The following is a 57,671-nucleotide window of genomic DNA, read 5'->3' on the forward strand; positions in this document are numbered from 1 at the left end:
GAGTGTAGGAACTTACTTAAACCGTTTTGTCCTTCGCTATACAAACAAAACCTTAGGCAGTGATGATTTTGAAAATGCTAAAGATGGAGTTTTAGTTGCTGTAAAATCAAAAGTAGTAAATATAAGTAGCGGAGCTGAAAACATTCAAGAAGTACAGATTTATAATATCGGAGGTCAAATGCTTTATAATAAAACTAAAGTTGACACAAAAGAATTAGAGATTAAAAACTTATATTCTGGCAATCAAGTTTTATTAGTAAAAGTGATTCTAGAAAATAACAGTGTAGTCACAAAGAAAATCATATATAACTAAAAACAAGAAACCCATCTTTACGATGGGTTTCTTGTTTTATTCTATTTAAACGAACTTAAATCCTTACACTCAATCAAAAAACAAAATCTCTAACCAATTCCAAAACTTGGTTAATTTCTTCTTGCGAATTATAACTGTGAATACAAAAACGAAGACGTTCTTGTCCTTCTGGAACAATCGGAGAAAGAATAGAATGAACATCAAATCCTCTATCCTGAAGTTGCTGTGATAACTCGTTCACATTATTATTTCTTGGAATAATAGCAGAATGTATTGAAGATTTACTGTGAACAAACATTGGCTTTAGTCCTAACAAATTTTTCTGCTGATTGAAAAATATAATATTCTGACGAAGCTTTTCAATAGCAGCTTTTTCTATTTCCAATTGCTGGTATGCAGTAAAAATTGTCGCAACAGTATGAGGAGACAAAGCAGTTGAATATATAAAACTTCGAGCAAAATTGACCAGATAATCTCTTAGCTCTATACTTCCTAAAATTGCCGCACCTTGACATCCCAAAGCTTTTCCAAAAGTTACAATTCTAGCAAAAATTTTATGATGCAACTTTAGATACTGACTTAAACCTTCTCCTTTTTCTCCAAAAACTCCCAAAGCATGAGCTTCATCAACAACCAAATAACAATTGTGTTTTTGAGCAAGCAGTACCAAATCTTCTAAATTTGGGCTATCACCATCCATAGAAAAGACCGTTTCAGTTACAATGTAAATTATTCTATCTGGAAGTTTAAGAATATACTTTTCCAAATCTTCAAAATCATTGTGAACAAAGGAATATGATTTTGCTTTAGACATTGCAATTCCATCTTTTATAGAAACATGACACAATTCATCATACAAAACAACATCGTTTTCTTGCGGTACAGCGCTAAAAAATCCCAAATTGGCATCATAACCCGAATTGAAAATTAAAGCTGATTCTACCTCATGAAATTGCGCCATAAAACTCTCTGCAATTTGATATAACGAATGGTTTCCTGTGGTCAATCTTGAGCCTGTAGCTCCGTTTTGAAAAATCTCATTTTCTAATAAATAAGCATGAGTATGCTTGTAAATAGTTTCTGATTTAGAAAATCCTATATAATCATTAGAAGAGAAATCAATCAGATTATTAAATACAGGCAATTTTCTAAACAGATTTTCTTGTTTACATCTTTCTATTTTACGTTTAAGATTTTCATGCAATTCCATAAAAACAAAGTTAGGCAATTCCTATTAGAATAAAATAAACGGCAGATTATAAGGAATCCGCCGTTTTTCTAAATTTAAATAGCACTAATAAAAGGGGATTGTCTAATGTAATTTGACTCGACCATTTCTTTTACCAAAAACTTCGAAATGTCCAACGCTGTAATTTTATCTCCCAAACAATCTTCGAGATTTACAGAGATTTCATTACTCTCATCAGAAAAAACAATTAGCGGAACACGAACTTGTGTCCAATCAATCTTACTGGTGCTTAAAAGATCATAAGTGAATTGTCGGTCTTTCTGGATTTCAGGAAAATTAGTTTTCATCCAGTCCGTCGCCATAATTGTTTTGAGGCTCTTTTTATCAAATGGGGTATCGATATTTAGTCCTGCTAAAAGCAAATATCTTTGAATTCCATATGCATCCATAGCATTCAAAACATTTTTTGTCGCCCGACTTGCCACCATCGGTTCTCCCATTCTCTGACCGATAGTATTTATTACAGCTTGACAATCTCCGAGTAATAAACTTACAGATTCCTCACTAAGAGCATCTCCCTTAATGATTTCTATTTTTGAATTTTGAATAGTAAAATTGTCCGGATTTCTTAATAGAAGTTTTACACTAAATCCGTTTTTCAATAACTGTTTTACAAGGTATTTTCCTGTTCTTCCACCGCCGCCAAGAACAGCAACTTTTGATATATTTTTCATATATATTCTTTATAAAATTTGACATAAAAAGTTATGTTTCATCATTCATGATGAAACAAAGTGCAAAAGCTTACTGAGCTTTTACAATTGATCAAATATTTTATAAAGAGATTTTGATACTTCAAAAGTAATAAAATAAAAAAAGCCAGACAATACTGTCTGGCTTTTCAGCTTATTTTGAAATTGTATTAATCAACTAATACAATTATCTTATTGTTTTTCATTTCGATTGTTCCTGACTTAATTCCTAAAGTATAAGTTTGGTCATTGACTCTCGTAAACTTATCAGCAGCCTCTTTAGAAAAACTGAAACTTGGTGCTGCAATTTTAATTGTTCCCTCTTCTAAGATTGAAACAATTGGGGCGTGATGATTTAAAATCTGAAAGCTTCCATTAACTCCCGGTAAGCTAACTGATGTTACCTCTCCTGAAAATAATTTCGCTTCTGGTGATACTATTTCTAAAATCATGTCTTTTTTTAGTTAATAGTTGATGGTTGATGGTTGATGGTTGCTTTCTAACAACTTACAACTCACAACTGACAACCAAATTATTATGCTTCAGCTAACATTTTCTCTCCAGCTTCGATTGCGTCTTGAATAGAACCTTTCAAGTTGAAAGCTGCTTCTGGAAGGTGATCTAACTCACCGTCGATGATCATGTTAAATCCTTTGATAGTATCTTTAATATCAACCAATACACCTGGGATACCTGTAAATTGCTCTGCTACGTGGAATGGCTGAGACAAGAAACGTTGTACACGACGTGCTCTTGCTACTGCAAGTTTATCTTCTTCAGATAACTCTTCCATACCAAGGATCGCGATGATATCTTGCAATTGTTTGTATTTTTGAAGAATTTCTTTTACTCTTTGTGCGCAGTTGTAGTGCTCATCTCCTAAGATATGTGGAGTTAAAATTCTTGAAGTAGAATCTAACGGGTCAACCGCAGGATAGATACCTAACTCAGCAATTTTACGAGACAATACAGTTGTTGCATCTAAGTGCGCGAAAGTTGTAGCTGGCGCAGGGTCAGTTAAGTCATCCGCAGGAACGTAAACCGCTTGTACAGATGTAATAGATCCTTTGTTTGTAGATGTAATACGTTCTTGCATTGCACCCATCTCAGTTGCTAATGTTGGTTGGTAACCTACCGCAGATGGCATACGTCCTAAAAGTGCTGATACCTCAGAACCTGCTTGTGTAAAACGGAAGATATTATCAACGAAGAATAATACATCTTTTCCTTGGTCTGATCCAGCTCCATCACGGAAATACTCAGCGATAGATAATCCTGAAAGTGCCACACGTGCACGAGCTCCAGGTGGCTCATTCATTTGTCCGAAAACGAAAGTAGCTTTAGACTCTCTCATTCCTGGCATATCTACTTTAGATAAATCCCATCCTCCATTTTCCATCGAATGCATGAAATCTTCACCGTATTTAATAATTCCTGACTCTAACATCTCACGAAGCAAGTCATTTCCTTCACGTGTTCTTTCACCTACTCCAGCGAATACCGAAAGTCCACCGTGACCTTTTGCGATATTGTTGATCAACTCCTGAATCAATACTGTTTTACCTACTCCAGCACCACCGAACAATCCAATTTTACCTCCTTTTGCGTAAGGCTCGATCAAATCGATTACTTTGATACCTGTAAATAAAACTTCAGATGAAGTTGATAAATCTTCAAATTTTGGTGCTGGTCTGTGGATTGGCAAACCATTCTCTCCAGATTTTGGCAAATCACCTAAACCGTCAATTGCATCTCCAACAACATTAAATAATCTTCCATATACGTCTGGACCGATTGGCATTTGGATTGGACTTCCTGTTCCAACTACCTCATATCCTCTAGACAAACCGTCTGTAGAGTCCATAGAGATTGTACGAACAGTGTTTTCTCCAATGTGAGATTGTACTTCTAGAACTAAGATAGTTCCATCTTTTTTAGTGACTTCTAGTGAATCATAAATTTTTGGAAGTTCAACATCTTTACCGTTGAAAACTACGTCAACTACTGGTCCAATGATTTGAGCAACTTTTCCTATTACTTTTGACATTACTTATGTATTTATTAAATAGCTATTTAGGTTTATCGAAAATACCTCTTTTTTCAGAGCGCAAAGATAATTTTTTAAAATATAAAATCAATTTTTTTTTCATAAAAAATAGCATGATTTTGTTTGATTCATAAAACTTGCTTAAAAAATAACTAAAACGGCATTTTTTTAATAAAAGAAAAAACCGCTGCATTCTTAAAAATGAGCGGTTTTTTAAAACTAAAAAATGTTTTTTTTATGGAAGCGTTGCTGGATATTGAATTGGGTATTGCGCCAAATCAACATGACGAAGCGTTGAACCATACTTTTCATTTATTGCATCAATAAAGATATTTGCAATTAACCCATAACCTCTTGCGCTTGGATGAACACCATCTAGAGAAAAAGCTCCACCAGTTGCAAAAGAAGAACTCATTGTGAAATTTCCAAATCTAATTCCTCCATTAGCCAATTGTGACATAGTTGCTCTTGTATCTACAAATGCAAGACCTTTTTCTTTCGCAACAGTTTCAATTGTCACATTATATGCATCTGTCGCTTTTTTAATCTCTGCAATTTCCGTTGAAATTAACACATGCTTATCCTGCAAAGGATAAGATATTCCAAATGCATTTAACGGAGCTGGAGGTGCAATACCAATTCCAGAATTGGCGGCTGTCGGCGCAGTACCAATATCTGCTCTTGTAGTCAACACCACCAAATCAGTTGCTTTAGCTTGTCTAGCTTGCCCAAAAACAGCTCCATAAAAAGCTGCATTCTGTGCCCCTAGTGTCGGAGTAAATGCTGCAGTTAATTGCGCAGACAAATTTGTCAGGGTTTCATCTTTTATCAATAAAGGGCTTGCGCCAGTTTCAGAAAGCAAATTAATTCTGTCTCCAGCATTAAAAGCCGTCAACGCTTGTTTTAATGGGCCATACAATTGTGCATTAAGAGCTTTTATTGTAGCCACACCCACAGCTTCATTATTTTTTCCTATTACTTTGGCTGTAAGCGGATTGTAAGGAACTGTCGTAAAGTGAGGCAAAGTAGTAATATATGGCAGATTTGCAACAACACCTTTTGCTCCTTTTGCTGTTAAAGCAGTTGCCAAATTAGTATATACATTAGCAAAAACTGCTGGATCTGTAATATCACTTGCCCCATAAGTGGCAGGATTCGGATTTCCTGTCTGATCTTTTCCAGTTCCACCAGACGTTGCATATCCCAAAACATCATTACCACCAATAAATAAAGAAAAGAAAGTTGGATCTTGTGCGACAGCATCACCTAAAACTGTAGCAGTACCTGTACTCGAAAACCTTGCATAATATGGATTTGCCAAACCTGCTGCTACACCAGCAACGTTACCGTAGCCTGCCGCTAACAAATGATAACTTTTGGCACCAGGAACACCTAAATTATTAAATGCTCCTGTAAGATGAGCCGTAACTTCTGTAGTTGGCTTTCCTACTACATTTACAGGAGTTTGGGTTGGCCCATCAAAGTACAAACGAGTTCCCGCTATTACATTTCCCCCCAAAAGTAAGCCTCCAATATTATCATTCATTAGCGGCTGCGTAAAAGCTCCGCCGCCTGCAGCTACAAATTGCTGCGCCAAAATATTCGGATATGAATTCTCCTGCCCTTTCTTAAACAAAGCATTATCGCTATAACCTGCCGCAAAAGAATCTCCAAGCGCCACATACTTTGTAAAAACCGCAGATCCAGGAGTTACAGGAACTTCTTCTGGAGCATTATTATCGTCATTGTTACAAGCTGCCATAAAGGTTAATGAAACCAGCAACAGCATTTTTATATTTTTTTTCATGTTAGTACTTTTTAAATTATTACCTCTTCATTTTTCAAATAGTTCCAAAGAAGAAACTATTCCAAATTCACATAAATAATTACTATTACGGATTAATTGTCCATGAAGCAAACCACATTTGACCAATCATACCTGCTCCAATAACCTGAAGATAATCTGACCCGAAAAGATTTGTTGCTCCAACCTTAATAACTGATTTCCATTTTGGAATAGCATAATTCACTTGAGCATCCAAAACTGTATTTTCAGGAATCATACCATCTCCAAAAGAAGACTCCCATAAGTACTCAGAATTCCATCTCACATTAACATTGAAACCTAAATTTTTAATCACTTTTGCATTTCCTAAAGAAGCTTTGATTCTATGTTTTGGAGTATTGAACCCAGCAACGAAATCCGGATCATCTGCCTGATTGAAGTCAAACTGAGCATAATTATAATTCACACCTACTTCAAAATCTTTATACACTTTTTTAGACAATCCAGCACCAAAACCAAAAGAAGAAATTCGAGCAGTTGTATTGGTATAAACCTGATACACTCTTCTATCGCCAAAAGCAAGTGCTTGATAAGTTTGCTGTACAGCAGGATTTGCTGGATCTGTCCCTACGGTTCCATAATAAGGAGAAATAACTCTAGCCGTATTCATGAAATCATTATAAATATTATAGTAAGCATTCAAATCTACAGACAAGTCATTCTGAACCACTGTACGATATCCAGCTTCAAAAGCTTGAACTTGTTCTGGCTTTACCAAACCAATATCTGCTACTTGAAGATCTCCAGGATTAGCAGATGCTGCAAAAGCTTGAACAGAAGCTACTGTATAAGCATTATGATAAGCATTTTGCCCTGACATTCCAATCGTTGCTGGTTGCCCTGCCGCTTGTCCTGCCGCACTTACATTTACTGTTTCCTGAAAACGGTCTAAGTTCTCTGGAGCCGAACCAATTAACGCAAATGGCCCTAAATCTAAACCAATATATTGGTCTTGTGTAGTTGGGTTACGGAAACCTGTTTGATAAGACAATCTGAAGTTATGATTTTTTGATGCTCCAGCAGAATACACAAATGAAATTCTTGGCGAAATATTTCCATCAAAATTCTGACTCTTATCATAACGTAAAGATCCTGTAAACTTCAATCTGTCGTCTAAGAATTTTTTCTGCAATTGAGCATAAGCTCCATATTCTTTATATTCGATCGGACCATCATAATCTGTAAAAATAGTCCCTTCAGAATCCATTACATATTTTCTCCACGAACCTCCTACTTGAACTTCGGCCCATTTAATAATATCTCTAAAATTATAGTTCACATCTGAGTGATATAATTTTGAATGATCAATAAATTTAGCTCCCTGTGTTAAATCTGGATTTTGTATTACAGTTGACAAAGCACTATTAAACTGCGCACTGCCTGGCTCGAATCTTGGAGAACCTGTTGGCTTTGGAATAAATGATATTTGCGCAGGCAAAACATTATAATCAGCAAAGTTTCTTGCAATCTGAGCAGACTCGTTTGCATTGGTTCCCATAACTGCACCTGCATACTGATACGCTGTAGCATAATTTGTAAACCATTCTTGATCTGATTTTGCTGCACGGTTAACATTCCAAGCCGCAAATCTCATATCATAAGAATTTCCAGCATCTTCGCTTGTAAAATATATTCTACCAAAAAAGTTTTTTCCTTTTACTTCAAACTTTCCTTGCTGCATTAAGAAATCTTTCAAAGCATATCTATTTGCTCCTTGATAAATTGTACTTCCAGTACCAATTTTATATTGAAGTATAAATTCTGTATCATCTGCCCAAGGCTTAATATGAGCACTAAAATCAGCTTTCATACTTTGAACCTTATTATCGGTTAAGTCTTGCTCACGATATCCTGTTCTACTAACCTGGCCTACATTTGGAATAAAAGTAGTCACCTCGTCACCATAAATATTCAAACCGTCATAATTCTGATTCATTGCATGCCCAACAGATCCTCCTGTCATACTTCTAGGATCATTTGCAATCCACTCAGAAGCTTCCATGTAAGTGAAATTGGCTTTCATTGCAAAATGTTTCGTAAAAGCTTTTGCCGCTCTAATTCCAAAATCATTATAATCATTTGTTCCTGCAGCATCTTGGCTTGTTTGTCCATATTTGTAGTAAACACTTATTCCTTCATTTGTAAAAGGGCTTTTACTTGTCATAAACATGATTCCATTGAAAGCATTTGCACCATAAAGGGCTGAAGACGCACCAGGTAAAAGCTCCACACTAGCAACGTCAATATCTGACACTCCAATAAGATTTCCTAAAACGAAGTTCAATGCCGGAGACGAGTTATCCATTCCATCTACCAACTGCATGAAACGGGTATTGGCCACTGTAGCAAAACCACGAGTATTTATGGATTTAAAGGAAATACTACTTGTATTAAAGTTTACCTCTTTCAAATTCTCTAAACCATCATAAAAAGTTGGAGCTGTTGTATTTTTTATTTCCTGAAGTCCCATACGCTCAATTGTAACAGGAGATTCAATTACCCTTTCTGGCGTCCTTGAAGCAGAAACCACGATTTCATCCAATTTCGTTTCTTCATCTTTAAGCACCACAATCAATTTTTGATTTGCCGCTGTCACATTAATCGTTTTTGACTCAAACCCGATAGCTGAAACTTTAAGAGAAAAAGGGAGTTTGGTATTTGTTGTCAATTTAAATGTTCCGTCGAAATCAGTGGACGCGCCACTATTATCACCGACCACAACAACATTGGCACCAGGAATAGATTGCTTGTTACTGTCAGTAACCGAACCTGTGATTGTATTCTGCGCAAAAGATACTCCGCTGAATAACAACATAATTAGCAAATAGACTCTCATTAGGGTTAGTTTTATTGTTAGTATATATAGCCAAAATACATAAATATTTTAATATATATAAAAATATGTTAAATAAAATTGATATTTATCACACTTTTGCACAATATTTTAACTATTCACTAATTCATTTTATTAAAATAAAAACAAATAAAACCTACAGAAAAATCAGTTTACTATGCATACATATAATTTTTTATCAAAAAACTGAAAAATTCACAAAAATACATGTCTCCAAAAAAATTTTTGACAATAAAAAAAAGCGAGACTTAAATCTCGCTTTTTTAACATATTTAATATTTTAAAATAGAATCTATTCTACTGTAACCGACTTCGCTAAGTTACGAGGCTGGTCAACATTACAACCTCTCATAACAGCTATGTAATAAGAAAGTAGTTGCAACGGAATTGTTGTAACCAATGGCGATAATGCATCTGAAGTTTCTGGAATTTCAATTACATAATCTGCCAATTCGCGAACTTGAATATCTCCTTTTGTAACTACAGCAATAATTTTACCGCTTCTTGATTTGATCTCCTGAATATTACTTACAATTTTATCGTAATGCCCTTGCTTTGGAGCAATAACAATAACAGGCATAAACTCATCAATTAAAGCAATCGGACCGTGTTTCATTTCGGCAGCCGGATAACCTTCTGCATGAATATATGAAATCTCTTTTAATTTCAAGGCACCTTCTAAAGCTACAGGAAAATTATATCCCCTACCTAAATAAAGGCAGTTTGGCGAATCTTTAAAGGCAGCAGCAATTTCTTTCGCCTTATCATTTGTTTCTAGCGCTTCAGAAACTTTATCTGGAATGATTTCCAATTCTTGAAGATACGTATGGAAATCAGTATTTGACAACGTTCCTTTTGCTTTTCCTAAACGTAAAGCAATCATCGTTAGAACTGTAATCTGAGTAGTAAATGCTTTTGTAGAAGCCACTCCAATTTCTGGTCCTGCGTGTGTATAAGCACCAGCATGGCTTTCTCTAGAAATAGAAGAACCCACTACGTTGCAAACTCCAAACACAAAAGCTCTGTTTTCTTTAGCTAATTTAATAGCAGCCATAGTATCTGCAGTTTCACCAGATTGTGAAATTGCAATAACTACGTCATCTTTATTGATAATTGGGTTTCTGTATCTAAACTCAGAAGCATATTCTACCTCTACAGGAATACGTGTAAATTCCTCAAAGATATATTCTGCCACTAAACCTGCATGCCATGAAGTTCCACACGCTACGATTAGAATACGTTTTGCATTTAAGAATTTCTCCAAATTATCTTCAACCCCAGCCATCTGAACAATTCCTTCATTTGCATGAAGTCTTCCTCTGTAAGTATCTTTAATTACACTTGGCTGCTCGTAGATTTCCTTAAGCATGAAATGATCATACCCTCCTTTTTCAATCTGCTCCAAGTTCATTTGAAGTTCTTGAATATACGGATCTACTAAAGAGTCATCTTGGATTTTTCTGATTTTAATTGGCTTATGCAATCTGATATTAGCCATTTCGCCATCTTCTAAATAAACTGCATTAGAAGTATATTCAATAAATGGTGAAGCATCGGAAGCAACAAAATATTCTCCTTCTCCAACTCCAATTGCCAACGGACTTCCTAATCTTGCCGCTACAAGTTCGTTTGGATTCTTTTTATCAAAAACAGCAATTGCATACGCACCAACAACTTGATTCAATGCAATCTGAACCGCTTTCCCTAATTTAATATTTTCTTTCTTTTGAACCTCTTCTATTAAATTAACTAAAACCTCAGTATCTGTATCCGATTTAAAAGTATAACCTCTTTTGATAAGCTCCTCTTTCAAAGGCGCATAATTCTCAATAATTCCGTTATGAATGATTGCCAAATCCCCAGAATTAGAAAGATGAGGATGAGAATTCACGTCATTTGGAACCCCGTGAGTTGCCCAACGCGTGTGTCCAATTCCAATAGTTCCGTTTGTTGTAAAACCTTCATTGGCTTTAGCTTCAAGATCGGAAACCTTTCCTTTTGTTTTGCAAACTTTAATGCCCGACTCTTCGTCATATAGCATAACACCGGCACTGTCATATCCTCTGTACTCAAGACGCTTCAAGCCCTTAATTACAATTGGATATGCGTCTCTATGACCGATATATCCAACAATTCCACACATATATATTTATTAATTTGGTTTCGTGTAGTATACTTCAAGTTTCAATCTTTTATCTTCCGGAATAGAGGCTTTTCCGCCATATAAGATTGTACCCAAAGGATTCATAACTGATGTTCTCGGCACTGCCGACATGATATCATTTTTATTCTTCAACGCATTAAACGCAATTGTTGACGAGCTTTGAGAAACCACCAGTCCTAAATCAACATTTTTAGCCGTCGCATCTTTAATCAAGTTACGAATATGGCCTGTGATTCTAATTTTATAATTTTTCCCTCTTTTATCAGATCCGACAGTAATAAGCCCTCCATAAGTCGAAGAAGCATCTGTAGAATAATCTGCTAAAACGGCATTATTTGTCAAATCATACAAATACACTCTATTTGGCTCTTCTGTACCAGCCATTTTATCGGCATCAATATAGAATACTAAATTAGCTTCGTTAACCTTCCAATTCTTTACCACAGCATTACTCCTCATTTCATCCAATTGATCCGGAACACCATTTGCTCCGCTTACCGGCTCACCTTTAGAATTATAACTCAATACATCCGTCGGATTAAAAAGCCTTACAACAGCTAGAGATCCTTGCCCGCCTTTTAAATAAAGCTTTTCATCCCCATCCGTTTTATTTACATTTGTAATTATAGCGCTCGCAAAATCTGGATTTCGGACATCTTCAAGAAAATTGGCCGTACTACTGGTCGCTGACGAAAGGCCCTTTAAATTCAAAACAATTGTCTTTTCTTCTGTAGCATTGGCATCGTCTGTTGTAGACTCTGTTTTTGCTTTGTATTTAATTGTAACTTTACCTTCGCTAAAATTCATCAAGGCCATATTAGCAGGATTTGATCCAGATCTTTCAACATTAAAATACAAACCTCTAAAATACTCCTGAAAAACATCCTCTGCAGAAAGTTTCGTGGTAGCCGCGTTTAATATCTTACTTTGGAAAAAATCTTTATTAAGCTGTAGCGTCATTTGAGGTTTTTTCCTTTCAGTTGTTTCTTTTTTAGTATCAGGATCAATTGTTTTTATAACAATTTCTTTTGCATCAAAAAAGAACTCATCATTTTGCAAGATATCTCCATCGTTTAATCTTGCTCCTACTTTTTTATTATTAAATTCAGCATTTTGATCTGTATAATAAAACTGCGGCAATTGACTACCTCCACTAAAGTAACTAGTTCTCATCTGGATTCCAGACTCATAAACGCTTAACTTCAACTTTCCATTTTTATCTCCATAAATAGAATCTAGTTCATATGTACTATTCCCTTCATTATCTGTAGCCGTTACATGACTGTAATACGGAATTTCAAGTACAGCACTTTCAATTACAGGAGACTCTCCAATTGTTGGAGAATAAGAAACAAGACCAACCTGAGTTACGAAATTAGCAGTTGTAGTTCCAAAAAGTGGATTATCAAAAATACCAAGAGCATTTGGCGTCATACTATTCGACTGAATAGGAGTAACTTCTTGATTAAAAGCTAAAACATCATATTTTTCGGATTCAAGTCCAAAGTGATCATCTCCAACCAAACCATCACCAATCGCATTAAAATCTTTGTCGCAAGAATATAGAAAAACAGCCATTACAGCCAAAAGAGATTTCTTAAAAAAAGAAGTTTTATACATGTCTAATAATAAAATTAAAATTTAAAGTCCAAATGTTCTGTAGAAATTTGTATAAGCGTCAGCAAATCCATCTTTCCCGGCGAAAGGTAAAAAAGGTTTTCCTGAAGATTCTATAAATTTTGTTAAACTTGGAGAAACATTTTCTGATGCAATAATTACACCGTCAGAATGTAAGATGCTAGCTTTTAAAACATTCTCGTAATTTGGAGTTTCTAAATCTGATACAGCTTCATGAGGAACACCGTCAAATTTAACTTTATTGATCATTTCTAAATCTAAATTTTCATCAAACGATTGTCCGTAAACAGAAGTGATGATTTTAGTTTCAGAAAACAATGCTTCATGTTTATAATAATGCTTCATATAAATTGGCAGCATTGCTGCTAGCCAGCCATGAACATGTATAATATCTGGAACCCAGTTCAATTTTTTAACCGTCTCTACAACACCTTTTGCAAAGAAAATAGCTCTTTCGTCATTATCAGGATACAAAGCACCTTCTTCGTCAGTAAAAGTAGCTTTACGTTTGAAATATTCATCATTATCAATAAAATAGACTTGGATTCTTTCTTTCGGAATCGATGCTACTTTAATAATCAATGGCATGTCTAAGTCATTCACTACCAAATTCATCCCTGAAAGTCTAATCACTTCATGCAATTGGTGTCTTCTCTCATTGATATTCCCATATCTTGGCATGAAAATTCTTATCTGACCGCCTTGGTCATTAATCATTTTCGGAACGTCATAAGACATTAAAGAAACCTCATTTTCAGCCAAATAAGGCACGACTTCAGATGATACGTATAATATCCTCTTATCTTTCATAATAGTATTTTACTTAATTTTGGTAATAAAAACGTCGCAAAATTACAAAATTTTATGCAGTTTATAACTAATATATTATGTTTGCACTAAATTTTAATAATACCTCAATGCATATTTTCTACAGTAAAGCAGCGTTGATAGCCTATCTTAAAACTATCAAAACCTCAAATTCAACTATCGGATTTGTGCCAACAATGGGCGCTTTACACCAAGGACATTTGGCTTTAATGCAACGTTCGCTAAAAGAAAACGACGACACAGTAGTGAGCATTTTTGTCAATCCAACACAGTTTAACAACCCGGAAGATTTAGCAAAATATCCTAGGACACTAGAAGAAGATGTTAAGAAAATGCGTACATTAAGTGACAAAATCATTTTATACGCTCCTTCTGTTGATGATATTTATGAAGGAAATACCGTTTCGCAGACTTTCGATTTTGACGGATTAGAAAACCAGATGGAAGGAAAATTCAGACCTGGTCATTTCAATGGGGTGGGAACAATCGTGAAAAGACTTTTTGAAATTGTAACCCCAACAAATGCTTATTTTGGAGAAAAAGATTTTCAGCAACTTCAAATTGTTAAAAAATTAGTCGAAAAAACAGGATTACCGGTAAACATTGTGGGATGCCCTATTTTTAGAGAAGAAAATGAGCTGGCAATGAGTTCACGTAATGAACGTTTAACATCTCAGGAAAGAAAAGACGCTTCAATTATCTACAAAACCTTGACTGAAGCAAAAGAGATTTTTCAAAATAATAGCCCGCAAGAAACAATAGAGTTTGTAGAAAATTCTTTCAAAGGCAACAAAGAATTTGAATTGGAATATTTTGTTATTGCTGACGAATCTACACTTTTACCTATCAATCAAAAAGAGAATGACAAAAAATATCGCGCATTTATAGCGGTATTTGTTAATTCTATAAGACTGATAGACACCATTTCATTAAATTAATCTAACTTTGCATCATGCAAATTCAAGTTATAAAATCAAAAATTCATCGTGTTAAAGTAACTGGAGCCGATTTAAATTATATTGGCAGCATTACTATTGATGAAACATTACTAGAAGCTTCAAATATTATTGAAGGCGAAAAAGTATCTATTGTTAACATTAATAATGGCGAACGTTTTGAAACTTACGCTATTAAGGGTGAGAAAAATTCAGGCGAAATCACTTTGAATGGTCCAGCTGCAAGAAAAGTTCAGAAAGATGACATCATCATTATCATTTCTTACGCAACATTGGACTTTGAAGAAGCGAAAACCTTCAAACCGTGGATTATTTTCCCTAATGAAAATGACAATTCTTTAACCTAAACCAATTCTTTCTTTTTAAGAATTTACTTTCTTTGTCAAAAGCTATTTTTGCACAAGGTATTCTTCTTTTGTCTCAATCCAAAAAAGATTCTGACGCTAAAACACTGTGCTTCAATTTTTACCCCATTTAAGAAAGAAGCAAATAAAATAGTATATTGCTACACTATTTTCCAATACTTTTTAATTTACTGAAATGCCACAAATCATGAAAAAAGTTTACCTACTGACACTTTTGATTTCGTTCTCGTCGTTTGCCCAAAAAACGTTCGATAATATTAAATCAGAAAAACTGGGAGAAGAACGTAGAATTACGATTGGACTTCCTGCTTCTTATGAAGCAAACAAAGACAAAAAATATCCTGTTCTTTATTTATTGGATGGAGATTACTTATTTGATCCGTTTTCTGGAGCCGTAAGTTATGGAACTTATTGGGATGATATTCCAGAAATGATTATCATCGGGATTCATCAAAACAAAGACGAAGAACGCTACGATGACACAACAATTGATCAAAATGAAGGTCTTCCTTTTGAAAAAGGAGCAAAATTTTTCGAATTCATTGGAGCAGAATTAATTCCATACATTGAAAAAAAATACCGCACCTCGCCTTTCAGACTTATTGCAGGTCATGATGTAACAGCGAGTTTTGCTAATTTTTATTTGTACAAAGAAATTCCACTTTTTAACGCTTACATCTGTTTAAGCCCCGAGCTTGCCCCAAAAATGGAAGTGCGTATTGCTGAGAAGTTTGCCAAAATAAAAAGCCCAATTTTCTATTATCTTTCTGCTGGAGAAGGTGATATTAAGAAAATTAAAGAACCGATAGATAAATTAAACAGCAATATTAAAATTGCCAATAATCCGTTAGTGAATTATAAATACGATGTATTCAAAGGTGCAACACATTATACAGAAGTTTTGCATTCTATACCAAGTGCATTGTACCAGATTTTTGAAGTATACCGACCTATAAATTCTGCCGAATACAACGACAAAATTGCAGTTCTTCAAACAGGTTATGCAGAATATTTAGAAAAAAAATATGCAGCTATGTCTGAAGTTTTAGGAGTTCAAATTCCTGTTCGAATGAGCGATTTCAAAGTAATGGAAAATCTTATTTTAAAGAGAAATGCTTATGATGAATTGGGAAAAATGGCTGAAATTGGAAATGTAAATTATCCAAAAGCCATGTTGGGAGAATATGAATTAGGTTTGATGTACGAAAAAATGGGTGATCCTAAACACGCTTCAAAAAAATACCAAAACGCTTCGCAAATGGAGCCAATTGGCGATTTGAACAAAGACTTGATGTATGAGAAAATTGACGAAATGAATACACTTGCTAAAAAAAGTAAATAATGTCAAAAGTTAAAACTTCCTTTTTCTGCCAAAACTGCGGAACCCAATATGCCAAATGGCAAGGGCAATGCAACGCGTGCAAAGAATGGAATACGATAGCCGAAGAAATTATCCAGAAACAGGATAAAGTAGCTTGGAAAAGCGAGCCTACTCAAACAAGCAAAGCACCAAAGCCTTTAAAAATTAACGAAATTGATTCTACTCAGGAAGTTCGAATGGACACTACTGATAGCGAATTGAATCGTGTTTTAGGCGGCGGACTTGTTCCTGGATCTTTAACGCTTTTGGGCGGAGAACCCGGCATCGGAAAAAGTACACTTTTACTTCAAGTATCATTAAAGTTACCTTATAAAACATTATACGTTTCTGGAGAAGAAAGCCAGAAACAAATAAAAATGCGTGCGGAAAGAATTACGCCAAATAGCGATAACTGCTATATTCTAACCGAAACTAAAACGCAGAACATTTTCAAACAGATTGAAACCATTCAGCCTGAAGTTGTCATTATAGACTCGATTCAAACTTTACATACCGATTATATCGAATCTACTGCGGGAAGCATTTCCCAGATTCGCGAAACCACTGCAGAGTTGATCAAATTTGCTAAGGAAAGCAACATTCCAGTAATTTTGATTGGCCATATTACCAAAGACGGAAATATTGCAGGACCAAAAATTTTGGAACACATGGTTGATACCGTTTTGCAGTTTGAAGGCGATCGAAACCATATTTATCGAATTTTACGTTCGCTTAAAAACCGTTTTGGTTCAACTTCCGAACTTGGTATTTATGAAATGCTGGGAAGCGGTTTGCGTGAAGTAAGCAATCCTTCCGAAATTCTGATTTCACATAAAGACGAAGAACTTTCGGGAACTGCAATTGCCACAACTTTAGAAGGCATGCGACCGTTGATGATTGAAATACAATCTTTGGTTAGCACCGCAGTTTACGGAACTCCACAGCGAAGCACAACCGGCTATAACGCAAAAAGACTAAACATGATTCTCGCAGTATTAGAAAAAAGAGCTGGATTCCGTTTAGGCGCAAAAGATGTTTTCCTAAATGTTACAGGAGGAATTTCTGTTGATGATCCTGCCATTGACTTGGCCGTTGTCGCTGCGATTTTATCTTCAAACGAAGATATTCCTGTTGGAAAAGGTTTTTGTTTTGCTGGTGAAGTTGGTTTATCTGGTGAAATCCGCCCTGTAAATCGTGTGGATCAGCGCATTCAGGAAGCTGAAAAATTAGGTTTTGATACTATCTTTGTTTCGAAATACAATAAAATTGCTTTAAAAAACACAGGAATTAAAATTGAACTTGTTGCAAAAATTGAAGATGTTGCCAGCATTCTTTTTGGCTGATTTCAAATACCACCCCTTCTATGAATTTTCCAAAACAAAAAATATACAAGGCATTAAAAATACTAGGAATAGTAATTTTAGTGCTTTGCATTGGACTGTATTATTTTCGTAATTCACTTTTAAAACAGGCCATTGCAAAAGTTACTCACAAAATGGCTGTTCAATACAACAGTAATTTTTCTGTAGAATCAGCTTCTTTTGATGGTTTATCGACCATAAAATTGACAGATGTTGTTCTGGCTCCAATAAATGCTGACACACTTGTCAAAATAAAAAATGTTGAAACCAGCATCAGTTTAAGCAATTTATTAATTGGAGATGTTCAGGTTGGGACTTTAAAAGTAGACAATGGCTATATTCAATTAGTAAAAAAAGGAAAAAAAAGAAACTTTGATGCTTTCTTAAAAAGAGATCGCGAAGAAACAGAATCTAACGAAAAACGCAAATATGCTTCGTTTGCTTATAGAATCATTTCTAAAGTCTTAAACTTGGTTCCAACTGATATGGATTTGAAAAACTTCAAGTTCAAAATCGATGACAACGGAAAACAAACCAATATTGATGTAGATAAACTAGTTTTAAGCAATAAACAACTCGAAACCAATCTTCATGTTCAAGCAAAAGATTTTGATCAGCGTTGGAATATTAAAGGTTTTGCAGACCCAAGAAATAAAAAAGCAGACATTCGCTTTTTCAATTTAGACACAGGAGCTATTCGTGTTCCGTATTTGGATCAGCGTTATAACTTAAAAGCAAGTTTTGATTCGATTCGATTGAATGTTCAAAACATTGATAAAAGCGGAAGCGAGTTGCATATTGATGGCTACACCTCAATTGCCAATCTTAAAATCAATCATCCAAAAATTGCCAGCAAAGATGTTATAATAAAAAATGCCCGTTTTGATTATCGCTTCTTATTGGGAGACAGTTTCATTTCGATTGACAGTACTTCGACAATGCAGTTGAACAAAATCAAAGTTCGTCCTTATATTTCTTATGATACTGAAAAAGACACTATTTATAAGCTGAAAGTAAACATTCCGAAAATGAAGGCACAGGATTTTATCGTTTCGCTGCCTGACGGATTATTTACACATTTTCAGGGAATGCAGGCAACTGGAAATTTCGATTACAAATTGGATTTCAAATTCAATAAAAATAAACCCAATACACTTGTTTTTGACAGTAAACTCAACAAAGAAGATTTAAGAATCACCAAATATGGCGAAGCCGATTTGAATAAACTAAACGGAGAATTTGTTTATCGCGCCATTATTCAGAATGTATTGCAACGACCAGTTTTGGTTGGAACAGGAAATCCAAACTATACGCCTTTAGACCAAATTTCGCCTTATTTAAGAAAATGTGTTTTAACGACAGAAGATCCTTCTTTCTTTTCACATCGCGGATTCATTAACGAAGCTTTCAAGCAGTCGATTCTAAAAAACATTAGAACGAAGAAATTCTCTCGTGGAGCCAGCACGATTAGTATGCAGTTGATTAAAAATGTTTTCTTGACTAGAGAAAAAACGCTTTCGCGAAAGCTTGAAGAAATTCTTTTGGTTTATATTTTGGAAAACAACCGAATTGTAAGCAAGGAAAGAATGCTGGAAGTATATTTCAACATTATTGAATGGGGACCAAATGTGTACGGAATTGGAGAAGCGAGTCATTTTTATTTCCAAAAAAGCCCAGCCGACTTGAATGTAGATGAATGTTTGTACTTGGCAACGATTATTCCGAAACCAAGAAAATTCATGTATCAATTTAATGATGAAGGAAACTTAAAAGATTACGCCATTAAAAACCAGAAATTCTTGAAGAATTTGATGTTTAGAAGAGGACTTTTAGTTCCTGAAGATACCATTGGAATTTTACCTGTTTACATTTCTGGAAATGCTCGTTCGTTAATCAAAATAAAAATTCCAGATTCGACAGCAATCAAAGCAGACTCTTTGGCTGTTGATGATGAATTTGATTTATAGTTACTTCATAATTTAACCGCAAGGTTCGCAAAGATTTACGCTAAGGTCGCAATGTTTTAATTAAGATTGTAAAATAAAAGCACACAAAGATTTTTTAATCCTATTAAAAGAAAATCTTTGTGTGCTTTGCGTAAATCTTTGCGAACCTTGCAATTAAATTTAAGGAGCAGGATCTGGAATCATAGCCTGAACCGCATCAATTTCTGCTAAGATTTGCTTAGAAAGCGTAACATCAATCGTATCAATATTTTCTTTTAATTGCTCCATAGTTGTAGCTCCGATAATAGCACTTGTCAAGAATGGCTGTTGCAATACAAATCCCATCGCCAATTGTGTTAACGTTAAACCATGTTTTTTCGCGATTTCCTGATACAATTTAGTCGCTTCAGTACATTGGTCGCTATTGTAACGTTTGTATTGCGGAAAAAGGTTAATTCTAGCTTTCGGGTGACTTTCTCCAGTCAAGAATTTTCCAGTCAAAACTCCGAAGGCTAAAGGAGAATATCCTAACAATCCAACATTTTCATATTTTGAAACTTCTGCCGAATTCACTTCAAATAAACGATTCAATAAAGAATACGGATTCTGAACAGTTTTAATTCTTGGCAGATTGTTGTATTTGCTTTCTTCCAGAAGACGCATCATTCCCCAAGCATTTTCATTAGAAACTCCAATGTGTTTGATTTTACCTTCTTTGATTAATACGTCAAAAGTTTCCAAAATTTCTCTGAAATTATCTTCCCAAACATCATCGTGTCCGTGAAAAGCGCGTGTTCCAAAATTATTCGTTTTTCTTTCCGGCCAATGCATTTGATACAAATCAATATAATCTGTCTGCAGTCTTTTTAAACTGTTTTCAACTGCATATTTAATGCTTGCTGGCGAAAAATCCAGTTTCTCGCGCATATATCCAAAATTCGGATTTGGTCCAGCAATTTTAGAAGCCAAAATCACTTTATCGCGATTTCCAGATTTTTTAAACCAAGTTCCAATAATTTTTTCAGTGCTTCCGTAAGTCGCTTCACTCGCTGGAACCGAATACATTTCGGCTGTGTCAAAGAAATTAACTCCTCTTTCAAGAGCATAATCCATTTGTTCGTGTCCTTCTGCTTCTGTATTTTGCTGCCCGAAAGTCATCGTTCCAAGGCATATTTTACTAACTTTTATATCGGTATTAGGTAATGTAGTGTATTTCATTTTTTTTTAAGGTTCAAAGTTGCAAAGAGACAAAGTTACAAAGGGATTTTTCAAATTAGGATTTGAAAAAGGTTAAAAAAACTACAAGATTTTTTTGATCTCTCCTCCAAGGTTTCCAAAACCTTGGTAGGTGTTTCTTTTATTATAAACAAATCTATACCCATAAGGTTTTGGAAACCTTGTAGAAAAGAAAAAGGCTCAAAAGTAAAAACCTTTGAGCCTTTGCATCTTTGCCACTTTGAACCTAAGTTCATTTTAAGCTTTTTAATGGATTTTGAAATGTGTTGAAAATTCTAACAATAAAAACAGAATCTTCTTTGATTTTATATAGAATTTTAAAATTTCTAACCACAATTCTACGGCAATCTATTCTATATTCATCGAATTGAAATTGCTCGGCAAAAATGATATTGTTCGCACTATTAAATAATTCGTCTCTAACTTTTAATGCCGTTTCTTTCGAATATTTACTTTAAATTCAAAATAAATTTCCTTCAAATCTAATTTTGCATGCTCTGACCAAAAAACTGTTGGTTTATTCATTATCCCAATCTTTCATTTCTTTTGACAAATCTTGACTTGAAATTATGCGATTGTATTTAATATCCTCTAAACCTTCTTCTACTTTATTATGATAATCAATTAATGTCACAGGATTTCCTTTCGCATCATACGAAACCACTTCATTTAAATAATTATCAAATACAGAAGAAACAATTCGCAGAACTCTTTCGTCAGCCAAATCCAATTGATTCTTTATTTTCTCTTTTAATTCTGGAAGTCCCATCATTCTTTAATTTATAAAAACCAAAGTTACAAAATTTTAAACTCCAATAATCAAATCTCGAATTCCAAAAGCAAAAAGGCTCAAAGTAGAACTTTGAGCCTTTTCTTTAAATCTTAGCATCTTAGAACCTTGGCAACTCAGGATTTTAATTAATACTATTAAGCATCTCAGCAATCTCATCCAATCTTGGAGTCAAGATAATTTCGATTCTACGGTTTTTAGCTTTTCCTTCTGGAGTTGCGTTGCTCGCTAGAGGAGAAAACTCGCTACGTCCTGCTGCAGTTAATTTTTGTTTATTTATTTTAGGATTCTCGCTTAAAATCGCAACGATTGCAGTTGCTCTTTTTGTCGATAAATCCCAGTTGTTTGCAATTGGTCCAGAACCAGCGTACGGATCATCGTCTGTATGTCCTTCAATCAAAACAGAAAGATCTGGATTATCACCTAAAACTTTTCCAAGTTCTACAACTGCTTTTCTACCTTCGGCGCCAACAGCCCAGCTTCCTGAATTGAAAAGCAATTTGTTTTCCATAGAAACATATACTTTTCCATTTTTATGTTCCACTGTCAAACCTTTACCTTCAAAACCAGTTAAAGCTTTAGATAAAGTTTCTTTCAGTTTACGCATTGCTTCTTCTTTTGCTGCAATCATATCTTCAAGTTCTTTCAAACGATTAGCCGTTTTATCCAAACGAGCTTGCTCATCTGCAAGAGCTTTTCCTTTTGCTTCCAACTGCGCTAATAATTCACGGTTTTTAGCCATGTTTTTCTCTAATGCATCATTGCTGTTTTTTTCCAATGCATTATAAGAATCCTGAAGCACTTTGTATTTCTTTTGCTCGGCAGCAAGATCAGCTTTTTGTTTTGCCAAATCATCATTAGCATTTGCTAAATCTTTAGTCAATTTATCACGATCGGTTTCTAACTGATTCTTTGCTTTCTTTAAACTTTCGTTTTCATCAGCAATAGAACGGTTTTCTTTTTTCAAATCAGAATATTTGGTTTCAAGATCATTGTAAATTTTCTTAGAAACACATGAAGTCGTGGACAAGGCTAATGCTAGTAATCCGATGGAGGCTTTTTTAATCATCTCTTTAATTGGTTTTTATTTTGGGCGTTTAATAATTTTTAAATTTCAAAATTCAATGCCAATTGCAATTTTAAAACTTAAACTTTTCAGCAAGAACAATACCAAAAATTAATCTATCTCAACTAAAATCGGGCAATGATCTGAATGCATAGCATCTGGAAGTATAACAGCTCTTTTTAACCTGTCCTCTAAAACATTACTTACCAAATTATAATCAATACGCCAACCTTTGTTATTTCCTCTTGCTCCAGCACGGTAACTCCACCAAGAATAATGATGCGGTTCTTTGTTGAAATGACGGAAACTATCGATAAAGCCAGATTTCATGAAGGCATCCAACCAAGCGCGTTCTGCAGGAAGAAATCCTGAAACCGTTTTATTGCGAACCGGATCATGAATGTCTATCGCTTCGTGACAGATGTTATAATCTCCGCAGATAATCAGATTGGGAACCGTAAGTTTTAATTCATTAATATAATTTTGAAAATCATCCATAAACATAAATTTATGATCTAGCCTTTCAATGTTTGTTCCAGATGGAAGATATAAACTCATTACCGAAACATCATCAAAATCTGCACGAAGATTTCTTCCCTCAAAATCCATGTGATGAATTCCTGTTCCGTAAACAATATTATTCGGTTTTGTTTTAGAAAGAATTGCTACTCCGCTGTACCCTTTTTTGGTTGCAGGATAGTAATATTGAAACGGATAACCTGCTGCAGTAATATCATCTACCGGAATTTGATCCTGTGTAGCTTTTATTTCCTGAAGACATATTACGTCAGGATTTGCTTGTTGCAGCCATTCGATAAAGCCTTTGTTTATTGCCGCTCTAATTCCGTTTACATTATAAGAAATAATTTTCATCAGTGATTTTTTTAGGATTCCAAATGTAATAAAAAAGTGCAAAGTTTATCTTGGAAACAATGAAAAGTAGACTTTTTTGTTATCTTTGTTCGCTGTTCTAATAAATTAAAAGTAGTACATGGGTTTAGTTACCGCGAAAGAAGTTGCAAAGGCAATAAATGTTGAAAAGTACGGAGTTTTCGGTACCTTTTCTGGCTGGATTCTTATGAAGGTTCTTAAGATCTCGACCCTTAATAAAATTTACGATCGTAATAAACATTTGGAAGACCTTGACTTTTTGAATGGAATTTTGGACGAAATGGAAATTAAGTTCGAAATCCCTGAAGAAGATTTAAAACGTCTGCCAAAAGATGGTGCGTACATCACCATTTCTAATCATCCGCTTGGAGGAATTGATGGAATTCTGCTTTTGAAATTAATGCTTGAAAGAGAGCCAAATTTCAAAATCATTGCCAATTTCTTATTACATAGAATTGTTCCGATGAAAAAATACATTATGCCGGTTAATCCTTTTGAAAATCATAAGGATGCAAAATCGAGTGTAATTGGTATCAAAGAAACATTACGTCATTTGAGCGACGGAAAACCTTTAGGAATTTTTCCTGCGGGTGAAGTTTCAACTTACAAAGATGGCAAATTAGTAGTGGACAAACCTTGGGAAGAAGGTGCTATTAAACTAATCAGAAAAGCCAAAGTTCCGGTTGTTCCTATTTACTTTCATGCCAAAAACAGTAAATTATTCTACTGGCTTTCTAAAATTGATGATACTTTACGTACTGCAAAATTACCTTCTGAACTTTTAACACAAAAAGACCGCGTTATTAAAGTGCGTATTGGAAAACCGATTTCTGTAAGTGAACAAAATGAAATTGAATCTTTTGAAGAATACTCAGAATTCTTAAGAAAGAAAACCTATATGCTGGCTAATCCGTTTGAAAAAGACACTAAACTGATTGACACCGCGAGCCTTAAAATACCTAAAGCGCCTAAAAAAATTGTTACGCCTGCAAGCGAATCAAAATTGATTGATGAAGTTCAAGCATTACGTGATAGTGACAGCAGGTTTTTACAAAGCAAAAATTATGAAGTTTTCTTTGCAAGCGCAAAGGAAATTCCGAATATTTTACATGAAATTGGACGTTTACGGGAAATTACTTTCCGTGAAGTTGGTGAAGGAACAAACGAATCTATTGATATTGACGAATACGATCAATATTATCACCATATGTTTTTATGGGATGATGAAACAAAAAAAATCGCCGGTGCCTATCGTATGGGATTAGGTTCTGAAATCTATCCAAAATACGGAATTGAAGGTTTTTATCTGACAGACCTTTTCAGATTTGAACCAGAATTGCATGATATGATGCACAAATCGATCGAAATGGGTCGTGCGTTTATCGTAAAAGAATATCAGCAAAAACCAATGCCTTTATTCTTGTTATGGAAAGGTATTATCCATACTACTTTGCGTCATCCTGAACACAAATATTTGGTTGGCGGAGTAAGTATCAGTAATCAGTTTTCAGATTTCTCTAAATCATTGATGATTGAGTTTATGAAATCGAATTATTACGATCCGTATATTGCGCAATACATTCACCCTAAGAAAGCGTACAAAGTAAAACTGAAAGACGCTGACAAAGATTTTATTTTTGACGAAGCAGAATCTGATTTGAATAAGTTTGACAAAATCATTGATGAATTGGAACCAGGAAACTTACGTCTGCCTGTTTTAATTAAGAAATACATCAAACAAAATGCGAGAGTAGTAGCTTTCAACGTTGATCCATTATTCAATAATGCAATTGATGGTTTAATGTACATTAGAATTGCAGATATTCCAGAAAGCACAATGAAACCTGTAATTGAAGAGTTTCAAATCGAATTAGAAAAGAAATTATCTGAAAAAGAAGATTAATAAAACTTAAAAAGCCGTTTCAAAAAATTGAAACGGCTTTTTTTATTCAAACGAGAAAAATTATTCTTTTCCTATTTCATTAATTTCTTCTAATTGATTTTTAGGATCAGCACCGTATTGATTTGGTCCTTTTTCACCTTCCGTGCAAGCTAAAATTAAGCTATAAACAGGAATTATTATATACCATCCACTTTTGCCCACATCATGCATTCTTCTAACTCCTACAGCAATGGACGGGATCATAATACCTAATAAAAATATTAAATTTAAAATTGAAAAGACGATTCTAATTGCAGGAATAAGACCAAAAACACTTAGTACAATATAAATCACGATACTTATAAGACTAAACATCCAATATTCTTGCCTTCTAGCTCTTCCACTAAAATTTGCGTAGTTCTCAAAAACTACCTTTTTGTACATTTCTAACATAACAAATCTTTTAAAATTTCCCTACTCTTAAGGATTTTCGGTTTCTCCTTTACTTTTTAACTAAGCGCAAGGTTACCCACTATTGATTTAATTTTCAGGACATAAAAGTCAAAATTGTATTAGAAAACGACATTTTTAAGCATAAAAAAATCCCATTCATTTCTGAATAGGATTTAGAGATAAGTATATTTTCTTTTAAAACCAGCCTTTGTAACCAATTTGGTAGGTTTTATAAAATTCTTCATCGTCTCTGGTTAAATATATAATTCCTTCAATAACACCAATTATACCGCCAATTCCAAAGGCCAAACCTAGAAGAAGCTGAATTATTCCTTCTTTAGTATAACCCAAATAAAACTTATGGATTCCTAGATATCCTAATAAAATAGCTAAAATTCCAGCTAGCACTTTTTTATTTTCCTGCCCATAACGCGGATTGTTCCAATCTTCTCTCTTTGTATTTTCCATGATCTTAATTTTTAGTATTCTTAAAACTGTACTTAAACAAACAAATCTGACTGTTGCAAAATCAGATTATTGAATTTTAAAACCAAATTGACTGATGCAAGATATCATCAAAAGAGTTGTTTCTCACAAATAAAATCAATCTTATAAGATGATAAACGCCTAGAAAAATAGCCAATCCATAAGCTAACTTTCTGTTGTATAAAAGTGCGTTAAAATATTCTTTTTTGGTAATTAATTCTGTAGTCAAAACAACAATCGTTACGGCACAAAAAGCAATAACAAAAGGACCCAAAATATGATAAGAAATTGATTTGTATAGATCTCCCTGATAAAAATAGACTAAGGATTTGGTAATTCCGCATCCTGGACACGGAAAACCTGTCAGCATCTTAAAAGGGCATAATGATTGATCGGTTTCTAAATGATCATTATGATTATGAAGCATTAAAAAAAACGGAACTATCAGTGTAATTGCTGCACCGATAATTCCGTAAATTTTACGTCTTGTTTGCGTATTATTTATATAATCTGTTGATATCACCTTGTACAATCATTGCCGCCGCAATAGGAAAAAAGAATCCTAAAACAATTAATAAAGTAGATTGGTCTTTTTGAAGCTCACCAGTTTTCTCATATACTTTTGGCAATGCATCTTTACCAGCCAAGTAATAGAAATAAATATTCACTGGCATACAACAACCTGCAAAAATTGCAACTGGCTGTGAAATAACTTCTCTTTTTGCTACAGCATTAAAAACCTCAGCTACTTTAATATTCCAATAAATTAAATACAATCCGCAAGTTAAAAATCCAAATAGTAAAACCATGATAGGATCTACTTTAAATACTGGGATTTGTTCTTCAAAATTATTCGATGTTTCTTGTAATTCCATCTTCGTTTAAAAAATTTATTAATTCCTACTCTTCGGATTTTCGGCTTTCTCCAAACTTTAAAAAACAAACCTATTTAGACTCATTCTTTTAAAATTCGGAAACAATATTATTAAAAATTAACAAATAAAACTAATCTCACTAAATAAAATTTACAGGAAAAAACTCGTTATTAAATTCTAAAGGGTTGCAGCCTAGTTTTTGCCATACACAGCTTTAATTTTGTCAACAATTACCTGTGCTAGACGTTCATGGCTTTCAAAAGTCCAACCCGCAATATGAGGCGTCAGCAAGACATTTTTAGCTTCCATAAGATATTGAAGCGCTTCGGGCGTATTGTTTTCTTGAAATAAGGTTTCAAAAGAAAGTTTTTCATATTCCAAAACATCCAAACCAGCTCCTAATACTTTTTTCTCTTTCATTGCTTCAACTAAATCGGCTGTAACGATGTTTTTTCCACGCGAAGTGTTTATAATCCAAAATGGCTTTTTAAACGCATTTATAAAGGCTCTGTTAACCATTTTATCTGTTTCGGGTGTCCAAGGAAGGTGAAGGCTTAAAACATCTACTTTTTCGCGTAATTCTTCCAATGAAACCTGTTTCGCATTTTCGTCGCCAACATTATCTAAAATGTCGTAGCATAAAACCTCTGTTTCAAAACCTCTTAATTTTTTGGCAAAAGCTTTTCCCATATTTCCATAACCGATAATCCCAACTGTTTTTAAATCCAATTCATGACCGCGATTGCTTTCACGATTCCAATGCCCCGCTTTTACTTCAGTATCAGCTTGATTTAAGTTATTAAACAATGACAAAATCATTCCCAACGAATGTTCTGCAACAGCATTGCGATTTCCCTCAGGAGCAGCAATCAGATGAATTCCTTTTGCAGAAGCATATTCACAATCAATACTTTCCAGACCTGCGCCAACTCTTGCAATAAATTGCAACTTTGTTGCAGAGTCCAAAAAAGTCTTATCAATCTTGAATCGGCTTCGAATTACAATTCCGTTATATTCATGAATTTTTGCTTCGATTTCTTCTTTTGAAGATTTAAAATCGGCGTGGTTTTCAAAACCAGCTTCTTCTAATTGATTCCAAAGAATTGGATTATTACTGTCGATATGAAGAATTTTTATGCTCATTTTTAATTGAATTTTTATGAAACAAAAATACGGTTAATTTAATCTCGCAGAGATACAAAGCCACAAAGTTTTTCCAATGTTAATAAACTTTGAACCTCTGAATCTTTGTGCCTTTGCTCCTAAACTTTTTATTGCTCGGATTTTTTTTTAACTTTGAAAGAATAAGGATTTCGCAATCCATCATATAAATCTTCAGAAAATCTTCCCTAATGAAACTTACCAAGACTTTTAAAGCCTTTTTTGAAAACGAAAAATCGGGAGGAATCATCTTGCTCTTTGTCACGATTTTATCTCTTTATCTTGCTAACTCTTCTATTCAAGTTCCGTACGTTGCTTTTTGGGAAAAGGAAATTGCAGGACATTCTATAACCGACTGGATCAACGACGGATTGATGACTATTTTCTTCCTCTTGATCGGATTGGAGTTGGAACGCGAGATTTATCATGGAGAATTATCTAATATTAAAAATGCTTCGCTGCCCATTATGGCGGCTTTTGGAGGAATGCTAGTTCCTGCAGCAATTTTCTTGGCTTTAAATTACGGTACAACCACACAAAACGGAGCCGGAATTCCGATGGCAACCGATATTGCTTTCGCAATCGGAATTTTATCGCTTCTAGGGAACAAAGTTCCTGCCTCATTAAAAGTCTTTTTAACCGCTTTGGCTGTTATCGACGATTTGGGTGCAATAATCGTTATTGCCGTTTTTTACACCACATCAATTTCTTTTTTAAATCTTGGAATTGCTCTCGGAATCTGGGGCTTGCTATTTATCTTAAACCGAATGAAAGTTCATAATCTGATTCCGTATTTAATTGGCGGAGCCATAATGTGGTATTTTATGCTTAATTCAGGCGTTCATGCAACCATTACAGGAGTAATTTTAGCATTTGTAATTCCGTTTGGCGATGGCGGAGAAAAAACCTCATCGTATCGATTACAGCACTTTTTACATCAGCCCGTTGCTTTTTTTATCCTTCCATTGTTTGCAGTAGCCAATACGGCCTTAACAATCACTGAAAACTGGCATGAAGGCCTTAATCACGTTAACACATACGGAATCATTCTCGGACTTGTAGTGGGCAAACCGCTAGGAATTTTGCTTTTCTCGTCTGTTGGCGTAACATCTGGTTTGTGCATGTTGCCTAAAAACTTAAAATGGGCACATATTTTAGGCGCAGGAATGCTAGGCGGAATTGGTTTCACCATGTCAATATTTATTACGGTTCTTGCTTTCAAAAATCCTGAAATCATTGTTTTTTCTAAAATAGCGATTCTTATTGCTTCATTTTTAGCAGGTTTAACAGGTTTTTTATATTTAAAATATATTCTCAACAAAAAGACCAACAAAGGATGATCAATAATTACAAACCGAAATATCTTCTATATCTTTCTATTTTTGGATCGATTATCGTATCGTGCAATAAGAAAACCGAAACTATATCAGATAAAAAACCCGAAAGAATAATTTCCTTTAGCAATAAAAAACCAGTCGTATCTGCGAAAGATTCTATTTCTGGAACTTATATTTCTAAAGCTGAAGATTGCAATATCTCATTGACTATCTCGAAAGATAAAAAAGACTATAAATATACTTTTACGACTCAAAACAGAAGTTTAAAAGGAAAAGCTATTTTTTCTAAAAGTAGTTCTGGCGAAAAATATATTTCTTTAGAAGGAATTCAATGGGACGAATACGAAGGCGATATTAGCAATGAAGATGATACTGATTCTGATAATTCTAAAGATTTAGAAATCCCCGTTGGAATAGATGCTTTGTATGTAAAAGACACTTTGACAATTCAGAATTACGGAAATGCGATGAATTCGTATACGAAGATTTCTGAATGTGGTTTGAAGTATATTCAGTTAATTAAATCAAATTCCAAAAAATAAAAATTCCAAATTCCAATTGTAACCTATTCGATAATGTTTGTCATTCTGAGGAACGAAGAATCACACTAGAAACTCCGCATTCAAAATCGTCAATCTTTGTCAACTTACTCGTGTGATTCTTCGTTCCTCAGAATGACAAAACTGTGGTTAACTTTGTAAAACAAAAAATTCCAAACTCCATTTTAAAATTGGAATTTGGAATTTTTATTATTCGAATTTCTTTAAAAATCTAACCTTTAATCTGTTTCAAAGAAGTTTTGATTCCTTTTATTAAAGATGAACTGAAGCCATTGTGTTCCATTTCATTTAAACCTACAATTGTACAGCCTTGCGGTGTTGTTACACGGTCGATTAATTGTTCTGGGTGCACTCGTTCTTCTAAAAGCATTTTAGCCGCTCCTTTTACCGTTTGAGCTGCAATTGCTAAAGCGGTATTAGAATCAAATCCTATTTCGATTCCTGCCTGCATGGACGCACGAATATAACGCAATGCATATGCCGTTCCGCACGCACCTAAAACAGTTGCTGCATCCATTAGTTTTTCATCGATTACAGGAGCTGTTCCTAAATCTTGAAATAGATCAACAACTGGCGACGCATTTGCTGCATATTTTTCTGGAAAAGAAATACAAGTTGCAGATTCTCCAAACTGCGCTGCAATATTTGGCATAATGCGCACTACTGGATACTCAAAATTTGTTTTGGTTTGAAGCATATCCAAAGACAATCCGCTAACTGCAGAAGCAATGGTTTTGTTTTGGATAACTGGCAGAATTTCGGCTAAAACAGTATCTACCTGATACGGCTTTATAGTTAAGATTACAACATCGGCTTCCTGAATGTTGTGTTTATTATCGTTAGAAACTGTAATTCCATATTCTGATAAATATTGAATACTTGCAGTGTTTCTTCTAGTGACAGTAACTTGGTTGTTTTTCGAGAATTTGGCAATTCCCAAGGCAATAGAAACCCCAAGGTTTCCTCCTCCAATAATGTGTACTTTCATTTTGGTTTGGCTTTAATTTATTTCTGGTTGGTAAACAGCATTTTCCGCCTGCAAATTACGCAGATTTTAGAGATTTTAAATCACTGCAAAAGGCTAATTTGTGGCAAAAATCTAGAATCCAAGAATCAGATTTGCGACTCCAAAGTATAACATGATTCCAAATACGTCGTTAGTCGTTGTGATAAACGGACCAGTTGCAATCGCGGGATCAATTTTGTTTTTGTTAAGAAAAAGCGGTACTAAAGTCCCTAAAGTTGCGGCAAAAAGAATTACTACAATCATCGAAATTGAAATGGCAAACCCTACTAAATACTGCTGATACATAATAGAATGATAGCCCAATAAAAGCAAAGAAATAATACTTCCCGAAATCATCGAAACGGTAATTTCTTTAGTAAAATAACCTCGGCTGAAATCTTTTAAAGTTCCATTGGCCAAACCTTGCACCACGATTGCTGAAGCCTGAACACCAATATTACCTGCAGTCGCAGAAAGTAAAGGCACAAATATGATTAAAGTAGAATATTTTTGAAAAGTCCCTTCGTTTCCTTTCAATACAAAAGAAGCCACAATTTCGATCACCATTCCGATCAAAAGCCAAGGCAAACGCGCTTTGGTTAATTCGTAAACACTGTCATTCGATTCAACGTCTTGTGTAATACCCGCCGCTAACTGGTAATCTTTATCGGCTTCTTCCTTGATTACGTCTACGATGTCGTCGATGGTAATTCTTCCAACCAATCGGCCCAACTCATCAACAACCGGAATAGCCTCTAAGTCATACTTCTGCATGATACGAGCTACCTCAACATCTTCGGTATCAACTTTTACAAAATTTAATTTTCGGATATAAACATCTCCAATTTGAGTTTTGGTCGAAGAAGTCAATAAATCTTTTAGTGACAATCTCCCTTTTAATCGGTTTTCATCGTCAACTACGTAGATGGAATGCACTCTAGAAACATTCTCTGCCTGAATTCGCATTTCTTTCACGCAGGTCAAGACAGTCCAGTTTTCATTCACTTTTACAAGCTCTTTTCCCATCAAACCACCGGCCGTGTTTTCGTCGTAGCGCAAAAGATCAACAATGTCTTTGGCGTGCTCAACGTCGACAAGCTCAGAGATTACTTCTGCTTTTATTTCCTGCGAAAGTTCGGCGATAATGTCGGCAGCGTCATTGGTTTCAAGCTCATCAAGCTCTTCAGCAATTTCCTTTGGCGAAAGTCGGCTTAAGATGTTTTCGCGTAAATCTTCTTCTAGTTCCAGAAGAATTTCGGCTGTTTTATCACTATCTAAAACCTTGAAGATATAAGTTGCCTCATCGAAATCTAATTCGTCTAAAATTTCGGCAATATCGGCATGGTGCAGATCATTAAGCAAAACTTCCAGTTCACTGTCGTTTTTCTTATTGATTAGCTCCTCTAACTGATGTATAAATTCTTTACTAACTTTGAACTCCATTGGCTTCTATTTTTAGAGTTAGTTCAATAAATTCATCTACGCTAAGCTGCTCCGGACGTTTATCAAAGATAGTGTCTTCTCGCAAATTGTCTGATAAATTTAATGTTTTCAAACTGTTACGTAATGTTTTTCGTCTCTGCTGAAAAGCGGTTTTTACAACTGTAAAAAACAACTTTTCGCTGCAAGGAAGACTATAATCTTCCTTTCGGGTCATTCTCATCACACCCGATTTCACCTTGGGCGGAGGAATAAAAACGTTTTCATTAACCGTAAACAGGTACTCTGTATCATAGAAAGCCTGAGCTAAAACTGATAGTATTCCGTAGGTTTTTGAGCCTTTCTTTTCGCAGATGCGCTCGGCTACTTCTTTTTGGAACATTCCAGAAAACTCTGGAATCTGATCTCTAAGTTCTAATGTCCTAAAAACAATCTGAGAAGAAATATTGTACGGAAAGTTGCCAATTATGGCAAACTGTTTATTTTGGTAAACTTCATTTATATTATACTTCAGGAAATCCTGAGAGATAATCTTGTCTTTTAATTTTGGATAATGTGCATCCAAATACGTTACAGATTCTGTATCAATCTCAATAACGTGTGTAGTAACTGGCTTTTCAAGCAAATATTTGGTAAGCACACCCATTCCTGGTCCTATTTCTAAGACCTCATCATATCCTTTAAGACTTAAAGTATCTGCAATAGCTTTTGCAACGCTTTCGTCTTTAAGAAAGTGCTGTCCTAAATGTTTTTTTGCTTTTACTTTTTCCATTTCATTTCTTGTTTGCCACCAGGCTGCAAAAGTATTCTTTTTACTGTAAAGGCACTAAGCTTCTTTATTTTTTTTTGCCACAATCCCGATAACTATTGGGACAAAGACACGAAGTTTTCATTCTTTTCTCTCAGTTATGGAACTGAAAATTGAGACTGCGACTGAAAACTAAAAAAAATTAATGTTCAGAAATAACTTCCAATTCTGTTCTGAAAGAAAGCATTTTATCGGCAAATAAACCTAAAGCTTCTCTGTGGAATTCAGGTTCATCTTCGATATAAAACTTCTCTAAAGTTTCTTTGCTGTCTGTTATATATTGTACAGAATAGGTAATTCCGCCCATTTCTTCTTCAACCAAAACTTTTACAATTCGTGCTGAAGAAAATTTATTAGTCGCCAGAATTTCTGGTATATGTTTTTCCTGCATCCATTTCAACCATTGGTCGTGAACGCTTTCGTGTATATTGGTGGTAACGTTGTAAATAATCATTTTTCTTTTAGACTTTCTTAGACTTCTTAGACTTCTTAGATTTCTTAGATTTTTAGACTTTCCGATTTTTCATCTAAGAAGTCTAAAGATCTAACAATCTAAAAATCTTATTTATAAATTCTTATCCCCTCTCAACTCGCGGTATTTTTTTCTGGCATCGACAAAGTAAATACTGTCTTGATGGTTAAAAATTACCTTTTCATATAAAGGTTTTGCCTTTTCTGTATCTTTCAATTCGTCATTGTAAATTTCAGCTGAGAAAAACAGCGCTTCATCCACATAAATTCCGTCGCTATGATTGTCAATAATCTGCTGATATTGGCTTAAAGCCGAAGCAAAATCCTTCTGGCTTTCGTAAACTTTTCCTAAACGCAATAACGTTACCGCTTCAATTTCTTGACCTTTATAGGTTTTCAGGATGTTCTGAAACTGCGCAATTGCTTCCTGTTTTTTATTCTGATAGATTAAAAAATCTCCTTTTGCAAATGCTTTCAAAGCGACTTGAGTCGAATCAGCTGCTGTATTATCATTAATTAAAAGAAAATATTCTAAAGCATCATTGGCAATCAATTGCGTGTTTGCCGCTTTTAATTCTTTGAATTGTTTATTCGCCCATTCAAAATCGCCTTTGTAATAACTTGTTTTTGCAGCTTTCAAACTGGCTTCGTGCGCCATGACATCATTCTTTAAATCCAATTGAATTTGCGAATAGTAAATCAGCGCCTGATTGTATTTTTCTTCCAAAAGGAGAATATCGGCCAGCTCCATTTTAGCATCGGCTTTTTGATATTCGTTTAAATTTAATTCTAAAGCTTTTTTGATCACTGCCTTTCCTTCTTCAGTCTTTTTCAAATTAAAAGCCAGAAAATGGGCTTGAATGATTTGCAAAGATAAGGTAAAAGGACTGATTTCGTAAGTTGCCAACAACTGCTTTAATTCCTGATCGATAACCGGATAATCTTTTTCCTGAGCTTTATCAATCTTAATTTGCATCAAATAGGCATTTGACTGAATCAGCAAACCCAAATCTTTTGTGTTTTGGAGAATGAAGTTCAGAATTTCTTCTGCTGTATCGTTGTCTCCTTCGTTCATGGCAAACTGACTCAAATTGACAATGCTCATCAATGATTCTGGTTCTCGCTTGTAAATGGCTTTTTCCTGAATAAACGCTTTTCCAAATTCTTTCTGCTGTACATAAAACCAGCTTAAATAATGATTCCAGAAAACGTCCTGATCTTTTTGAGTTTTAAGAATTAATGCTTTTCGCATGGCATCCTTAAAAGCCGTATTATCGGTTTCACCATTCATGAATCGAGACAATTGTGTCTGAATTAGATTGGTGTTCTGCGGGTTTGTAAAAGATTCCGTCAATAATAAATCGATCATCAAATCGGTTTTTCCCAACTGACCGTAAAGCATTCCGATTTGAAAATTGAAATTAAAATTGGGTTGAACCTGCATTGCCGTCTGATACGATTTTAAAGCATATTCCAACAATACTTTTTTCTCAAACGAACTTGCAATTCCGTAAACATCATTCGGATTTACTTTTATCTTTTCAATTGCCTGTTCGTAGTAATTTTTAGCTTTCGAATCGTTTTTCTGCAACTGGAAATTATATCCCAATTCAACCAAGAAAACGCCTTGTTTATATCGGTTGTAACGATCTTGAATAGCTTTTTCTGCATTGGCGAACTGCTGCAATTGCTGATAGCAATCGACTGTTCTTAAAAAATACTGGGTATTCGATGGCGCACTTCTCAAAAGCTCTTCATAACTGATTTTTGCTTTATTGAAATCTCCTTTGTCGTAGTAATATTGAGCCAATTGCTCGTTTTGGCCAAACGCAAAACCAGAACACAACAAAACGATATACATCAATATGTTTTTCATACTTTTTAAGTTTTCAGTCGCAGTCGCAGTCGCGGTTTTCAGTCTTGTTAAAACTGTAAACTGTCACTGTCCACTGAGACTTTCTTGGTTTTCCAGAAAATCAAACCTAAGCCAATTAAAATAAACGGAACACTCAAAATCTGTCCCATATTAATCAGCATACTATTCTCGAAAGCTTCTTGATTTTCTTTGAAAAATTCAATTATAAAACGAGCTGTAAATAATAAAGTTAAGAAAGTTCCAAAGATTAATCCCTGTGCGTTTCTGATTTTTTCTGATTTGTACATATAAAACAGAATCACAAAAATTAATATATAAGCAAATGCCTCATACAATTGCGTTGGATGTCTCGGAATCAAATCGTCTCTTTGGAAAATAACTCCCCAATCTCCGTTGGTTGGCTTTCCGTAGATTTCAGAATTCATAAAATTCCCCATTCTAATAAAGGCACCTGTTACAGGAACTGCAACTGCCATTTTATCTAAAAGTCCCAAGAATTGCACTTTGTACTTACGGCAGTACAGAATCATAGCCGTTATAACTCCAATCGAACCTCCGTGGCTTGCCAAACCTTGATAACCCACAAACTGGTAAACGCCTTTAATCTTCTGGATTGGTAAAAGAATTTCTATAGGATGTTTGAAAAAATAATCAGGTTCGTAAAAGAAACAATGTCCAAGTCTGGCACCTAAAACGGTTCCGACAATAACATAAATCAATAAGGAATCAAGATTGTCTAGAGAAAGGTTTTCTTTTTTGTAGATGTTTCTAACAATATAAAAACCTAAAAGAAGCCCGCAGGCAAAAAGAGCTCCGTAATATTTTAACGGAAAACTATTTGTGATCCAAAAAATAACAGGATCTACGTTCCAATTTAATATTCCGTTTTTCATAAGTGGTAATTTTTAGTCGCAGTTTTCAGTCCCAGTTCACAGTCGAAACTGAAAACTGAGACTGAGACTGTCAACTAAATTAATTTATAATATCAAATCCGCAGTAAGGACGTAAAACTTCTGGTATTACGATTCCTTCTGGAGTTTGGTAATTTTCAATAATTCCAGCTAAAACACGCGGAAGCGCCAATGAACTTCCGTTAAGTGTATGTGCCAATTGATTTTTTCCGTCTTTGTCTTTGAAACGTAATTTCAAGCGGTTTGCTTGGAAAGTTTCAAAGTTAGAAACAGAACTGATTTCTAACCAACGGTCTTGTGCTGTAGAAAACACTTCAAAATCATAAGTCAAAGCAGATGTGAATCCCATATCTCCTCCGCAAAGACGTAAAACTCTATAAGGCAATTTCAATTCTTTCAAAATACCTTTTACGTGCTCTACCATTCCGTCAAGTGCTGCATAAGAATTATCAGGATGTTCGATACGAACAATTTCTACTTTATCAAATTGGTGTAAACGGTTTAGTCCACGAACGTGCGCTCCGTAAGAACCTGCTTCACGACGGAAACATGGCGTATAAGCTGTTTGTAAAACAGGCAATTCGCTTTCGTTTAAGATTACATCTCGGAACAAGTTAGTTACCGGAACCTCAGCAGTTGGAATCAAATACAAATCGTCGATTCCAGCGTGGTACATTTGCCCTTCTTTGTCTGGCAATTGTCCTGTTCCGTAACCAGAAGCTTCGTTTACCAAATGCGGTACCTGAACTTCGTTGTATCCTGCAGCTGTATTTTTGTCTAAGAAATAGTTGATCAAAGCGCGTTGAAGCTTTGCTCCTTTTCCTTTATAAACAGGAAATCCAGCTCCTGTGATTTTTACACCTAATTCGAAATCGATAATATCATATTTCTTCACCAATTCCCAGTGAGGCTGTGCACCTTCGTGCAAAGCCGGAATATCACCTTCTTGGAAAACATTCAAATTATCATCCGGAGTTTTTCCTTCAGGAACAATATCTGCCGGAAGGTTTGGTAAAGTATATAATTTATTGGTTAACTCAACAGCCAAAGCTTCTGCTTTTTCGCTAAGTTCTTTGCTTTTTTCTTTTAGTGAAACTGTTTTTTCTTTTAAGATTGCCGCTTTAGCTTTCTCTCCAGCTTTCATCAATTCACCAATATCTTTGGACAATTTATTAGATTCTGATAAAGTATTGTCTAATTCCACCTGTGCAGCACGACGATTTTCGTCTAATTGAACCACCTCTTCAACAACGCTTTTAGCATCGATATTTCGCTTTGCTAAAGCTTTGATTACTTTCTCTTGATTTTCTCTAATAAATGCAATTTGTAACATAGCTTGATTTTTATAACTATTGTATTTTTTATAACGGAAGCAAATTTAAGGAAATGTTTGTTAACAATAGGTCAAAGTTTTGCAGTAAAACCGAAATCTCCTATAAACAGCAAAAGCACTATAAAAGTGCCTTTGAATGTTATTTAGAAATTGAAGATTTTACTCTAAAAAACGATGTCTATCATCTCTGTGAAAAGCGTACTCTCTTCCGTTATATTTGATTTTTTCTAATTCTTTTTTAATTTTCAAGTCACTTTTTTCTTCAATACCATTTTCCAAATCATTTTCTACAGCTTCTTCATAATAAAAGTTTTTAGATATGATCAAGTCAAAATAACCATTGGTCTTATGATCCGAAAGACTCATTCCGGTTTCTAATGTTTCTATCTGGAAAGTTCCACTTCCGTTAGAATCACCATTGGTCAACCGAATTGGATATTCGTATAAAAACCTTTTTATCTCCTTATCGGCCAAAGTTATTAATGTAAATTTCTTCTCCGAATATAAAACAATTCGGCTACTAGCATTGGCTTCGGTATAAAAAGCAATTGCTGGAGTAGTTTCGTTTAGAAAAATCAAATCTTTCAGAATATGCGATTTTGAAAACTGAATGGCTTCGTTATCATAATAACCTAAATTATCATCAAACTCTTCGGCAATTATACTTCCGTCCTCGCGATTTACAAATAAGTATTTACGCTGAAAATAATTTCCCAACTCTTCATCATCATCGCTGGTTTTAAATGCTTTTTTTTCGTGCGAAACGGTTGTCAGGACAAAAAAAGCAGTTTGATCGTCGTAATTGATAGAACTTGTCTCACTAATTTTAATATCCGAATATTTGATTTTTAAATTTGATGCCACTTTTGAGAGCAGATTCAGATTCATTTCTTTTGAATCTTCGATCTCATCCAGATTTTTAAAAATGAGTTTTCTTAGCGGCTTTTTATTGTGGCCAAGATGTGCTTGCGTCTCCGAAAGTAGTTCCTGATACTGAGTTTCAGCATCGTTTTTAACTTTTTCATCTTTCCCGCAGGAAAATAAAAACATCAAAACGGTACTCAAAAGAATCGTTTTTTTCATAGGCTTTGATTTGTTAGAAATTAGGGCATTCCAAATATATAATTTTCTTACAAACCTTAGTAAAAAAATTAAAATTTAATCTCTCTTAATTTCGTGACCTACAAATTCTTCCAGTGTTTTAAACATTTCTTCTACCGAAAGCACTTCTGTATCGGGATGCGATTTTAAAAACGCCGCATTCAGTTCAGCAAGGTTTTCATCCAGTTCAAAATAAGCGTTGTTATTCAGCAAATCTTTGAAAGCGTTTGGGGCATCATATTTTTCTTTTAGAAATTTACCTAATTTAATATTGCTTTGTAAACGCAGTTTTCGGCATTGTTCTTTAAACAATTCCAAATGCTTTTCTGCACCAATCAAAGCTAAGCCTTCTTCAATTAATTCATTCAACTCTTTATTCCAACCCGAATCATAAACGAACTTCGAAAAATTTCCTTCTGCATATTTCGAAGCATAAAAATCTAAGTAGTAACTCATCAATGCATCTTCGTGAATTAAATCATCGTCAATTTTTTCCTCGCGCATTAAATTGATTACCGAAATATTAGAATTGACAACATCTTGAGGATTTTCGCTATTTGCCGCCGTTTCTGAAATAATGATTTTACCAAATTCCATTTGAATTTTTATTTAAAAGATTGTTTTGCAAAGTTGGGAGAAATAATTGAATGTTTCTTTTCAAACGTATTTATTTTGACTTGTTTAATTTCCAAATTACCTATAAAACGATTTTTTTCACATGAAATACAATTTTTCTAACTTTTCTTCGTTTGTCCTTACAATCTTTAATGCAAACTGACGTTATTAATATAAATTAATTAAAGTTTGTCAAAAATTGATTACCTTTAAGCAACCATTTATAAAAAAGAACATCTGTTTAAGAAATAAGACTTTACACCAAAGTTCTCCGAGCTAAAACCAAAACCATGAAACAGATTTTACTAATACTTAGCATCCTGCTTTTGATGGTCAGCTGTGATAATGATGAATTGCCACAGTCTGATGTTCCATTTGCATTAGTAGGCAAAGGAGATTCTTTTTCTAATGGTCAAAGCATTGCGCAAAGACATTTGGTTATTAAAGATGCTAAAACCTGGAATAATTTCAAGAAAGAAATGAATATTACTAGCGACGTAGCAAAAGGTTTTAAAGAAACAAATATTGATTTTAGCCAGTATCAAGTTATCGCTGTAATTGATAAAACGCAACCCAACGACGGACATTCGATCGATATTGTAGAAATGACCGAAAACCGCAATACCATAATTGTAAAAGTCGAAAAGCTCAAAAATGGAAATCTTACTAAGAAATCATCCAGACCTTATGACATTGTGAAAACAGCAAAAACAGACAAAAAAGTGGTTTTTGAGCAGTAATCTCTGATATTTTATAATCACCTCATTTTCCATTAATTTTATAATGGTTAGAAAAGCTGTTGTTTTGAATTTTTATAAACCGTAATTTTATGGCATTCAGAATCGACTAAGTTTCAAAACCAGAAAATATGATCCAAAGAAAAGTATTAGAATATTACGTTTTAGATGTATTCTCAAATGAGAGCTACAAAGGAAATCCGCTTTCTGTCGTTTTTACAGATGGAAATCTAAAACTAGAAACGTATCAGAATATTTCTCGGGAATTTCGCTATTCTGAAACCTCATTTGTCTATTATTCTACAAGAGAAAAAGCGCTCGTGGTTCGTTCGTTTACACCAACCGGAATTGAAATCGATGGTGCAGGCCATAATTTATTGGGCGCAGTCTGTGGAGCACTTTTAAAAGGAATTCCAATTTTTGACGAACAAAATGAAAGTGAGCCTTTTGTAATTATGAACCATTCGGCAATTCCGCTAACAGTCAGTTTTGATCCTGAAACTCTTTCTCCAATTGTGCAAATGCATCAAAAATCGGCAGTTATCAAACAAGAAATTCCAACCTATCGAATTGCGGTAGCACTAGGTTTAAAAATTGAAGATCTCGACGTAAATGCTTTTGTGCCAACAATAGTTAAAACAGAAGTCGCTCACGCCATGGTTCCTATAAAAAACAGTGAAATATTAAATAGTTTTGTTCCTGACAATAAGCTTTTAATCGAAATCTCAAAAGAATATGATTTTGAAGGCTTTTACTGTTTCACCCCAGCCGAAGAAGGTCTAGATCAGATAGTCGAAACAAGATTTTTCAATCCGATCATTGGTATAAATGAAGATCCAGCAACAGGAACGGCGGCTGGACCACTAATTGGTTTTTTAACACAAAAGAAATTCACTAAATCGGATAAGGAGTATAAAATTCTTCAAGGCGTAAAATTAAAACAGCCATCAATAATTGAAGTTATGAATCGCGAAGAAGATATTTTAGTCGGCGGTTCTTCGATAATAACGATGAAGGGAGAACTTTACCTATAAAAAAAGCTGCATTTTGAAAATGCAGCTTTTTTTATATTCAAAACTAAATTAAAGAATTAGTTCGTTTTCATTGGAGGTAAATCAAACGCTTTTGAATCATGTTCAAAGCTATTACGGTGCGCTCCATCGCAAAATGGTTTATTTGCAGAATGTCCGCAACGGCAAAGTCCAAGTGCAGTTCTTCCTTGTAAACCGTAAAGTGCTCCTTCTGGATCCATGATTTCAAAATCTCCTTCAATTTTGATTGATCCGTTTTTATTGATGATTAATTTAGTCTTGCTCATAAAATTTGTTTTTTTTCGGATGCAAAGATTGCGAAATATATTTTGAAGATTTTGCTTGCAATGCTAGTTTAAACTGGTTCTATTTTATATGAGTTTTGCCACGAAGATACGAGGAGGTTTTTCGCAAAGATTCATTATGTTATCAGGTTGAGCGGAGTCGAAGCCCGCAAAGATTTTTTATTACTCTAATTATTACCCATAAAGTTTCATTTCGACGAAGGAGAAATCTTCGCGAGAAACTCTACAAAGATTGGCAACATTCTGTACGGAGCTACTTACGAAGATTTCTCCTTCGTCGAAATGACAAGATTGCGGAAAAAACTTTGCGTCTCTCCTCCCTATAGCATCGGGATCGCGAGAACCAAATTCAAAAAAATCTTAGCGAATCTCGGCGTTTTTTCTTCGTGCAACTCTGTGAAAATAAAAGCGAATCTCAGCGTAATATTAAAATCTCAATTCTATTGCTTATTTTTGCACTCAATAAAATTGAATTATGATACAAGATCCAAAGAGATATACAATCACGGCGGCATTACCTTACACCAACGGTCCTACTCATATTGGTCACTTGGCTGGGGTTTACGTGCCTGCAGATATATATTCGAGATATTTAAGATTACAAGGAAAAGATGTGGCATTTATCTGCGGAAGCGATGAACATGGAGTTGCAATTTCGATGAAAGCCAAAAAAGAAGGAATTACACCGCAGGAAGTTATTGATAAATATGACGGAATCATTCGTAAATCGTTTGCAGATTTCGGAATTTCATTCAACAATTATTCTAGAACTTCGGCAAAAATTCATCATGATACAGCTTCTGAATTCTTTAGAACTTTGTATGATAAAGGCGATTTTATTGAAGAAGTTACCGAGCAATTGTACGATGCAAAAGCAAATCAGTTTTTAGCAGACCGTTTTGTGGTTGGAACTTGCCCAAAATGTGGCAATGACGGTGCTTACGGAGATCAATGCGAAAATTGCGGATCGACTTTGAACGCAACTGATTTGATCAACCCGAAATCGACAATTACAGGCGAAACTCCAGTTTTGAAATCTACAAAACACTGGTTTTTACCTTTAGATCGTTATGATGCTTTTTTACGCGAATGGATTTTAGAAGGTCATAAAAATGATTGGAAAACCAACGTTTACGGACAAGTAAAATCTTGGATCGACGCAGGATTAGAGCCTCGTGCCGTAACACGTGATTTGGATTGGGGAATTGACGTTCCTGTTGAAGGTGCCGAAGGCAAAAAACTATACGTTTGGTTTGATGCGCCTATCGGGTATATTTCTTCTACGAAAGAATGGGCAGCGCGCGAAGGAAAAGATTGGGAACCGTATTGGAAAGATCAAGATACTAAATTGGTACACTTTATCGGAAAAGACAATATTGTTTTTCACTGTATTATTTTCCCAGCGATGCTTAAAGCAGAAGGAAGCTATATTTTACCAGACAACGTTCCCGCAAATGAGTTCTTGAACTTGGAAGGAAACAAACTTTCGACTTCTAAAAACTGGGCAGTTTGGCTGCATGAATATTTAGAAGAATTTCCAGATAAGCAGGATGTTTTACGTTACGCTTTAACATCAAACGCTCCTGAAACAAAAGATAATGACTTTACTTGGAAAGATTTCCAAGCTAGAAATAACAACGAGTTGGTTGCCGTTTTCGGAAACTTCGTAAACCGTGTGGTGGTTTTAACCAACAAATATTACGATGGAGTTATCCCAACGCCAAACGAATTTACAGAAGTTGACGAACAAACTTTAGCAGAATTAAAAGCGTATCCAGCTGTGATTTCAAGTTCGGTTGAGCGTTACAGATTCCGTGAAGCTTTGGGCGAATTGATGAATGTGGCTCGTTTAGGAAATAAATATTTAGCAGACGAAGAGCCTTGGAAAGTTATGAAAGACAATCCAGAACGTGTAAAAACTCAAATGTATGTGGCATTGCAAATTGCTGCTGCGTTGAGTGTTTTGTCTGAACCGTTTTTACCTTTCACAGCGGCTAAACTTTCTAAAATATTGAATTTAGGAGATCTTAAAGAACACTTTGCAGGTTTCAGCAAGTTCTTGAAAGAGAAAGATCGCGATGCAAAAGACATCATTATCGACAAAACATTAGGTTGGAATGACATTTCTGAAAACTCAGATTTATTGCCTGCAGGACACAAAATTGGCGAAGCCGAATTGCTTTTCGCTAAAATTGAAGACGAAGAAATACAAAAACAAATAGACAAATTGGAAGCGACAAAAACCGCAAATATTGCTGAAAACAAACAAGCAGAACCGCAAAAAGATTTAATTCAGTTTGAGGATTTTGCGAAAATGGATATTCGTATCGGAACTATTTTAGAAGCTGAAAAAATGCCAAAAGCAAACAAACTTTTGGTTCTTAAAGTGGATACAGGAATCGATGTTCGTACGATTGTTTCAGGAATTGCTGAAAGTTTTTCTCCAGAAGAAATCATCGGAAAACGTGTTTCTGTATTAGCAAACCTTGCTCCAAGAGCTTTACGTGGTGTTGAAAGCCAAGGAATGATCTTGATGACAACAAATGCAGAAGGAAAACTGGTTTTTGTAAACCCAGATGCTGATGCGCCTAATGGTGCTACGGTAAACTAAACTGATTTTACACATTAAACATATCGTTTGTCATTTCGAGGAACGAGAAATCTTCGCAAGTAACTCCGCAATGAGAATCCAATCTTTGTCGAGCTTCTCGCGAAGATTTCTCGTTCCTCGAAATGACAAGATTGCAAAATTAAAGGAATAAAATTCTTACTTTTTATTGTTTCTTTCAAATTTATATTTGTACGTTTGTACTGACTAAATATTTGAAGGCTTTCAATAAAACTTATTAAAGTTAACAATAAGCGAACCCTTGCCATGGTGAAGGAACAGGAAACTGTCCTAAATCTATCTTCGGATATTTAGTCACACCTAAAGCGAGGGTTTCGTGCGTTTAATATTTTCGAGATGACTAAAGAAAATCAAAAACCGACACATCAAGATGTAATGCCATCAATGGCAAAATTTCTATCAGACCTTTGGTTTGAAGGAGATTTTAGAGAACAGCCCCATTATCTGTCTGAAATTTTCAAGCGAATTCTTGAAACAGATTTGGGAGATGACAAAGAGCTACGATCAAAAATGATGGAATGCATCAAAACCAGTGAAATGCTTGCCGAAACACTCGAACCCTTTTCGGATAAACAGATTCAGAAAGCTTGCAGTAAAATTTTAGCTGCTTAAAACAACAAAAAAGCGCGAACCGATTATAGAATTTAATCGATTCACGCTTTTTGCTTTTAGGAAAACCAAAAATTTCTAGATTTGCACAAAAAATCTTTAATACATTACATCACAAATAATTGCGAATGCCCAAAAAACTACTCCTTACTACGGCGCTATTACTTTTTAGTTTGATTTCATTTTCACAGGAACTAGTATATTACACTCCACTTGAATTAAAAAAACATCGCGATGTTCTTCCAATCGTAAACAATGATAAAGAAGTCACTTTATTTGTTAGCGATAAGATCAAAGTAAAAGCCATACGCTTAAATGAAAAAATGCAGATTATTGATAGTATTTCTAGCGAAAGACCTGATAAGAAAAAATTTGCTGAAATGATTGGATATAATTCAACTAATTCTAATGCAAGGTTATTTTGGGCATCTAAAGACCGCGGCTTAATCCTTTCTCAATTTTATGATTTTAAAACCCGAAAGATCTCAACACAAGAATTGACTTTATTTATTCAGAACGAGCAGGTCTTGCAAGGTTTTAGTTACAATGATAATTTTTTTATCTTAACAATAGTAAAAGAAACCAGTATCTTAAAGCTTCATGTTTTTGATCAAGATGGAGATCATAAAACACAAACAATTGACTTAAGCAATTTTCGTTTTTATAAAAAAGACTACACAAAAACGAGTCTTTACGGTATCTTTGAAGAAAGCCTTCAGGCATTCGAAGCTCCGTTTTCACTACAAAACATTAATTCAGAAACCCCAACCTCTATTACAGACGGAGCCAAAAAAAGAAAATGTTATATTGACAATAACGAACTGATTATAACACTTGACTCTAATGTTGATTACACTCAAATTTTTATAATAGATTTAAAGAACTACACGGCGAAAGAAAAAATCATAAACAAAACCATTATTATGAATGAAAGCCGTGCAACTTTAAATTCAAATTCATTTTATTTTGATAAAAAATTATATCAGATGAAAAGCTCCCCTAATTCTTTTTTCTTTACGATAAAAGATTTTGACGGAAATGTTCTGAAAGAGTATAATGTAACACCAGACACTCCTATTAATTTCAAAAATTCAGAAATCTATCAAGAAGGCGGTGATTTTGGAGGAAAAAGAATTTTAGAAACCAGTTCGCAGTTTATTAGAAAAGTAAACAAACTAAATTCTGGAATTTCATGTTATAATATTCGTGATAATACATTAATCACACTTGGAAGTGTTTCTGAATTAAAACAAGGGAGTTCTCAAATATTTATTGGTGGCGGATTGATAGGAATTGCCGCTTCGGCTGTTGCAGGAGCAACAATGGCATATTACAATTCGACTATGAATAATTTTAATTCTTATTCAAATAGAAAAGTAGTAAAAATAGAATGCTTGTTTGATAAAGATAATAATCATATAAAAACGGAATTGCAGCCATTAGCTTTCGATAAAATCAGAACTTTCTTTGATGACACTACAGACGTTTCTTCTCAAACATTATTCAGAGTGCAATCATCATACTATTTAGGTTATTATGACAATAAAACAAAAGAATATATCATTAGAAAATTTATAGATTAATCTGCAATCAAAAAAATAAAAAAAAGCGCGAACCGATTATACTTTTTAATTGATTCGCGCTTTTTCCTTTCAAAATACTCGCTTTCTAAGTTATCTTTGAAAAATAATACACGATTAAAATTCATTCAATGAAACTCACCAAACCAAGATTAGCCCTAATCTGCGGTATACTTTGCATATCGATTTTCCCAATATTGGTAAAATTACGTTTAACACCAGGATTGATTTCGGCTTTTTACCGAATGTTTTTTGCTGTGGTGTTGCTTTTACCTTATGTCATTTTCAGCGGAAACTTTAAACTTCCAAAATTAAAGTTTGCTCTTTTGGCAATACTTTGCGGTGTTTTATTCTCATCTGATGTTGCCGTTTGGAATATTGCCATTCAGGAATCAAGTGCGACTCAAGCTTCGTTGCTGACCAATTTATCTCCAGTTTGGGTTGGAGTTGGTTCTTTCTTTTTTCTGAAAGCAAAACCTGCAACAAATTTCTGGATCGGAACATTGGTCGCTTTATTTGGAATGGTAACTTTGGTTGGTTTTGAGTTTTTTATCGATTTAAACTTCGATAAAGCATTTCTATTTGCTGTTTTATCTGGCATTCTATATTCCATTTATCTTTTGGTCAGCAAAAATGTACTTTCAGAGGTTGATGTTTTGTCGTTTATGACCATTAGTTTATTTGCTTCAAGCATCTATTTAGGAATTTTATGTTATGCATTAGGCGAACCTTTTAACGGATTTTCAAATGCTGGCTGGTTTGTACTCGTGCTTCAAGCTGTTATTTGCCAATTGTGCGCTTGGCTTTCGATAAGTTATGCCACTCAACACATGCGCGCAACGAGAGTTTCGTTAAGTTTGTTGAGTCAAGCTGTAATTACCTCAATTTTAGCTTGGTTGTTTTTGGAAGAACAAATAACTTTACAGATGGTTTTGGGCGGAATCATTCTGCTTTTCGGAATCCGAATTACTTTTTACGATAAAACAATTTCTTTGAAAGGGCTTTTTTCTAAAGATTAAATAAAAGGTTTCACGCAGATTACACAGATTTAAGCAGATTCTAAAAAATCATTTTAATTCTTAATAATCTATGGCAAAAAACCCTCGCAGATTCAGCAGATTGAGCAGATTTATTTTTTTAAACATGAATAATCATTTAATCTGTGGCTAAAAAAATTTGTGCAATTTGCGTAATTTGTGGTTAAAAAAGTCTCGCGCAGATTGAGTAGATAATTTTTTAAATCCCAATATCCCGATAGCTATCGGGAGTGGCAAAAAATTAGTGTAATTCGTGAATTGCTTCGCCTGTTCGCTATCGCTCGGGTCGTGGCAAAAAACAAACCTGAAACAAAAAAACACTTGAAACAAAAAACACCATGTTACATAAAACTAAAATACCAAACCTAAAAGTAATCGCATTTGATGCTGACGATACTTTGTTTGTAAACGAACCTTATTTCCAGGAAACCGAACATAAATTTTGTGCTTTGATGGAAGATTACCTTTCGCATCAAGGCATTTCGCAAGAATTATTTAAAATAGAAATTGCCAATCTACCTTTGTACGGTTACGGAATCAAAGGATATATCCTTTCCATGATTGAAGCCGCGATGAACATTTCGAACAATACCATTCCTATTGAAGTCATTGAAAAGATTATTCAATACGGAAAAGAATTATTAGAAAAACCAATCGAATTGCTAGACGGGATTGAAGAAACACTTCAGGCCCTGAAAGGCAAATACAAATTGGTGGTAGCAACAAAAGGCGATTTAAAAGACCAGCACAGCAAACTGCACCGTTCTGGTTTGGGACATTATTTCCACCACATCGAAGTAATGTCAGACAAACAAGAAATTGATTATCAAAAACTGCTTGGCCGTTTAGATATTGAGCCGCACGAATTTTTGATGATTGGAAATTCATTAAAATCAGACGTTCTGCCTGTTTTAGGAATTGGCGGTTATGCCGTTCACATTCCGTTTCACACTACTTGGGAACACGAAAAAATTAATCACACTATAGAACACGAGCATTTTAGTTCATTTGAAACTATTGCAGAAGTGGTTCCGAATTTATTATAATGAAAACACTTTTTGACCTAGAAAATTGGAATAGAAAAGAGCATTTTGCCCATTTTAAACAAATGGATGAACCTTTTTTTGGCGCAACAGTAGAAATTGACTGTACAAAAGCGTATCAAACCGCAAAAAGCAGCAATGCTTCTTTTTTTATTTTCTATTTGCATAAAACTTTGGCTGCAGTAAATGCCATTGAAAATTTTAGATACCGAATTTCTGGAGATCAGATTTACATCAACGACCGAGTAGATGCCTCTGCAACTATTGGTCGGGAAGATGGTACTTTTGGGTTTTCTTTAATTGAATATCACCCAGATTTTAAAACATTCGAGCAAATCGCATTAACCGAAATCGAGCGCATTCAAAATACAACTGGACTTTTCACCAGAGCTTTTGATGATGATAATCTGATTCATTTCTCGGCAATTCCGTGGCTGAATTTCAGTTCGATCACCCATGCTCGCAGTTTTACATACCCAGACAGCTGTCCTAAAATTTCGTTTGGAAAAATGATGATTTCTGAGACGGGAAAAAGAACAATGTCAATGGCAGTTTATGTTCATCATGGTTTAATGGATGGAATTCACGTTGGTCAATTTGTAGATCTTTTTCAAGAGCTTATGAATCAATAATAAGCGGAATAATTTTTGTGCTTAAAAAACATATGAAACGAATTTTTCTTTTTTTGTTTTTAATATCCAGTACTGTTGTGTTAAGTCAGACAGTGCTAACTTCTTATGCAATAGATTTAAAAAACAAAGTAGGACAATCCGAAGTCATGACTGGCGAAAATACGGCTACTCACGATGTATTTGTTTTTGCAGCAAGCGCAGACAGCCTTTCTATATTAAAATATAATAGCGCTTTATTCTTACGAGATAAATTCGTTACCTCTCGCCAGTATATTGAAAACAGATCTTTGATGGGCTACAGCTTTAGCGAAGACGGAAATCCGACTTTGTATTGGTTTTCGGGAGAAGAAAAAACAATCATTTTGATTAAATATTATCTGGAAAACAAAACTTCTAGAGCATTAAAATTTCAAATTCCGCTTGAAGAGAATTATCTCTTAACGCAATATCAAAAAGACAACAATTTCTATTTATTGATGCAAAGCAAAACAAAACAGGCCTTGACTGCTTTTGTTTTTAAAAACGGAATGGCAGAGGAACGGTTTTTAGATTTTAGCTCTTTCAAATTCATAGACAGAAAAACCCTACCTAGAACATTCAACCAGATTCTGAATGAAAATCCGATTGAGAAAATGGATTCTGGTGAGTACAATCCGTTATATAAAGTAAGTGCCAAAAGCAAACTTTACACGCTTCCGAACCGTTTGATTCTAACTTTAGACCAAAGTTTTAGAAAAACACAATTGTTTGATATTAATTTAGAAAATCAGGAAATAATAGAGAAGACGTTTATGAAACCTGTTGGAGAGAAAAATCCAAAAACGTCTAACTCTTATTACCATGAAAACAAATTATACCAGATAAATGTTAACGCTGACGAACTTTTGTTTGACATAAAAGATTATGAATCTGGTGAATCTATAAAATCATTTGCAGTTACAAAGAAAGATACTATTCGTTTTGGCAATTCTCCTTTGCTCATGCAGATTGAGGATCGTCAACCGAAGCAATTAAAAAATACAGCAAAGTTTTTAAAGGCATTATCTTCTCTTGATGCCGGACTTTCGGTTTATAAAAATCAAAAAAATCTATTTATCACTTTAGGAGGTTCGGGAAGCAATTTAAAATCGATTTCTATGAACGGTTTTAACTTTAATGACCCTTTTGGCGATTTTCCTTCAAACAGTTATTACAATATTGAGACAAACTATTCTGTTTTTTTAGAAAGTATTTGGACCAAAAAGTTAGAATTAACTCAAGCAACACATGAGCCTTTTGCCGCTGATAAAGTCTACTATTTTTTAGATTCCCATAAAGAAGCTGTACTTTCAAGTACACTTAAGTTAAATAATTACACCCTTTTAAGTTACTACGACGTTGTTGCCAAACAAATAGTTCTTCGCAAATTTATTGACGGGCTTGACTAAAAAATTCGTTATCAACAACTTATCTAAAACCCAGCATTTATGGGTCATTCCTTATTCTTTAATTTTCTGCTAATAGTCTTATTTTAATACTTTTTTGGCTTCTAAAGAAAGTTTTTACCTACAATTTATTGTTGTTTTGGGCAAAAATTTAAAATTAAAAAATAATGAAAAAAGTTGTAATGACTCTTGCATTTGCCCTAGCGTTAACTGGAGTACATGCGCAAACAGAAAACAATAACGGTTATAATAAATGGTCTATAGATTTAGGCGCAGGTTTTAATAAACCGCAACGACCATTTAGCGATGGATATTCTACAAATACTGTAAGTCCATGGACTGGAGATTTAGGGGTTCGCTACATGTTAAACAACAAATTTGGTTTGAAAGCTGATTTTGGATATAACAGTTTTACTGCAAAAGGCAGCTCTATCGATTTTGATTCAAAATACTACAGAGTAGATTTACAAGCTGTAGCCAACTTAGGCCGCATCATGAATTTTGAAACTTGGACAAACACTATTGGTTTATTAGGACATGCTGGTTTTGGTTATTCTCAATTAAGAAGCGATAACTTTAGAGGAGCAGATGAAATGGGCAACTTTATTGCTGGTGTAACTGGACAAATAAGGTTATCAAACAGAGTGGCTTTAACGGGTGACTTCTCAACTATTTTAAACGCATCACAAGACCGTACTTTTGACGGATCATATGTTGGAGGCAACAGAGGCTTTTCTGGATTGATTTTTAACGGAACTGTTGGTCTAAATGTTTACTTAGGTAAAAATACAAAACATGCTGACTGGACGGTAATTTCTAACGAAGACAGTGACATTTCTGCTTTAGAAAGCAAAGTTGCAGACCTTGAATCACAAATCAAAAACAGACCCGCTCAAAAAGAAGTTATTGTAGAAAAACAAGTAAGTGCTCCACAACCTGCTGATAATGACTTAATCAAAAGAATGATTAATGATAAATATTACAGTGTGTATTTTGATTTCAATAAAACAACTCCAATTGAAAACTCAACTGCTGCAATCGATGTGGTTTTAAATTACTTAAGAAAAAATCCTTCTGCTTCTCTTGATCTTGTTGGTTATGCTGATCAAGTTGGAAAAGCTGAGTACAATGAAAAACTATCTAACGCTAGAGCAACAAACGTAAAAACTATTTTTGAAAAAGCTGGAATTGCTTCTTCTCGTTTAAATGTTATTGCAAATGGTGCGGATACATCAATCCAAAAAGATTCTGATGAAGCTAGAAGATTAGCAAGAAGAGTTACTTTTATCGTAAAATAATTTCTTTTTAATAGACTTGATTAAAAAGTCCTTAAGAAAAAATCTTAAGGACTTTTTTTATATCCAATTTTAAAAAAGCAGAAATATCTCATAAAATTTGGAATAAAATTTGATTAAATCTATTTATGAAAAAACTACTACTCATTTCTCTATTATTTTCTAAAAGTGTTCTGTTTAGTCAAACAGTATTAAATTCGTTGCCACTATCTCTAAATAATCTAGAAAAAACTCAAATTCTAAATATTGAGGACAAAGAAACCAAAGACATTTACGCTTTTGCTTGGGACAATCAGAACATAAATATTTTGAAATACAATAAGTCTTTGTTTCTAACCAATCAATTTACAGATTTAATAAAAAAAGAAGCCAATAGAAATTTAATGGGCGCTACAATCAGTGCGGGACAAAAACCTACACTATATTGGATTTCGGGAAATAATAAAAACATTCTAATTACTACTTACAATTTAGATTGTAAAACATCTGAATCCTTAAATTTTGATTTTCCTAAAAATCATAATTACATTATAAGCTCTTTTCAAGAGAATAATGCCTTATACATTCTTGCCAAAGAAAAAGAATACGAACATCTTCTGCTTTACAAATTTGAAAATCAGAAGTGTGAAATTAAAATGCTTGATTTCTCTCCTTTCACTTTTAAAAATAAAGAAAACGTAAATATTTCTTTCAATGCACTTATTCAGTATTTTCCAATTAAGAAAATAGAATCTGATATTCTTAATTCTCTTGATCTTACATCATCAATATGCAAGATGTATGTGCTTGAAAATCGTATTATTTTGACATTTGATGATCGCGTACAACGAACGCAAGTTTTTGAAGTTAATTTAAACACTGGCATTATGAAAGAAAGAACTTTTGATAGTCCTGCTTCGAAAAATCCACTGGCAACAGCAAATTCATTTTATAATAATAAAAAGCTATTTCAAATCGCAGCCAATGAAGATGAATTATTGTTTGAAGTAAAAGATTTTGACTCTAAAAACATCATAAAGAAATATTCTTTTTCAAAAAATGATAGTATTCCGTTTAAAAATTCTCCTTTCTTTGTTCAAATCAACAACAAAAAACCGAAGCAGCTAAAAAACACTGCAAAATTTCTTAAAGATTTAGAAGGACTTACTGCTGGTATTTCTATAATTAAAAATAAACAAAACACTTTTGTTACTTTTAGCGGTTTTGGAGAATCTCAAGATTACTATTTCAAAGCTGATTCTCCCGATCAATTTGGGCTTCGCGAATATTATTCATTAACAAAAATGGTCTATTTTGATGCCACATTAAATGAAAATTTAGATTTTATAAGCGACAAACAATCACAATCTTTGGCAAGCGAGAATTTGTTTTATTATTTAAATTTCAATAAAACTATAAACTTATATGATGCATTAGAATTAAAGAATTATTACATTTTAAGTTACTATGATGATGCCTCTAAGCAATTTATTATGCGAAAATTTACGGATGGTTTTATGATGGGAGACAATAGAAATTCAATTATAAATAAATCGATTTTTTCCAATCCTGCTACTTTCGGCAAAATCAATTCGCACTAATTTTACATAGAATTAGCCAAAAAGCCTAATGTTTTCGAGGATTCTAAAAAGTGTAATGAATAATTTTTCTTAATTTTACAAAAAAGACACTTATTATGTTAGCAAAAAATATTGAATCGGCTTTAAACAAGCAAATCCGCATAGAAGCAGAATCTTCACAAACCTATCTTTCTATGGCTTGTTGGGCTGAAGTGCAAGGATTAGAGGGAATTTCTCAATTTATGTACACACAGTCAGACGAAGAGCGTGCGCACATGCTTAAGTTGGTTAAGTACGTAAACGAACGCGGAGGACATGCTCAGGTAACAGATCTTAAAGCGCCAAAAACAACTTATACTACTTTTAAAGAAATGTTTGAAGAGCTTTATAATCATGAACTTTTTGTTTCTAAATCTATCAACGAATTGGTTCATATTACTTTTGAAGAAAGAGATTATGCAACGCACAATTTCTTGCAATGGTACGTTTCTGAACAAATTGAAGAAGAAGCTACAGCTAAATCTATTTTAGATAAAATCAACTTAATTGGTGACGATAAAGGCGGACTGTATTTGTTTGATCGTGATATCCAGCAATTAACAGTTACGAGTTCAATCGCTATCAATCCTAAATAAAAAAGTTAAAGTTTATTTAGAATATTTAAAAATAACTTTTTTGGTTTATATTTGTCTCTGTTTTTAAAATTCAGAGGAAAAGTGAGCAAGAAAGAAAAAGACAAGGACAAAAAAAAGGATAAAAAGAAAAAGAAAAACAAAGATATCCTTGATAAAATTAAGAAGATTGAGAATTGTAAATCTTCTTGCTGTGAGAAATATAAAAAGAGCGAAAAGAAACGCTGCTCACGCTGTCCTATGTTCGATTTATTCAAAAAAACTGCTTAACGCGATATAGAAAAACCCATCAGATTTCTCTGGTGGGTTTTTTAGTTTTAAATTGCAGTCTATTTTTGATTTTTAAGATCCATTATGAAAAACGGCGTAACAATTCCCAAATCTAGTCTTGACTTTTTGGTTCAGCTAAAAGAAAACAATAATAAACCATGGTTTGAAGAGCATAAACAGCAATATTTGATAGAACTTAATCATATTGAGAATTTTGCAGGCGCTTTACTAAAAGAACTTTCCAAAACTGATGTTTTAGAAAATACTTCTGGTAAAAAAAGTGTTTACAGAATCTATCGAGATATTCGTTTTTCTAAAGATAAAACTCCTTTTAAGACATTTTGGGGCGGAAGTTATACGCGGGCAACTGCTGCAAGACGCGGCGGTTATTATTTTCATCTGGAAAAAGGAAATAGTTTTTTTGCGGGCGGATTTTGGGGACCAAATGCTGCTGACTTAAAACGAATAAGAACTGAATTTGCTCAAGATCCCGAAACCTTTCAGGAAATTCTGAATTCTCAATCTTTCAAAAGCAATTTTGGCACTTTGCAAGGCGAACAACTTAAAACAAAACCAAAAGGTTTTGATGTGGATCATCCTGCTATTGATTTGCTTCGTTTCAAACAATTTTTGGTCATAAAACGTTTTACTGACGAGGAAGTATTAAGTCCGCAATTTTTAGAACTTGCTTTAGATGCTTTCAAAAACATGAGACCCTTTTTCGATTACATGAGCGAAGTTCTTACAACTGATGCAAATGGCGTTTCTATTTTATAAAAACAATTTACTATAAATTATAAACCCGACAGGTTTTTTAAACCAATCGGGTTTAACCAACGATATTCTCTTAAAATGCTATTTACTCAGCAATAAAATTTCATTTACAACCACTTCGGTTATATAGCGTTTTTCTCCGTTTTTATCATCGTAGCTTCTGTGTGTCAATTTTCCTTCAACAGCAACTTCTTTCCCTTTCACAACAAACTTTTCGATAATTTCTGCTGTTTTCCCCCAAGCTGTTATTCTATGCCATTCGGTTTGTTCTACTTTTTCTCCTTTTTCATTTTTGTAATAATCCTTTGTTGCAATCGTGATGTGTGCAAGCTTTCTTCCGTTTTCTAATGTTTTAACTTCTGGATCGTTTCCTACATTCCCAATTAATTGTACCCTGTTTTTCATGGCGTATATTATTTAAGTGTTATTATTAATGTGAACTGTTTTTTAAATTCAACATGGCAAAGATGCGAACTCTCAGCATTGACAGTCGGTTATTAACTATTTACTATCGACTGTAACTATTTGTAAACGTTTGTAAATGGAATTTGTTTTTTGTATATTTGAGATAAATCTTACGATATGCAGGCAAAAATTAAAAAAGTAGAGTTAAGAAACCTTGAAATTGAGGACTATAGACAGTTAAAGAAATCGATGATTGAATCGTATCCAGAAATGGCCGATTCGTATTGGGGATCTGACGACATAGAAAGACTTCTTTCTATTTTTCCGGAAGGACAGCTGGTGATTTTGGTTGACGGAAAAGTGGTCGGCTCTGCCCTATCTCTTATTGTTGATGAAAAGTTGGTAGAAAAAAGACATAATTATCAACAGATTAGTGGAAACTATACCTTCTCTACTCACAATCCGAATGCAGAAATTTTATACGGAATTGATGTTTTTATTCACCCAAATTATAGAGGCTTGCGTTTAGGACGCCGATTATACGATGCCAGAAAAGAACTTTGCGAACAGCTGAATTTAAAAGCGATTGTTTTTGCGGGAAGAATCCCGAATTATAGAGAACACGCCAAAAAACTCTCTCCCAAAGCGTATATAGAAAAAGTACGCACCAAAGAACTGTACGATCCGGTTCTTTCTTTTCAGCTGAGCAATGATTTCCACGTTTTAAGAATCCTTAAAAATTATTTAGAAGGAGATGAAGAATCGAAAGAGTTTGCTGTTTTGCTGGAATGGAACAATATTTACTATGATGACAGTCCAAAACTGATTAACGTTAAGAAGGAAATTATCCGTTTAGGATTGATTCAGTGGCAGATGCGCCCATTAAATAATGTCGAAGCACTTTTTGAGCAAGCTGAATTTTTTATTGATGCGGTTTCGGGTTATGGTTCTGATTTTGCTTTGTTTCCAGAATTGTTTACTGCGCCTTTAATGGCCGATTATAATCATTTATCTGAAGCAGAAGCTATTCGCGAATTGGCACGCCACACCGATCCAATTCGTAAGCGCTTCCAAGAATTTGCCATTTCATACAACATCAACATTATTACGGGAAGCATGCCTTATGTTGAAGGCGGAAATCTCTACAATGTTGGTTTCTTATGCAAAAGAGATGGAACTTCAGAAATGTATACCAAAATCCATATTACGCCTAATGAAGTTATCCATTGGGGAATGAAAGGCGGATCTCAATTTAAAACCTTTGATACCGATTGCGGTAAGATCGGAATTTTAATCTGTTATGATGTTGAGTTTCCAGAACTTTCTAGACTTTTGGCAGATGAAGGAATGGATATTTTGTTTGTGCCGTTTTTAACCGATACCCAAAATGGTTATACTCGTGTAAAACATTGTTCGCAAGCGCGCGCCATCGAAAATGAGTGTTATGTAGCCATAGCAGGTTGCGTTGGAAATCTTCCGAAAGTAAACAATATGGATATTCAATATGCACAATCATCTGTATTTACGCCATCCGATTTTGCTTTTCCAAGTAACGGAATCAAAGCAGAAGCAACACCAAATACAGAAATGACGCTTATTGTTGATGTTGATTTAACATTGCTAAAGGAGCTTCATGAACATGGAAGTGTAAAAACATTAAAAGACAGAAGATCTGACCTTTACGAAATTAAAAAATTGAATTCATGAAAACATGCCTCGAATGCTCAGCCAAAATTTTCGGCCGAGAAGACAAAAAATTCTGTTCCGACAGTTGTCGCAATGCCTACAATAA

Annotated in this window: 55 protein-coding genes (2 of these 55 cut by a window edge); 25 read left to right on the plus strand and 30 right to left on the minus strand. The window is 34.3% G+C overall.

What is annotated here, in order from left to right:
* A protein-coding gene (locus FF52_RS23170; protein WP_008465457.1) for an Ig-like domain-containing protein crosses the window boundary here: on the plus strand, positions 1-313 show its final stretch. Its footprint begins 3,902 nt before the window's first position; only the last 313 of its 4,215 coding nucleotides appear in the window; its start codon lies beyond the left edge, outside the window; its stop codon occupies positions 311-313.
* Positions 314-386: 73 nt separating this feature from the next.
* On the opposite strand, the gene FF52_RS11070 is transcribed toward FF52_RS23170, so the two are convergent.
* The 9 genes from FF52_RS11070 to FF52_RS11110 all read right to left on the minus strand — a co-directional run bounded on the left by FF52_RS11070 (position 387) and on the right by FF52_RS11110 (position 13,613).
* A complete protein-coding gene (locus tag FF52_RS11070; protein WP_008465460.1) occupies positions 387-1,523 on the minus strand; it encodes an aminotransferase class I/II-fold pyridoxal phosphate-dependent enzyme in 1,137 nt (378 codons plus the stop codon).
* Between the two features lie 74 nt (positions 1,524-1,597).
* Complete coding sequence (locus FF52_RS11075) at positions 1,598-2,236, minus strand: NAD(P)-dependent oxidoreductase (protein WP_008465462.1); 639 nt, start codon at positions 2,234-2,236, stop codon at positions 1,598-1,600.
* Between the two features lie 188 nt (positions 2,237-2,424).
* The gene (locus tag FF52_RS11080; RefSeq protein WP_008465464.1) at positions 2,425-2,706 is read right to left on the minus strand and encodes a FoF1 ATP synthase subunit delta/epsilon; all 282 of its coding nucleotides are present in this window, start codon (positions 2,704-2,706) and stop codon (positions 2,425-2,427) included.
* Between the two features lie 83 nt (positions 2,707-2,789).
* Positions 2,790-4,301, minus strand: a complete 1,512-nt coding sequence (atpD, locus tag FF52_RS11085) for a F0F1 ATP synthase subunit beta (protein WP_008465465.1) — start codon at positions 4,299-4,301, stop codon at positions 2,790-2,792.
* 235 nt (positions 4,302-4,536) lie between these two features.
* Positions 4,537-6,108 carry a hypothetical protein gene (locus tag FF52_RS11090; protein WP_008465467.1) on the minus strand — a complete coding sequence of 524 codons (1,572 nt, stop codon included), beginning with the start codon at positions 6,106-6,108 and terminating at the stop codon, positions 4,537-4,539.
* Between the two features lie 85 nt (positions 6,109-6,193).
* The gene (locus FF52_RS11095) at positions 6,194-8,983 is read right to left on the minus strand and encodes a TonB-dependent receptor (protein ID WP_008465469.1); all 2,790 of its coding nucleotides are present in this window, start codon (positions 8,981-8,983) and stop codon (positions 6,194-6,196) included.
* Positions 8,984-9,293: 310 nt separating this feature from the next.
* A complete protein-coding gene (gene glmS / locus FF52_RS11100) occupies positions 9,294-11,144 on the minus strand; it encodes a glutamine--fructose-6-phosphate transaminase (isomerizing) (RefSeq protein ID WP_008465472.1) in 1,851 nt (616 codons plus the stop codon).
* A gap of 9 nt (positions 11,145-11,153) precedes the next feature.
* Positions 11,154-12,785: a DUF4270 domain-containing protein gene (locus tag FF52_RS11105; RefSeq protein WP_008465474.1), complete on the minus strand. Its 1,632-nt coding sequence runs from the start codon at positions 12,783-12,785 to the stop codon at positions 11,154-11,156.
* A gap of 21 nt (positions 12,786-12,806) precedes the next feature.
* Positions 12,807-13,613 (minus strand): glycogen/starch synthase, encoded by an 807-nt coding sequence (locus FF52_RS11110; protein ID WP_008465476.1) that lies wholly within the window; start codon positions 13,611-13,613, stop codon positions 12,807-12,809.
* Positions 13,614-13,690: 77 nt separating this feature from the next.
* Between FF52_RS11110 and panC the strand changes: the two genes are divergently transcribed.
* The 5 genes from panC (at position 13,691) to FF52_RS11135 (ending at position 19,640) form a co-directional block, all read left to right on the plus strand.
* The gene (panC, locus tag FF52_RS11115) at positions 13,691-14,569 is read left to right on the plus strand and encodes a pantoate--beta-alanine ligase (RefSeq protein WP_008465477.1); all 879 of its coding nucleotides are present in this window, start codon (positions 13,691-13,693) and stop codon (positions 14,567-14,569) included.
* Between the two features lie 14 nt (positions 14,570-14,583).
* The gene (panD, locus tag FF52_RS11120) at positions 14,584-14,934 is read left to right on the plus strand and encodes an aspartate 1-decarboxylase (protein ID WP_008465481.1); all 351 of its coding nucleotides are present in this window, start codon (positions 14,584-14,586) and stop codon (positions 14,932-14,934) included.
* Positions 14,935-15,139: 205 nt separating this feature from the next.
* Positions 15,140-16,294 carry an alpha/beta hydrolase gene (locus FF52_RS11125; protein WP_008465484.1) on the plus strand — a complete coding sequence of 385 codons (1,155 nt, stop codon included), beginning with the start codon at positions 15,140-15,142 and terminating at the stop codon, positions 16,292-16,294.
* The gene (radA, locus tag FF52_RS11130; RefSeq protein ID WP_008465486.1) at positions 16,294-17,655 is read left to right on the plus strand and encodes a DNA repair protein RadA; all 1,362 of its coding nucleotides are present in this window, start codon (positions 16,294-16,296) and stop codon (positions 17,653-17,655) included. Before FF52_RS11125 ends, radA begins: the two co-directional genes overlap by 1 nt.
* A 20-nt stretch (positions 17,656-17,675) precedes the next feature.
* On the plus strand, positions 17,676-19,640 hold the full coding sequence (locus FF52_RS11135) for a transglycosylase domain-containing protein (RefSeq protein WP_008465488.1): 1,965 nt from the start codon (positions 17,676-17,678) through the stop codon (positions 19,638-19,640).
* A gap of 159 nt (positions 19,641-19,799) precedes the next feature.
* On the opposite strand, the gene FF52_RS11140 is transcribed toward FF52_RS11135, so the two are convergent.
* The 5 genes from FF52_RS11140 to FF52_RS11160 all read right to left on the minus strand — a co-directional run bounded on the left by FF52_RS11140 (position 19,800) and on the right by FF52_RS11160 (position 23,584).
* A complete protein-coding gene (locus tag FF52_RS11140) occupies positions 19,800-20,837 on the minus strand; it encodes an aldo/keto reductase (RefSeq protein ID WP_008465490.1) in 1,038 nt (345 codons plus the stop codon).
* Between the two features lie 50 nt (positions 20,838-20,887).
* Positions 20,888-21,091: a hypothetical protein gene (locus tag FF52_RS11145; protein WP_008465492.1), complete on the minus strand. Its 204-nt coding sequence runs from the start codon at positions 21,089-21,091 to the stop codon at positions 20,888-20,890.
* Positions 21,092-21,372: 281 nt separating this feature from the next.
* Entirely contained in the window at positions 21,373-21,627 is a 255-nt protein-coding gene (locus FF52_RS11150; protein WP_157498583.1) for a hypothetical protein, read from the minus strand.
* 142 nt (positions 21,628-21,769) lie between these two features.
* Positions 21,770-22,714, minus strand: a complete 945-nt coding sequence (locus tag FF52_RS11155) for an OmpA/MotB family protein (protein WP_008465496.1) — start codon at positions 22,712-22,714, stop codon at positions 21,770-21,772.
* A 108-nt stretch (positions 22,715-22,822) separates the two neighbouring features.
* On the minus strand, positions 22,823-23,584 hold the full coding sequence (locus FF52_RS11160; protein ID WP_008465497.1) for an exodeoxyribonuclease III: 762 nt from the start codon (positions 23,582-23,584) through the stop codon (positions 22,823-22,825).
* A 118-nt stretch (positions 23,585-23,702) separates the two neighbouring features.
* On the opposite strand from FF52_RS11160, the gene FF52_RS11165 reads away from it, so the two are divergent.
* Entirely contained in the window at positions 23,703-25,505 is a 1,803-nt protein-coding gene (locus tag FF52_RS11165; RefSeq protein WP_008465499.1) for a GNAT family N-acyltransferase, read from the plus strand.
* Positions 25,506-25,565: 60 nt separating this feature from the next.
* On the opposite strand, the gene FF52_RS11170 is transcribed toward FF52_RS11165, so the two are convergent.
* From FF52_RS11170 to FF52_RS11190, 5 genes are all read right to left on the minus strand, one after another.
* The gene (locus FF52_RS11170; RefSeq protein ID WP_008465502.1) at positions 25,566-25,937 is read right to left on the minus strand and encodes a DUF805 domain-containing protein; all 372 of its coding nucleotides are present in this window, start codon (positions 25,935-25,937) and stop codon (positions 25,566-25,568) included.
* Between the two features lie 195 nt (positions 25,938-26,132).
* Positions 26,133-26,405 carry a TM2 domain-containing protein gene (locus FF52_RS11175; protein WP_008465504.1) on the minus strand — a complete coding sequence of 91 codons (273 nt, stop codon included), beginning with the start codon at positions 26,403-26,405 and terminating at the stop codon, positions 26,133-26,135.
* A gap of 76 nt (positions 26,406-26,481) precedes the next feature.
* A complete protein-coding gene (locus FF52_RS11180) occupies positions 26,482-26,946 on the minus strand; it encodes a DUF2752 domain-containing protein (RefSeq protein WP_008465506.1) in 465 nt (154 codons plus the stop codon).
* Positions 26,921-27,298 carry a DUF4234 domain-containing protein gene (locus FF52_RS11185; RefSeq protein WP_008465507.1) on the minus strand — a complete coding sequence of 126 codons (378 nt, stop codon included), beginning with the start codon at positions 27,296-27,298 and terminating at the stop codon, positions 26,921-26,923. Before FF52_RS11185 ends, FF52_RS11180 begins: the two co-directional genes overlap by 26 nt.
* 192 nt (positions 27,299-27,490) lie before the next feature.
* A complete protein-coding gene (locus FF52_RS11190; protein ID WP_008465508.1) occupies positions 27,491-28,441 on the minus strand; it encodes a 2-hydroxyacid dehydrogenase in 951 nt (316 codons plus the stop codon).
* Positions 28,442-28,650: 209 nt separating this feature from the next.
* On the opposite strand from FF52_RS11190, the gene nhaA reads away from it, so the two are divergent.
* Together nhaA and FF52_RS11200 are read left to right on the plus strand one after the other, a co-directional pair.
* On the plus strand, positions 28,651-29,799 hold the full coding sequence (gene nhaA / locus FF52_RS11195) for a Na+/H+ antiporter NhaA (protein WP_008465509.1): 1,149 nt from the start codon (positions 28,651-28,653) through the stop codon (positions 29,797-29,799).
* Positions 29,796-30,338, plus strand: a complete 543-nt coding sequence (locus FF52_RS11200; protein WP_008465510.1) for a hypothetical protein — start codon at positions 29,796-29,798, stop codon at positions 30,336-30,338. The genes nhaA and FF52_RS11200 overlap by 4 nt, the downstream gene beginning before the upstream one ends.
* A gap of 229 nt (positions 30,339-30,567) precedes the next feature.
* Here the strand turns inward: FF52_RS11200 and proC are convergent, their stop codons facing one another.
* The 9 genes from proC to FF52_RS11245 all read right to left on the minus strand — a co-directional run bounded on the left by proC (position 30,568) and on the right by FF52_RS11245 (position 39,899).
* Positions 30,568-31,344 (minus strand): pyrroline-5-carboxylate reductase, encoded by a 777-nt coding sequence (proC, locus tag FF52_RS11205; RefSeq protein ID WP_008465511.1) that lies wholly within the window; start codon positions 31,342-31,344, stop codon positions 30,568-30,570.
* A 111-nt stretch (positions 31,345-31,455) separates the two neighbouring features.
* Positions 31,456-32,805: a magnesium transporter gene (gene mgtE, locus FF52_RS11210; RefSeq protein WP_008465512.1), complete on the minus strand. Its 1,350-nt coding sequence runs from the start codon at positions 32,803-32,805 to the stop codon at positions 31,456-31,458.
* Complete coding sequence (gene rsmA / locus FF52_RS11215) at positions 32,789-33,574, minus strand: 16S rRNA (adenine(1518)-N(6)/adenine(1519)-N(6))-dimethyltransferase RsmA (protein WP_008465513.1); 786 nt, start codon at positions 33,572-33,574, stop codon at positions 32,789-32,791. Before rsmA ends, mgtE begins: the two co-directional genes overlap by 17 nt.
* Positions 33,575-33,752: 178 nt before the next feature.
* Positions 33,753-34,064, minus strand: a complete 312-nt coding sequence (locus FF52_RS11220) for a DUF4286 family protein (RefSeq protein WP_008465514.1) — start codon at positions 34,062-34,064, stop codon at positions 33,753-33,755.
* A gap of 111 nt (positions 34,065-34,175) precedes the next feature.
* Complete coding sequence (locus FF52_RS11225; RefSeq protein WP_035691380.1) at positions 34,176-35,957, minus strand: tetratricopeptide repeat protein; 1,782 nt, start codon at positions 35,955-35,957, stop codon at positions 34,176-34,178.
* Between the two features lie 47 nt (positions 35,958-36,004).
* Entirely contained in the window at positions 36,005-36,850 is an 846-nt protein-coding gene (gene lgt / locus FF52_RS11230) for a prolipoprotein diacylglyceryl transferase (protein ID WP_008465516.1), read from the minus strand.
* A gap of 79 nt (positions 36,851-36,929) precedes the next feature.
* Positions 36,930-38,201, minus strand: coding sequence for a serine--tRNA ligase (serS, locus tag FF52_RS11235; protein WP_008465517.1), 1,272 nt, complete (start codon positions 38,199-38,201; stop codon positions 36,930-36,932).
* Between the two features lie 159 nt (positions 38,202-38,360).
* Positions 38,361-39,284, minus strand: a complete 924-nt coding sequence (locus tag FF52_RS11240; protein WP_008465518.1) for a hypothetical protein — start codon at positions 39,282-39,284, stop codon at positions 38,361-38,363.
* Positions 39,285-39,359: 75 nt separating this feature from the next.
* The gene (locus tag FF52_RS11245; RefSeq protein ID WP_008465519.1) at positions 39,360-39,899 is read right to left on the minus strand and encodes a hypothetical protein; all 540 of its coding nucleotides are present in this window, start codon (positions 39,897-39,899) and stop codon (positions 39,360-39,362) included.
* 308 nt (positions 39,900-40,207) lie between these two features.
* Here FF52_RS11245 and FF52_RS11250 point away from each other — a divergent pair, with 308 nt between their 5' ends.
* A complete protein-coding gene (locus tag FF52_RS11250; protein ID WP_008465520.1) occupies positions 40,208-40,657 on the plus strand; it encodes a protease complex subunit PrcB family protein in 450 nt (149 codons plus the stop codon).
* Between the two features lie 128 nt (positions 40,658-40,785).
* The gene (locus FF52_RS11255; protein WP_008465522.1) at positions 40,786-41,688 is read left to right on the plus strand and encodes a PhzF family phenazine biosynthesis protein; all 903 of its coding nucleotides are present in this window, start codon (positions 40,786-40,788) and stop codon (positions 41,686-41,688) included.
* A 56-nt stretch (positions 41,689-41,744) separates the two neighbouring features.
* On the opposite strand, the gene FF52_RS11260 is transcribed toward FF52_RS11255, so the two are convergent.
* On the minus strand, positions 41,745-41,972 hold the full coding sequence (locus tag FF52_RS11260; protein WP_008465523.1) for a CDGSH iron-sulfur domain-containing protein: 228 nt from the start codon (positions 41,970-41,972) through the stop codon (positions 41,745-41,747).
* Between the two features lie 493 nt (positions 41,973-42,465).
* Between FF52_RS11260 and metG the strand changes: the two genes are divergently transcribed.
* The 12 genes from metG (at position 42,466) to FF52_RS11320 (ending at position 55,477) form a co-directional block, all read left to right on the plus strand.
* Positions 42,466-44,601 (plus strand): methionine--tRNA ligase, encoded by a 2,136-nt coding sequence (gene metG / locus FF52_RS11265; RefSeq protein ID WP_008465524.1) that lies wholly within the window; start codon positions 42,466-42,468, stop codon positions 44,599-44,601.
* 354 nt (positions 44,602-44,955) lie between these two features.
* On the plus strand, positions 44,956-45,231 hold the full coding sequence (locus FF52_RS11270; RefSeq protein WP_008465525.1) for a hypothetical protein: 276 nt from the start codon (positions 44,956-44,958) through the stop codon (positions 45,229-45,231).
* Between the two features lie 125 nt (positions 45,232-45,356).
* A complete protein-coding gene (locus tag FF52_RS11275) occupies positions 45,357-46,811 on the plus strand; it encodes a hypothetical protein (protein ID WP_008465526.1) in 1,455 nt (484 codons plus the stop codon).
* 128 nt (positions 46,812-46,939) lie between these two features.
* Complete coding sequence (locus FF52_RS11280; RefSeq protein ID WP_008465527.1) at positions 46,940-47,827, plus strand: DMT family transporter; 888 nt, start codon at positions 46,940-46,942, stop codon at positions 47,825-47,827.
* Between the two features lie 356 nt (positions 47,828-48,183).
* Entirely contained in the window at positions 48,184-48,891 is a 708-nt protein-coding gene (locus FF52_RS11285; RefSeq protein WP_008465528.1) for an HAD family hydrolase, read from the plus strand.
* On the plus strand, positions 48,891-49,520 hold the full coding sequence (locus FF52_RS11290; protein ID WP_008465529.1) for a chloramphenicol acetyltransferase: 630 nt from the start codon (positions 48,891-48,893) through the stop codon (positions 49,518-49,520). Before FF52_RS11285 ends, FF52_RS11290 begins: the two co-directional genes overlap by 1 nt.
* A gap of 32 nt (positions 49,521-49,552) precedes the next feature.
* The gene (locus tag FF52_RS11295; RefSeq protein WP_008465532.1) at positions 49,553-50,947 is read left to right on the plus strand and encodes a hypothetical protein; all 1,395 of its coding nucleotides are present in this window, start codon (positions 49,553-49,555) and stop codon (positions 50,945-50,947) included.
* Positions 50,948-51,111: 164 nt separating this feature from the next.
* A complete protein-coding gene (locus FF52_RS11300) occupies positions 51,112-52,242 on the plus strand; it encodes an OmpA family protein (RefSeq protein ID WP_008465533.1) in 1,131 nt (376 codons plus the stop codon).
* 125 nt (positions 52,243-52,367) lie between these two features.
* Entirely contained in the window at positions 52,368-53,819 is a 1,452-nt protein-coding gene (locus FF52_RS11305; protein ID WP_008465535.1) for a hypothetical protein, read from the plus strand.
* Between the two features lie 95 nt (positions 53,820-53,914).
* Positions 53,915-54,433 carry a ferritin gene (locus FF52_RS11310; RefSeq protein WP_008465537.1) on the plus strand — a complete coding sequence of 173 codons (519 nt, stop codon included), beginning with the start codon at positions 53,915-53,917 and terminating at the stop codon, positions 54,431-54,433.
* An 81-nt stretch (positions 54,434-54,514) separates the two neighbouring features.
* A complete protein-coding gene (locus FF52_RS11315) occupies positions 54,515-54,700 on the plus strand; it encodes a hypothetical protein (protein WP_029271150.1) in 186 nt (61 codons plus the stop codon).
* Between the two features lie 84 nt (positions 54,701-54,784).
* The gene (locus FF52_RS11320) at positions 54,785-55,477 is read left to right on the plus strand and encodes a DUF2461 domain-containing protein (RefSeq protein ID WP_008465541.1); all 693 of its coding nucleotides are present in this window, start codon (positions 54,785-54,787) and stop codon (positions 55,475-55,477) included.
* A gap of 78 nt (positions 55,478-55,555) precedes the next feature.
* On the opposite strand, the gene FF52_RS11325 is transcribed toward FF52_RS11320, so the two are convergent.
* Complete coding sequence (locus FF52_RS11325) at positions 55,556-55,879, minus strand: single-stranded DNA-binding protein (protein WP_008465543.1); 324 nt, start codon at positions 55,877-55,879, stop codon at positions 55,556-55,558.
* Between the two features lie 177 nt (positions 55,880-56,056).
* On the opposite strand from FF52_RS11325, the gene FF52_RS11330 reads away from it, so the two are divergent.
* Positions 56,057-57,586 carry a bifunctional GNAT family N-acetyltransferase/carbon-nitrogen hydrolase family protein gene (locus FF52_RS11330; RefSeq protein WP_008465544.1) on the plus strand — a complete coding sequence of 510 codons (1,530 nt, stop codon included), beginning with the start codon at positions 56,057-56,059 and terminating at the stop codon, positions 57,584-57,586.
* Positions 57,583-57,671, plus strand: partial view of a hypothetical protein gene (locus FF52_RS11335; protein ID WP_008465546.1) — the 5' portion only. Its footprint extends 259 nt past the window's final position; the window shows 89 of its 348 coding nt (coding positions 1-89); its start codon is at positions 57,583-57,585; the stop codon falls past the right edge of the window. Before FF52_RS11330 ends, FF52_RS11335 begins: the two co-directional genes overlap by 4 nt.

Origin of the sequence: Flavobacterium sp. F52, assembly GCF_000278705.1 — a bacterium.
Lineage (GTDB): Bacteria > Bacteroidota > Bacteroidia > Flavobacteriales > Flavobacteriaceae > Flavobacterium > Flavobacterium anhuiense.

Excerpts from the sequence above, each read along its gene's own strand:
- FF52_RS11070 (WP_008465460.1), bottom strand. The coding sequence starts at position 1,523 with ATGGAATTGCATGAAAATCTTAAACGTAAAATAGAAAGATGTAAACAA.
- FF52_RS11075 (WP_008465462.1), bottom strand. The coding sequence starts at position 2,236 with ATGAAAAATATATCAAAAGTTGCTGTTCTTGGCGGCGGTGGAAGAACA.
- FF52_RS11080 (WP_008465464.1), bottom strand. The coding sequence starts at position 2,706 with ATGATTTTAGAAATAGTATCACCAGAAGCGAAATTATTTTCAGGAGAG.
- atpD (WP_008465465.1), bottom strand. The coding sequence starts at position 4,301 with ATGTCAAAAGTAATAGGAAAAGTTGCTCAAATCATTGGACCAGTAGTT.
- FF52_RS11090 (WP_008465467.1), bottom strand. The coding sequence starts at position 6,108 with ATGAAAAAAAATATAAAAATGCTGTTGCTGGTTTCATTAACCTTTATG.
- FF52_RS11095 (WP_008465469.1), bottom strand. The coding sequence starts at position 8,983 with ATGAGAGTCTATTTGCTAATTATGTTGTTATTCAGCGGAGTATCTTTT.
- glmS (WP_008465472.1), bottom strand. The coding sequence starts at position 11,144 with ATGTGTGGAATTGTTGGATATATCGGTCATAGAGACGCATATCCAATT.
- FF52_RS11105 (WP_008465474.1), bottom strand. The coding sequence starts at position 12,785 with ATGTATAAAACTTCTTTTTTTAAGAAATCTCTTTTGGCTGTAATGGCT.
- FF52_RS11110 (WP_008465476.1), bottom strand. The coding sequence starts at position 13,613 with ATGAAAGATAAGAGGATATTATACGTATCATCTGAAGTCGTGCCTTAT.
- panC (WP_008465477.1), top strand. The coding sequence starts at position 13,691 with ATGTTTGCACTAAATTTTAATAATACCTCAATGCATATTTTCTACAGT.
- panD (WP_008465481.1), top strand. The coding sequence starts at position 14,584 with ATGCAAATTCAAGTTATAAAATCAAAAATTCATCGTGTTAAAGTAACT.
- FF52_RS11125 (WP_008465484.1), top strand. The coding sequence starts at position 15,140 with ATGAAAAAAGTTTACCTACTGACACTTTTGATTTCGTTCTCGTCGTTT.
- radA (WP_008465486.1), top strand. The coding sequence starts at position 16,294 with ATGTCAAAAGTTAAAACTTCCTTTTTCTGCCAAAACTGCGGAACCCAA.
- FF52_RS11135 (WP_008465488.1), top strand. The coding sequence starts at position 17,676 with ATGAATTTTCCAAAACAAAAAATATACAAGGCATTAAAAATACTAGGA.
- FF52_RS11140 (WP_008465490.1), bottom strand. The coding sequence starts at position 20,837 with ATGAAATACACTACATTACCTAATACCGATATAAAAGTTAGTAAAATA.
- FF52_RS11145 (WP_008465492.1), bottom strand. The coding sequence starts at position 21,091 with ATGAACTTAGGTTCAAAGTGGCAAAGATGCAAAGGCTCAAAGGTTTTT.
- FF52_RS11150 (WP_157498583.1), bottom strand. The coding sequence starts at position 21,627 with ATGATGGGACTTCCAGAATTAAAAGAGAAAATAAAGAATCAATTGGAT.
- FF52_RS11155 (WP_008465496.1), bottom strand. The coding sequence starts at position 22,714 with ATGATTAAAAAAGCCTCCATCGGATTACTAGCATTAGCCTTGTCCACG.
- FF52_RS11160 (WP_008465497.1), bottom strand. The coding sequence starts at position 23,584 with ATGAAAATTATTTCTTATAATGTAAACGGAATTAGAGCGGCAATAAAC.
- FF52_RS11165 (WP_008465499.1), top strand. The coding sequence starts at position 23,703 with ATGGGTTTAGTTACCGCGAAAGAAGTTGCAAAGGCAATAAATGTTGAA.
- FF52_RS11170 (WP_008465502.1), bottom strand. The coding sequence starts at position 25,937 with ATGTTAGAAATGTACAAAAAGGTAGTTTTTGAGAACTACGCAAATTTT.
- FF52_RS11175 (WP_008465504.1), bottom strand. The coding sequence starts at position 26,405 with ATGGAAAATACAAAGAGAGAAGATTGGAACAATCCGCGTTATGGGCAG.
- FF52_RS11185 (WP_008465507.1), bottom strand. The coding sequence starts at position 27,298 with ATGGAATTACAAGAAACATCGAATAATTTTGAAGAACAAATCCCAGTA.
- FF52_RS11190 (WP_008465508.1), bottom strand. The coding sequence starts at position 28,441 with ATGAGCATAAAAATTCTTCATATCGACAGTAATAATCCAATTCTTTGG.
- nhaA (WP_008465509.1), top strand. The coding sequence starts at position 28,651 with ATGAAACTTACCAAGACTTTTAAAGCCTTTTTTGAAAACGAAAAATCG.
- FF52_RS11200 (WP_008465510.1), top strand. The coding sequence starts at position 29,796 with ATGATCAATAATTACAAACCGAAATATCTTCTATATCTTTCTATTTTT.
- proC (WP_008465511.1), bottom strand. The coding sequence starts at position 31,344 with ATGAAAGTACACATTATTGGAGGAGGAAACCTTGGGGTTTCTATTGCC.
- mgtE (WP_008465512.1), bottom strand. The coding sequence starts at position 32,805 with ATGGAGTTCAAAGTTAGTAAAGAATTTATACATCAGTTAGAGGAGCTA.
- rsmA (WP_008465513.1), bottom strand. The coding sequence starts at position 33,574 with ATGGAAAAAGTAAAAGCAAAAAAACATTTAGGACAGCACTTTCTTAAA.
- FF52_RS11220 (WP_008465514.1), bottom strand. The coding sequence starts at position 34,064 with ATGATTATTTACAACGTTACCACCAATATACACGAAAGCGTTCACGAC.
- FF52_RS11225 (WP_035691380.1), bottom strand. The coding sequence starts at position 35,957 with ATGAAAAACATATTGATGTATATCGTTTTGTTGTGTTCTGGTTTTGCG.
- lgt (WP_008465516.1), bottom strand. The coding sequence starts at position 36,850 with ATGAAAAACGGAATATTAAATTGGAACGTAGATCCTGTTATTTTTTGG.
- serS (WP_008465517.1), bottom strand. The coding sequence starts at position 38,201 with ATGTTACAAATTGCATTTATTAGAGAAAATCAAGAGAAAGTAATCAAA.
- FF52_RS11240 (WP_008465518.1), bottom strand. The coding sequence starts at position 39,284 with ATGAAAAAAACGATTCTTTTGAGTACCGTTTTGATGTTTTTATTTTCC.
- FF52_RS11245 (WP_008465519.1), bottom strand. The coding sequence starts at position 39,899 with ATGGAATTTGGTAAAATCATTATTTCAGAAACGGCGGCAAATAGCGAA.
- FF52_RS11250 (WP_008465520.1), top strand. The coding sequence starts at position 40,208 with ATGAAACAGATTTTACTAATACTTAGCATCCTGCTTTTGATGGTCAGC.
- FF52_RS11255 (WP_008465522.1), top strand. The coding sequence starts at position 40,786 with ATGATCCAAAGAAAAGTATTAGAATATTACGTTTTAGATGTATTCTCA.
- FF52_RS11260 (WP_008465523.1), bottom strand. The coding sequence starts at position 41,972 with ATGAGCAAGACTAAATTAATCATCAATAAAAACGGATCAATCAAAATT.
- metG (WP_008465524.1), top strand. The coding sequence starts at position 42,466 with ATGATACAAGATCCAAAGAGATATACAATCACGGCGGCATTACCTTAC.
- FF52_RS11270 (WP_008465525.1), top strand. The coding sequence starts at position 44,956 with ATGACTAAAGAAAATCAAAAACCGACACATCAAGATGTAATGCCATCA.
- FF52_RS11275 (WP_008465526.1), top strand. The coding sequence starts at position 45,357 with ATGCCCAAAAAACTACTCCTTACTACGGCGCTATTACTTTTTAGTTTG.
- FF52_RS11280 (WP_008465527.1), top strand. The coding sequence starts at position 46,940 with ATGAAACTCACCAAACCAAGATTAGCCCTAATCTGCGGTATACTTTGC.
- FF52_RS11285 (WP_008465528.1), top strand. The coding sequence starts at position 48,184 with ATGTTACATAAAACTAAAATACCAAACCTAAAAGTAATCGCATTTGAT.
- FF52_RS11290 (WP_008465529.1), top strand. The coding sequence starts at position 48,891 with ATGAAAACACTTTTTGACCTAGAAAATTGGAATAGAAAAGAGCATTTT.
- FF52_RS11295 (WP_008465532.1), top strand. The coding sequence starts at position 49,553 with ATGAAACGAATTTTTCTTTTTTTGTTTTTAATATCCAGTACTGTTGTG.
- FF52_RS11300 (WP_008465533.1), top strand. The coding sequence starts at position 51,112 with ATGAAAAAAGTTGTAATGACTCTTGCATTTGCCCTAGCGTTAACTGGA.
- FF52_RS11305 (WP_008465535.1), top strand. The coding sequence starts at position 52,368 with ATGAAAAAACTACTACTCATTTCTCTATTATTTTCTAAAAGTGTTCTG.
- FF52_RS11310 (WP_008465537.1), top strand. The coding sequence starts at position 53,915 with ATGTTAGCAAAAAATATTGAATCGGCTTTAAACAAGCAAATCCGCATA.
- FF52_RS11320 (WP_008465541.1), top strand. The coding sequence starts at position 54,785 with ATGAAAAACGGCGTAACAATTCCCAAATCTAGTCTTGACTTTTTGGTT.
- FF52_RS11325 (WP_008465543.1), bottom strand. The coding sequence starts at position 55,879 with ATGAAAAACAGGGTACAATTAATTGGGAATGTAGGAAACGATCCAGAA.
- FF52_RS11330 (WP_008465544.1), top strand. The coding sequence starts at position 56,057 with ATGCAGGCAAAAATTAAAAAAGTAGAGTTAAGAAACCTTGAAATTGAG.